Annotated in this window: 51 protein-coding genes (2 of these 51 running past the window's edge); all 51 read left to right on the top strand. The window is 49.4% G+C overall.

Annotated features, from left to right (window positions below; translation table 11 throughout):
* A protein-coding gene (gene rpsB, locus NST20_RS06135) for a 30S ribosomal protein S2 (RefSeq protein WP_013859118.1) crosses the window boundary here: on the top strand, nt 1–604 show its 3' portion. 152 nt of this gene lie to the left of the window's left edge; the window shows 604 of its 756 coding nt (coding positions 153–756); its start codon lies beyond the left edge, outside the window; its stop codon occupies nt 602–604.
* 132 nt (nt 605–736) lie between these two features.
* Nucleotides 737–1621 carry a translation elongation factor Ts gene (gene tsf, locus NST20_RS06140; protein WP_029141562.1) on the top strand — a complete coding sequence of 295 codons (885 nt, stop codon included), beginning with the start codon at nt 737–739 and terminating at the stop codon, nt 1619–1621.
* A 136-nt stretch (nt 1622–1757) separates the two neighbouring features.
* Entirely contained in the window at nt 1758–2483 is a 726-nt protein-coding gene (gene pyrH / locus NST20_RS06145; protein ID WP_013859120.1) for a UMP kinase, read from the top strand.
* Nucleotides 2483–3040, top strand: coding sequence for a ribosome recycling factor (gene frr / locus NST20_RS06150; protein WP_026104870.1), 558 nt, complete (start codon nt 2483–2485; stop codon nt 3038–3040). Before pyrH ends, frr begins: the two co-directional genes overlap by 1 nt.
* 366 nt (nt 3041–3406) lie before the next feature.
* Nucleotides 3407–4201 carry an isoprenyl transferase gene (locus NST20_RS06155; protein WP_017554493.1) on the top strand — a complete coding sequence of 265 codons (795 nt, stop codon included), beginning with the start codon at nt 3407–3409 and terminating at the stop codon, nt 4199–4201.
* Complete coding sequence (locus tag NST20_RS06160; protein WP_013859123.1) at nt 4198–5001, top strand: phosphatidate cytidylyltransferase; 804 nt, start codon at nt 4198–4200, stop codon at nt 4999–5001. Before NST20_RS06155 ends, NST20_RS06160 begins: the two co-directional genes overlap by 4 nt.
* An 18-nt stretch (nt 5002–5019) precedes the next feature.
* Nucleotides 5020–6165 carry a 1-deoxy-D-xylulose-5-phosphate reductoisomerase gene (locus NST20_RS06165; RefSeq protein WP_041818971.1) on the top strand — a complete coding sequence of 382 codons (1146 nt, stop codon included), beginning with the start codon at nt 5020–5022 and terminating at the stop codon, nt 6163–6165.
* A gap of 64 nt (nt 6166–6229) precedes the next feature.
* On the top strand, nt 6230–7489 hold the full coding sequence (gene rseP, locus NST20_RS06170; protein WP_019721104.1) for an RIP metalloprotease RseP: 1260 nt from the start codon (nt 6230–6232) through the stop codon (nt 7487–7489).
* Nucleotides 7490–7834: 345 nt separating this feature from the next.
* Nucleotides 7835–9544, top strand: a complete 1710-nt coding sequence (locus NST20_RS06175) for a proline--tRNA ligase (RefSeq protein ID WP_019721105.1) — start codon at nt 7835–7837, stop codon at nt 9542–9544.
* 192 nt (nt 9545–9736) lie between these two features.
* Complete coding sequence (locus NST20_RS06180; RefSeq protein ID WP_342400266.1) at nt 9737–14065, top strand: PolC-type DNA polymerase III; 4329 nt, start codon at nt 9737–9739, stop codon at nt 14063–14065.
* A gap of 146 nt (nt 14066–14211) precedes the next feature.
* Nucleotides 14212–14679 (top strand): ribosome maturation factor RimP, encoded by a 468-nt coding sequence (rimP, locus tag NST20_RS06185; protein ID WP_013859128.1) that lies wholly within the window; start codon nt 14212–14214, stop codon nt 14677–14679.
* 42 nt (nt 14680–14721) lie between these two features.
* Entirely contained in the window at nt 14722–15921 is a 1200-nt protein-coding gene (gene nusA, locus NST20_RS06190) for a transcription termination factor NusA (RefSeq protein WP_013859129.1), read from the top strand.
* A 12-nt stretch (nt 15922–15933) separates the two neighbouring features.
* A complete protein-coding gene (locus NST20_RS06195; RefSeq protein WP_019721108.1) occupies nt 15934–16227 on the top strand; it encodes a YlxR family protein in 294 nt (97 codons plus the stop codon).
* Nucleotides 16224–16532 carry a YlxQ family RNA-binding protein gene (locus NST20_RS06200; RefSeq protein WP_342400267.1) on the top strand — a complete coding sequence of 103 codons (309 nt, stop codon included), beginning with the start codon at nt 16224–16226 and terminating at the stop codon, nt 16530–16532. The genes NST20_RS06195 and NST20_RS06200 overlap by 4 nt, the downstream gene beginning before the upstream one ends.
* Nucleotides 16533–16546: 14 nt before the next feature.
* A complete protein-coding gene (gene infB, locus NST20_RS06205) occupies nt 16547–19045 on the top strand; it encodes a translation initiation factor IF-2 (RefSeq protein WP_342400268.1) in 2499 nt (832 codons plus the stop codon).
* Nucleotides 19042–19320: a DUF503 family protein gene (locus NST20_RS06210; RefSeq protein ID WP_013859134.1), complete on the top strand. Its 279-nt coding sequence runs from the start codon at nt 19042–19044 to the stop codon at nt 19318–19320. Before infB ends, NST20_RS06210 begins: the two co-directional genes overlap by 4 nt.
* Nucleotides 19321–19334: 14 nt before the next feature.
* Nucleotides 19335–19682 (top strand): 30S ribosome-binding factor RbfA, encoded by a 348-nt coding sequence (gene rbfA, locus NST20_RS06215; RefSeq protein ID WP_013859135.1) that lies wholly within the window; start codon nt 19335–19337, stop codon nt 19680–19682.
* 92 nt (nt 19683–19774) lie between these two features.
* On the top strand, nt 19775–20677 hold the full coding sequence (gene truB / locus NST20_RS06220) for a tRNA pseudouridine(55) synthase TruB (protein WP_013859136.1): 903 nt from the start codon (nt 19775–19777) through the stop codon (nt 20675–20677).
* A 67-nt stretch (nt 20678–20744) separates the two neighbouring features.
* Nucleotides 20745–21707, top strand: a complete 963-nt coding sequence (gene ribF / locus NST20_RS06225; RefSeq protein ID WP_342400269.1) for a bifunctional riboflavin kinase/FAD synthetase — start codon at nt 20745–20747, stop codon at nt 21705–21707.
* A 112-nt stretch (nt 21708–21819) separates the two neighbouring features.
* A complete protein-coding gene (gene rpsO, locus NST20_RS06230) occupies nt 21820–22089 on the top strand; it encodes a 30S ribosomal protein S15 (RefSeq protein WP_013859138.1) in 270 nt (89 codons plus the stop codon).
* Nucleotides 22090–22320: 231 nt separating this feature from the next.
* A complete protein-coding gene (gene pnp, locus NST20_RS06235; RefSeq protein WP_017554503.1) occupies nt 22321–24435 on the top strand; it encodes a polyribonucleotide nucleotidyltransferase in 2115 nt (704 codons plus the stop codon).
* Nucleotides 24435–25541 (top strand): polysaccharide deacetylase family protein, encoded by a 1107-nt coding sequence (locus NST20_RS06240; protein WP_342400411.1) that lies wholly within the window; start codon nt 24435–24437, stop codon nt 25539–25541. The genes pnp and NST20_RS06240 overlap by 1 nt, the downstream gene beginning before the upstream one ends.
* 25 nt (nt 25542–25566) lie before the next feature.
* Nucleotides 25567–26805 carry a pitrilysin family protein gene (locus NST20_RS06245; RefSeq protein WP_061566944.1) on the top strand — a complete coding sequence of 413 codons (1239 nt, stop codon included), beginning with the start codon at nt 25567–25569 and terminating at the stop codon, nt 26803–26805.
* 66 nt (nt 26806–26871) lie between these two features.
* On the top strand, nt 26872–27117 hold the full coding sequence (locus tag NST20_RS06250) for a YlmC/YmxH family sporulation protein (protein WP_017554506.1): 246 nt from the start codon (nt 26872–26874) through the stop codon (nt 27115–27117).
* A 120-nt stretch (nt 27118–27237) separates the two neighbouring features.
* A complete protein-coding gene (gene dpaA, locus NST20_RS06255) occupies nt 27238–28146 on the top strand; it encodes a dipicolinic acid synthetase subunit A (RefSeq protein WP_258433328.1) in 909 nt (302 codons plus the stop codon).
* Nucleotides 28137–28742: a dipicolinate synthase subunit B gene (locus NST20_RS06260; protein WP_342400270.1), complete on the top strand. Its 606-nt coding sequence runs from the start codon at nt 28137–28139 to the stop codon at nt 28740–28742. Before dpaA ends, NST20_RS06260 begins: the two co-directional genes overlap by 10 nt.
* A gap of 104 nt (nt 28743–28846) precedes the next feature.
* Complete coding sequence (locus NST20_RS06265; protein ID WP_013859145.1) at nt 28847–29893, top strand: aspartate-semialdehyde dehydrogenase; 1047 nt, start codon at nt 28847–28849, stop codon at nt 29891–29893.
* 283 nt (nt 29894–30176) lie between these two features.
* Nucleotides 30177–31421 carry an aspartate kinase gene (dapG, locus tag NST20_RS06270; RefSeq protein WP_340703547.1) on the top strand — a complete coding sequence of 415 codons (1245 nt, stop codon included), beginning with the start codon at nt 30177–30179 and terminating at the stop codon, nt 31419–31421.
* A gap of 72 nt (nt 31422–31493) precedes the next feature.
* Complete coding sequence (gene dapA / locus NST20_RS06275) at nt 31494–32366, top strand: 4-hydroxy-tetrahydrodipicolinate synthase (RefSeq protein ID WP_019721112.1); 873 nt, start codon at nt 31494–31496, stop codon at nt 32364–32366.
* A 489-nt stretch (nt 32367–32855) separates the two neighbouring features.
* On the top strand, nt 32856–34526 hold the full coding sequence (locus NST20_RS06280; protein ID WP_013859148.1) for a ribonuclease J: 1671 nt from the start codon (nt 32856–32858) through the stop codon (nt 34524–34526).
* Between the two features lie 214 nt (nt 34527–34740).
* Entirely contained in the window at nt 34741–35478 is a 738-nt protein-coding gene (locus tag NST20_RS06285; protein WP_013859149.1) for a ClpP family protease, read from the top strand.
* Nucleotides 35475–35690, top strand: coding sequence for a YlzJ-like family protein (locus NST20_RS06290; RefSeq protein WP_013859150.1), 216 nt, complete (start codon nt 35475–35477; stop codon nt 35688–35690). Before NST20_RS06285 ends, NST20_RS06290 begins: the two co-directional genes overlap by 4 nt.
* A gap of 121 nt (nt 35691–35811) precedes the next feature.
* The gene (locus NST20_RS06295; RefSeq protein ID WP_029141548.1) at nt 35812–38163 is read left to right on the top strand and encodes a DNA translocase FtsK; all 2352 of its coding nucleotides are present in this window, start codon (nt 35812–35814) and stop codon (nt 38161–38163) included.
* A 196-nt stretch (nt 38164–38359) separates the two neighbouring features.
* Nucleotides 38360–39424 carry a BMP family ABC transporter substrate-binding protein gene (locus tag NST20_RS06300; RefSeq protein ID WP_342400271.1) on the top strand — a complete coding sequence of 355 codons (1065 nt, stop codon included), beginning with the start codon at nt 38360–38362 and terminating at the stop codon, nt 39422–39424.
* Between the two features lie 167 nt (nt 39425–39591).
* Complete coding sequence (locus tag NST20_RS06305) at nt 39592–41127, top strand: ABC transporter ATP-binding protein (protein WP_029141546.1); 1536 nt, start codon at nt 39592–39594, stop codon at nt 41125–41127.
* Nucleotides 41120–42163 carry an ABC transporter permease gene (locus tag NST20_RS06310; protein WP_342400272.1) on the top strand — a complete coding sequence of 348 codons (1044 nt, stop codon included), beginning with the start codon at nt 41120–41122 and terminating at the stop codon, nt 42161–42163. Before NST20_RS06305 ends, NST20_RS06310 begins: the two co-directional genes overlap by 8 nt.
* 1 nt (nt 42164) lies before the next feature.
* Entirely contained in the window at nt 42165–43124 is a 960-nt protein-coding gene (locus tag NST20_RS06315) for an ABC transporter permease (protein WP_029141544.1), read from the top strand.
* A gap of 184 nt (nt 43125–43308) precedes the next feature.
* Entirely contained in the window at nt 43309–44583 is a 1275-nt protein-coding gene (locus tag NST20_RS06320) for a pitrilysin family protein (RefSeq protein WP_013859156.1), read from the top strand.
* Nucleotides 44584–45870, top strand: coding sequence for a pitrilysin family protein (locus tag NST20_RS06325; RefSeq protein WP_342400273.1), 1287 nt, complete (start codon nt 44584–44586; stop codon nt 45868–45870).
* Nucleotides 45871–45907: 37 nt separating this feature from the next.
* Nucleotides 45908–46630 (top strand): SDR family oxidoreductase, encoded by a 723-nt coding sequence (locus tag NST20_RS06330; protein ID WP_328013938.1) that lies wholly within the window; start codon nt 45908–45910, stop codon nt 46628–46630.
* 196 nt (nt 46631–46826) lie between these two features.
* The gene (locus tag NST20_RS06335; RefSeq protein WP_013859159.1) at nt 46827–47087 is read left to right on the top strand and encodes a DUF3243 domain-containing protein; all 261 of its coding nucleotides are present in this window, start codon (nt 46827–46829) and stop codon (nt 47085–47087) included.
* A gap of 191 nt (nt 47088–47278) precedes the next feature.
* Nucleotides 47279–48070, top strand: a complete 792-nt coding sequence (locus NST20_RS06340; protein ID WP_017554614.1) for a DUF3388 domain-containing protein — start codon at nt 47279–47281, stop codon at nt 48068–48070.
* A 16-nt stretch (nt 48071–48086) separates the two neighbouring features.
* Complete coding sequence (locus tag NST20_RS06345; protein WP_195850471.1) at nt 48087–48992, top strand: RodZ family helix-turn-helix domain-containing protein; 906 nt, start codon at nt 48087–48089, stop codon at nt 48990–48992.
* Nucleotides 48993–49047: 55 nt separating this feature from the next.
* Complete coding sequence (pgsA, locus tag NST20_RS06350) at nt 49048–49626, top strand: CDP-diacylglycerol--glycerol-3-phosphate 3-phosphatidyltransferase (RefSeq protein WP_019721121.1); 579 nt, start codon at nt 49048–49050, stop codon at nt 49624–49626.
* A gap of 171 nt (nt 49627–49797) precedes the next feature.
* Nucleotides 49798–51030: a competence/damage-inducible protein A gene (locus NST20_RS06355; RefSeq protein ID WP_342400274.1), complete on the top strand. Its 1233-nt coding sequence runs from the start codon at nt 49798–49800 to the stop codon at nt 51028–51030.
* A gap of 268 nt (nt 51031–51298) precedes the next feature.
* Nucleotides 51299–52366, top strand: a complete 1068-nt coding sequence (recA, locus tag NST20_RS06360) for a recombinase RecA (RefSeq protein ID WP_019721123.1) — start codon at nt 51299–51301, stop codon at nt 52364–52366.
* Nucleotides 52367–52840: 474 nt separating this feature from the next.
* Nucleotides 52841–54403 (top strand): ribonuclease Y, encoded by a 1563-nt coding sequence (gene rny, locus NST20_RS06365; RefSeq protein WP_118499371.1) that lies wholly within the window; start codon nt 52841–52843, stop codon nt 54401–54403.
* An 86-nt stretch (nt 54404–54489) separates the two neighbouring features.
* On the top strand, nt 54490–55290 hold the full coding sequence (locus tag NST20_RS06370; RefSeq protein WP_013859168.1) for a TIGR00282 family metallophosphoesterase: 801 nt from the start codon (nt 54490–54492) through the stop codon (nt 55288–55290).
* Between the two features lie 370 nt (nt 55291–55660).
* On the top strand, nt 55661–55921 hold the full coding sequence (spoVS, locus tag NST20_RS06375; RefSeq protein WP_013859169.1) for a stage V sporulation protein SpoVS: 261 nt from the start codon (nt 55661–55663) through the stop codon (nt 55919–55921).
* A gap of 188 nt (nt 55922–56109) precedes the next feature.
* Nucleotides 56110–57021 (top strand): peptidase U32 family protein, encoded by a 912-nt coding sequence (locus tag NST20_RS06380; RefSeq protein WP_342400275.1) that lies wholly within the window; start codon nt 56110–56112, stop codon nt 57019–57021.
* 10 nt (nt 57022–57031) lie between these two features.
* Nucleotides 57032–57671, top strand: the 5' portion of a protein-coding gene (locus tag NST20_RS06385; protein ID WP_342400276.1) for a U32 family peptidase. The gene runs 632 nt beyond the window's last position; the window shows 640 of its 1272 coding nt (coding positions 1–640); its start codon is at nt 57032–57034; its stop codon lies off the right edge, out of view.

Raw genomic sequence — 57671 nt, forward strand, 5'->3', positions numbered from 1 at the left:
AGAAGCTTACAACTTTGTAAAAGAGCTTGCAGGAAACGGCGGAAATATTCTGTTCGTCGGCACGAAAAAACAGGCCCAGGAATCCGTTAAAGATGAAGCAGAACGTTCCGGCATGTTTTACGTGAACCACCGCTGGCTTGGCGGAACTTTAACCAACTTTGAAACGATCCAAAAACGGATTGACCGTTTGAAACAAATCGAAAAAATGGAAGAAGACGGCACGTTCGATGTCCTTCCGAAAAAAGAAGTCGTCCAGTTGAAAAAAGAACACGACCGTTTGGTGAAATTCCTTGGCGGCATTAAAGATATGCGGAACCTGCCGGATGCTTTGTTTGTGATCGACCCGCGCAAAGAACGCATCGCGGTGGCGGAAGCAAGAAAATTAAACATTCCGATTATCGGGATTGTGGATACAAACTGCGATCCGGATGAAATTGACTATGTCATTCCGGCAAACGATGATGCGATCCGTGCAGTCAAACTTTTGACCAGCAAAATGGCGGATGCCATTGTGGAAGCAAAACAGGGTGAAGAAGGTGCCGCTGAAGTTCCGGCTGAATCCGGCGAAGCAGCGGGCACGGAAGAAACGACTGTCGAAGCCTGATCCGTTTTCCGGCCGGGGTTTGACAGCACCGCACCTTACCAAAAATATCCCAATGAAAAAAAGGTGATAAGAAGGTTTGTGCTTATCACCTTTTTTTAGGGAGACGTACATAAACTTGAAGGAGGAAATCCGATGGCAATTACAGCTCAAATGGTGAAAGAACTGCGTGAAAAAACCGGCGCAGGTATGATGGACTGCAAAAAAGCGCTGACAGAAACGAACGGCGATATGGAAAAAGCAGTGGACTATCTTCGTGAAAAAGGGATTGCAAAAGCGGCGAAAAAGGCAGACCGCGTTGCTGCAGAAGGAACCACTTACGTATTAAGCGAAGGCAACCACGCCGTTATTCTCGAAGTCAATGCTGAAACAGACTTTGTTGCAAAAAATGCAGAATTCCAAAACCTTGTAAAAGAAATCGCTGAACATTTGCTCAAAAGCAAACCGGCCGATCTGGATACCGCTTTACAATCAACAATGGCAAACGGATCGACTGTCAATGATTTTATTACACAGGCGATTTCCAAAATCGGTGAAAAAATTTCGCTCCGCCGTTTTGCCCTGAAAACGAAAACAGATAACGGCGCATTCGGCGAATACCTTCACATGGGCGGCCGCATCGGCGTGCTCACCGTTCTTGAAGGCACAACCGATGCTTCTGTTGCAAAAGACGTAGCCCTTCACGTGGCAGCGATGAATCCGAAATACATCTCCCGCGACCAGGTTTCGGAAGCAGAAGTGTCCCATGAACGCGAAGTATTAAAACAACAGGCGCTGAACGAAGGCAAACCGGAAAAGATTGTGGAAAAAATGGTGGAAGGGCGCTTGAAGAAATACTTCGAGGAAATTTGTGTGGCAGACCAGGCGTTTGTCAAAAACCCGGATCAAACGGTTGGGCAGTTTGTCGCTTCCCATAACGCAAAAGTGGCAGATTTTGTCCGTTATGAAGTCGGCGAAGGCATTGAAAAACGCCAGGAAAACTTTGCTGAAGAAGTCATGAATCAAGTGAAGAAAAACTAGTTTTAAAAAGGGGAACACAGTGTGTTCCTCTTTTTAAAAGAAGGCAGGAGCAGGATTTTAACCTTGCAAAAAAATGCCCCGTTTACTGGCAAAGATGGACCGGGGCAATTTTACATAACCATATTGGAGGTTCAAAATGGACACCCCTAAATATAAACGTGTCGTATTGAAACTAAGTGGCGAGGCATTGGCCGGAGAGCAGGGCTTTGGGATCCATCCGACGGTCATCCAGTCCGTCGCACGGCAAGTAAAAGAAATTGTCGAGCTTGGCGTTGAAGTGGCGATTGTCGTCGGCGGCGGCAATATTTGGCGTGGCAAGATCGGCAGCCAGATGGGAATGGACAGGGCAACAGCCGATTATATGGGCATGCTCGCCACTGTCATGAATGCAATGGCCCTTCAGGACAGCCTGGAACAGAGCGGCGTGGAAACACGCGTGCAGACTTCCATTGATATGCGCCAGGTGGCAGAGCCTTATATCAGAAGGCGGGCCATCCGCCATCTGGAAAAAGGGCGTGTCGTTATTTTTGCCGCCGGCACCGGCAATCCGTTTTTCTCCACCGATACGACCGCCGCGCTGCGTGCAGCAGAAATTGAAGCCGATGTCATTTTGATGGCAAAAAATAATGTGGATGGTGTTTATTCTGCTGATCCGAAACTGGACAAAGACGCTGTTAAATATGAAGAGCTTTCATATCTGGATGTCATCAAAGACGGCCTCGCTGTCATGGACTCCACTGCGTCCTCTTTATGTATGGACAATGACATCCCGCTTATAGTATTCTCAATTATGGAGGAAGGAAACATCAAACGCGCCGTCTTGGGCGAAACCATTGGGACAATCGTTAGGGGGAAAATATGATGGCAAATCAGGTCATTGACACTGCAAAAGATAAAATGGCAAAAGCAATCCAGGCTTTTCAGCGCGAACTCGGCTCCATCCGGGCGGGGCGTGCAAACGCGGCCCTGCTCGATAAAATCACGATAGATTACTACGGCGCCAGAACACCTGTAAACCAGCTTGCGTCCATTTCCGTGCCGGAAGCGCGCCTTATGGTGATCCAGCCGTATGATAAAACGGTGCTGGGTGAAATTGAAAAGGCCATTTTAAAATCGGATCTCGGCCTTACGCCGAATAATGACGGATCCGTGATCCGCCTTTCCATCCCGCCTTTAACGGAAGAACGGAGAAAAGAACTGGTGAAGCTCATCAAAAAAGAAGCGGAAGAAGCAAAAGTTGCGATCCGCAATGTGCGCCGCGATGCCAATGATGAGCTGAAAAAGCAGGAAAAAAACGGCGAGATTACTGAAGACGAGCACCGCGGCTTTGCGGAAGACGTCCAGAAAATCACCGACCAGCACATCCAAAAAATCGATAAAATGACAAAAACAAAAGAGCAGGAAATCATGGAAGTCTGACTGCCGGACAAAAAACTTCCGTTGGCAAGCGGCCAATGGAAGTTTTTTTATGTTAACAGGAATGCGCGTTTTCACGGGAGCATGGAAAGTTCCGGCTCCAAAAGACCTTTGCCATACTGCCGGGAAAACGGGCTTCACACGCGCTTTAAAAGGGGATACAAAGCCGGTTTTCCATACGCCACAAAACCAAATGGCCGGACCATTTAAAAACAGAACTACACAAACGCATCCATTTTCTCTATAATAGAGGTTGGCAAATGGAATATAAAGGCCATACCACTTTTGCCGGAAACGACTGAACACCGTATGGCCGCGGTACCGTGCATGGAGATGCAGGCGGATACCATTTGGAGGGCAAATGTGCATATGAATTTAAAAAGATGGAAATCTTTCGATAAAGAAGGCCGCGGCACGATCGCCCGCGGCGAAAAAGTGAAAGCTGCCGCCATCCCGGAACACGTCGCCATCATCATGGACGGCAACGGAAGATGGGCGAAAAAACGCCATTTGCCGCGGGTGGCCGGCCATCACGAAGGCATGAAAACCGTCCGGAAAATTACCCGTACCGCCAACCGGCTCGGGATCAAAGTATTGACGCTTTATGCTTTTTCAACAGAAAACTGGAAAAGGCCAAAATTAGAAGTGGAATACTTAATGAAGCTGCCGGAAGAATTTTTATCCACTTATCTTCCCGAGCTGAAAGCGGAAAATGTGAAAGTGCAGATGATGGGGTGCAAAGAAAAAATTCCGCCCCATACCCAAAGGGCCATCAATAAAGCGATCAGTGAAACGGCGCAAAACGACGGGCTGATTCTCAATTTTGCGTTGAATTACGGGAGCAGGGATGAAATTATGCGCGCCGTGAAAAATATTTTAATGGATGTAAAAAATGGTATAATGAATGAAAACGAGCTGACAGAGGAAGTGTTCCACCAGTACTTAATGACGCACGGCCTGCAGGACCCCGACCTTTTAATCCGGACGAGCGGGGAAATCCGGCTCAGCAATTTTATGTTATGGCAGCTGGCATATACGGAGTTTGTATTTACAGATGTGTTATGGCCGGATTTTGATGAGGAACATTTTTTAAGTGCAATTGAAGAGTATCAAAAACGTTCCCGAAGATACGGCGGTTTAAAAAGTGAGGAGCAGTCTGAATGAAACAAAGAATCATCACAGCCATCGTGGCAGCAGCTTTTTTTATTCCTTTTGTGATATACGGGAAATGGCCGTTTGTCCTGCTCGTGTATGCCATGGCGACCGTCGCGCTGTACGAGCTGTTGCGGATGGGAAAACAGCCATTGTTTTCCTTTGACGGCATCCTTTCCGTCCTGCTGCTCTGGCTGATTTTATTTCCATCAAAGTATATGCATGTCATCGCACAAACAGGCTTTTCCAAGCTTGAATTGGTGTATATGATCGTGCTGCTTTTTCTCGCCTATATGGTGGTGACGAAAAACCGGTTTACATTTGAACAGGCGGGTTTCCACATTTTGTCCGCCATCTATGTTGGCATCGGTTTTTATTATTTTATTGAAACGAGAAATGCGCCGGATGTGGGCATTACCTATATTCTTTACGCCCTGTTTCTCATTTGGGCTACGGATTCCGGCGCTTATTTCATCGGGCGGGCTTTTGGAAAGCATAAGCTGTGGCCGGAGATCAGCCCGAATAAAACGGTTGAAGGCGCGCTTGGCGGCGTGCTGTGTGCTGCCGTTGTTGCTGTGCTGTTTTTTTTCTTCTCCAATATCGGCCTCGGGCTCTGGCGGCTCATGATGTCCACGGTCGTCCTCTCCGTTTTCGGCCAGATCGGGGATTTGGTGGAATCCGCCTATAAACGGCATTACGGGGTAAAAGATGCAGGAAAGATCCTGCCCGGTCACGGCGGCATCTTGGACCGCTTCGACAGTTTATTGTTTGTCCTCCCGCTTATCCATTTTTTAAAAATGATGGCGGGATAGAAAAAGAGGTGGAAAACATTGAAGCGAATCAGCCTGTTAGGGGCGACGGGCTCCATCGGCACGCAAACGCTGGATGTGATCCGGAACCATCCGGAAGCATTCCGGCTCGCTGCTTTTTCAGCAGGGAGAAATCTTAACTTAACGAGGAAAATCATTTCGGAGTTTCATCCGGCGCTTGTCTCTGTCGCTGACAAAGAGGACTGTGCCCGGCTGAAAACTGAATTCGGGGACAGCCCGGTTGTACTCTGCGGGGAAAAAGGGATGGTCGAAACGGCAGTATATGCCGAATCGGATATTTTGGTCAATGCGGTGCTTGGCAGTGTCGGGCTGTTGCCGACTTTGGAGGCGATCCGGGCGGGGAAAACCGTGGCAATCGCCAATAAAGAAACGCTCGTCACAGCCGGCCATCTCGTTATGGATGCAGCAAAGCGCGCCGGCACTGCCATTCTTCCAATTGACAGTGAACATTCCGCCATTTTTCAATGTTTGCAAGGGGAAAACCGGAATGAAATCGAACGGCTCATCATTACCGCATCCGGCGGCAGCTTCCGTGATTATACAAGGGAGCAGCTTGAAACTGTCACTGTAAAAGATGCGCTGAACCATCCGAACTGGTCGATGGGTGCCAAGATCACGGTTGATTCGGCAACGATGATGAATAAAGGGCTCGAGGTCATTGAAGCACATTGGCTGTTCGGCCTTCCCTTTGAAAAAATTGATACGATCCTGCACCGCGAAAGCATCATCCACTCTCTCGTGGAATTCCGTGACGGTAGTGTGAAGGCGCAGCTTGGAATGCCCGATATGCGCATCCCGATCCAATATGCGCTCGGGTTTCCAAAAAGGCTGCCGCTTCCGGATGCAAAGCGGCTCCATTTGGCGGAAATCGGCCGGCTTCATTTTGAAAAAATGGATGAAGAACGATTTTACTGCCTGAAACTTGCCTATGAAGCCGGAAAAGCCGGCGGATCGATGCCGGCCGTGCTGAATGCGGCCAATGAAGCGGCGGTCCATGCCTTTTTGCAGGAAAAAATCGCGTTTTTGCAAATTGATCAGTTGATTGAAAAGGCGCTTGCAAGGCATAATGTAATTATACACCCTGATTTGGAAACGATCCGGGCCGTTGACCGTGAGACGCGGGACTATGTGGCCTCGCTCATGTAAGCGGGGGGCTTCCCCGGAGTTCCTGAAAAAGGCGGAGACTATTTTAAAGTAAGGTGGTATTCATTTGACGACAGTTATAGCCTTTATTTTGATTTTTGGTTCGCTAGTCATTTTCCATGAAGCCGGGCATTTCTTTGTTGCAAAAAAAGCCGGGATTTTATGCCGCGAATTTGCGATCGGATTCGGCCCGAAGATTCTTTCGTTTAAGAAAAACGAAACGCAGTATACCATCCGCCTGCTTCCGATCGGCGGATACGTGCGGATGGCGGGGGAAGACCCGGATATGCCGGAGTTGAAGCCAGGCCAGCGGGTTGGGCTGCTTTTCGATGAAAACGAAGCCGTTGAAAAAATCGTGGTGAACGGAAAAGACCGGTATACTGGATTGCGCATGATTGAAACGGAATCTGCAGATCTGGAACGTGCGCTTGTAATCAAAGGCTATGAAGAAGGCGATGATGAACACCTCCGGACGTTTAAAGTGAAAAGGGATGCCGTGCTTGTCGAAGACCGGATGGAAATGCAAATCGCGCCATGGGACCGCCAGTTTGCCTCCAAATCGCTCGGGAAGCGGGCGCTCACGATTTTTGCCGGGCCACTCATGAATTTCGTCCTGGCAGCCCTTGTCTTTACCCTTATGGCGGTGGTGCAGGGGGTGCCGATGACCGATCCAGTGCTCGGAACCGTTGTAAAGGACAGTGCTGCGGCAAAGGCCGGGCTCCATAAAGGGGATACGGTGATCAGCATTGACGGTGCGGAAATCTCGACGTGGAATGACATTGTCGACGTCATCCAAAAACACCCTGATGAAAAAATCACGTTTACAGTGGAACGGAACGGCAAAACAATGGACATTCCGGTGACGCCAAAAAGCATTTCAGAGGACGGGAAAACATTCGGGAGAATCGGCGTGAACAGCCCGGTTGACCATTCCCCGCTGAAAGTTGCCACGTACGGCATTACACAGACATACGTCTGGACGGTGGAAATTTTTAAACTGCTTGGCCACCTGATCAGCGGCGGCTTTTCCATTGATATGCTGTCAGGCCCTGTCGGCATTTATAAATCAACAGAGACCGTCGCCAAGTCGGGCATCATCTATTTGTTTAAATGGGCAGGATTGTTGAGCATCAACATCGGGATTATGAACCTGCTCCCGCTGCCGGCTTTGGATGGAGGCAGGCTGCTGTTTTTCGGAATCGAAGCATTGCGGGGCAAACCGATTGACCGGCAAAAAGAAGGCATCGTCCATTTTATCGGTTTTGCGCTCCTGATGCTGTTGATGATCATTGTCACCTGGAATGATATCCAAAGATTTTTCTTGTAAAGCTTCCGGTTTGCAGGGGGTTCCGGCGGGCCCTGTTGCAAAAGGGCCTGCTTCCTCCGTAAATTTGTTTGCTTTACGGATGTGGTTATAAAATGGACTTGAATTGCTGGTCCACCATCAGCCCGGTTTGGCCCGCCCGTTTTCACAAGCAGCGCCAAATCTTCGTTCAATTTGTAGCGGCTGGATTACTTTTAAAATCTGCATTTTTACGCACCCTGGCCTGGCTTTTCATTTACAATCTCTCATCATCCAACCCCGGGCCTGGTTTGCTGAATCGGGGAATAGAAACAAATAAACGTTACAAACTCAACTGATCTATAATAAAAGAATACGGGAGTGCGATGTATGAAACAGAGCAAATTGTTTATTCCGACATTGCGGGACGTACCGGCCGAAGCCGAGGTGAAAAGCCATCAGCTGCTGCTCCGTGCCGGGTACATACGGCAAATTGCAAGCGGCGTTTATACGTATTTGCCGCTCGCGAAAAAAGTCTTACATAAAATTGAAGCGATTATCCGTGAAGAATTGGAAGCCATCGGTTCCATGGAATTGCTGATGCCGTCCCTCCAGCCGGCGGAATTGTGGCAAGAATCGGGGCGCTGGTATTCTTACGGCCCGGATCTGATGCGCCTTAGGGACCGGCATGAACGAGACTTTGCGCTCGGGCCGACGCATGAAGAAGTGATCACAAGTTTAATCCGGAACGAAGTAAAATCGTATAAACGCCTGCCGCTTTCTTTATACCAAATCCAAACGAAATTCCGGGATGAAAAGCGCCCGCGTTTCGGCTTGCTGCGCGGGCGGGAATTCATCATGAAAGACGCGTATTCTTTCCACGCCAATCAAGAGAGCCTCGATGAGACGTATAAGGATATGTACCGGGCCTATACCAATATTTTCTCGCGGTGCAAACTGGATTTCCGTGCCGTATTGGCGGACTCGGGCGCGATCGGCGGGAAAGATACGCAGGAGTTCATGGTGCTGTCTGAAATCGGGGAAGACACCATTGCGTATTCCGATTCATCCGATTATGCGGCGAATATTGAAATGGCGGAAGTGAAGACCGTTTACACAAAGCCGGATGAAGCGGAAAAACCGCTCGAAAAAATTCCGACCCCTGGGCAAAGAACGATCGCGCAAATTGCGGACTTCCTGCAGGCAGATCCTGAAAAATGCCTGAAAACCCTCGTGCTGAAAGCGGACGACGAATATGTAATCGTGCTGGTCAGGGGCGATCATGACGTAAATGAAGTCAAGGTCAAACACCTTCTCGGTTCTGAAACGATTGAAATGGCAGATCCGGAAGCCATCAAGTCGATCATGGGGGCGGATCCCGGTTCGCTCGGCCCTGTCGGCGCGCCGGAGAAGATCCGGATTTTGGCCGATAACGCCGTCCGTTATGTGGTAAACGGCATTTGCGGCGCCAATGAGAATGACTTCCACTATGTGAATGCGAATCCGGGGAGGGATTACCGCGTCGATTTATACGGGGATCTCCGCAATATTCAGGAAGGCGACCCGTCCCCGGACGGAAAGGGAACGATCCGGTTTGCGCGCGGCATAGAAGTCGGGCATATTTTCAAACTCGGCACAAAATACAGCGAGGCAATGCACGCCGCCTTTTTAGACGAAAACGGCAGGGAACAGGTCATGCTGATGGGCTGTTACGGGATCGGCGTCTCCCGCACTTTAACGGCAGTGTGCGAACAGCATAACGATGATAAAGGGCTCGTTTGGCCTGTCAATCTGGCGCCGTTTGACGTGCATCTCGTGCCGGTAAATATGAAGGATGCCCAACAAGCCGCCCTTGCAGAAACGCTCCATGCGGAACTTGAAAAACGGTTTACCGTCTTGATGGATGACAGAAACGAGCGCCCGGGTGTGAAATTTGCAGATTCCGACCTGATTGGCCTGCCTGTCCGGGTAACCGTCGGGAAAAAAGCGGCTGAGGCAATCGTCGAAGTGAAAATCAGAAAAACCGGGGAAGTGCTCGAAGTGAAAAAAGAGGATTTGGCTGAAACACTTTCCAATATTTTAGCAGAACTTGCTTCATGACAGGGGCATCGGCTGACCGGCCGGTGCTTCTCTTCTTTTCCTGCAAAAAAGAGGCAGAAAATGTTTTATTTGGAAAATCCCGGCACTCGAACCTTTCAACACTACCGGGAAAAATCCCGGAAAGATTGCATTCAGGACGCTTGTTTTTTAAGATAAAGATAGATTGAATGAAAAAGGATGGGAGAGGACAAGATGATTGAAAATCCCGCCGGAAAGAAAGAAAGGTTCCAGATTTTGCTCCGGCAGCTGGAACTGCTGGATGACAGGTTTTACGAGCATTTTAAATATGGGGAAATTGAAAAACTTGTTGTGGAACGCCAGTCAAGGCGATGGCATTTTTATTTTTTGCTCGAAAAAATTCTTCCTTTTGAGGTATATCTGACATTTACAACCCGTTTGCGCCAGGCTTTTCAGCATATTGCCGACGTCCGTTTTTCAATCCGGGCGAAAGACCCTTCTTTTGGGCCGGCACTGATTGCCGATTACTGGAAAACTTGCCTTGGAGAACTGGAAGGCATGTCGCCGATGCTTTTGTCCCTGCTTGCGGATCAGGTTCCGTCACTTTCCGGCAATAAGCTGGTGGTAACCGGCCGCAATGAACCGGAAGCAGCAGCATTAAAACAAAAATACGGGGAATGGATTATCCGTTTTTACGAACGGGCCGGTTTTCCGAAATTGATGTTTGACACGGAAATTTCGACGGCGCCTGAAGCAAGCGAAGCATACGCCAAATTTATGGAAGAAAAGAAAAAAGAAGATGAAGAACGGGCAAAACAGGCCGTTCTCGAAATGCAGAAGCACGTGAATGAGCAACAGGGCGGGGAAGAAACGCACGATGCAGGACCGCTTATGATCGGGCTGAGAATTCCGCCCGATGATGATATCCGCCGCCTTTCCGAGATTGTCGATGAAGAACGGCGGATTACGGTGGAAGGCTATGTGTTTGATGTCGAAACGAAAGAACTGCGCAGCGGGCGGACGCTTTTGACGTTAAAAATCACCGATTATACAAGCTCCATTCTCGTGAAGATGTTTTCGCGGGATAAGGAAGATGCCGCACAATTTGCCCGCGTGAAAAAAGGGATGTGGCTCCGTGCGCGCGGCAGCATCCAGAATGATACGTTTGTCCGTGATCTGGTCATGATCGCTAACGATCTTTCTGAAGTGGCCCCGCGCGTCCGGAAAGACCATGCGCCGGAAAATGAGAAGCGGGTCGAACTCCATCTCCATACGCCGATGAGCCAGATGGATGCGGTCACTTCTGCGTCTGCCCTTGTCGCCCAGGCGAAAAAATGGGGCCATCCGGCGATTGCGATTACAGACCACTCCGTTGCGCAAAGTTTTCCGGAAGCATACAGCGCCGGCAAAAAGAATGGCATAAAAGTTATCTTCGGTGTTGAAGCCAATCTTGTCGACGACGGGGTGCCGATTGCCTATAATGATGCGCACGTCCATCTTGATGAAGCGACTTATGTCGTCTTTGACGTCGAAACAACGGGATTATCTGCTGTTTATGATACGATCATCGAAATCGCCGCGGTTAAAATCCGGGACGGCGAAGTGGTCGATACGTTTGAACGGTTTGCCAATCCCGGGCGCCCGCTGTCCAATACGATTATTGAGCTGACCCATATTACCGACGATATGTTGAAAGATGCGCCGGACATTTCCGAAGTGTTGAAAGAATACAATGAATGGATTGGCGACGCGGTGCTTGTTGCCCACAATGCTTCGTTCGACACCGGGTTTTTAAATGTCGGCCTGAAAAAAGCCGGGCTGCCGAAATCCAATAATCCCGTCATTGATACGCTTGAACTCGGGCGGTTTTTATATCCGGATTTCAAAAACTACCGGCTGAACACGCTCGCGAAAAAGTTCAATGTGGAACTGACCCAGCACCACCGCGCGATCTATGACACGGAAGCAACAGGACATATCTTTTTAAAAATGCTGAATGACGCCCGCAACCGGGGGATCACATACCATGACGAACTGAACCAGTATATGGGCGAAGGCGGCGCGTACAAGCGGGCACGCCCGTCGCACTGTACGTTGCTTGTCCGGACGCAGGAAGGCCTGAAAAATTTATTTAAACTGATTTCCCTGTCCCATATCGATTACTTTTACCGTGTGCCGCGCATTCCGCGTTCGCAGCTGCAAAAGTACCGGGAAGGCATTCTCGTCGGGTCCGGCTGTGACAAAGGCGAAGTATTTGAAGGCATGATGCAGAAAGATCCGGCGGAAGTAGAGGAGATGGCCCGCTTTTATGATTACCTTGAAGTTCATCCGAAAGAAGTGTACGCCCCGCTGATCGACCAGGAACTGATAAGGGACGAAAAGGCGCTTGAAGAAATCATTACGAAAATCGTCCGGCTCGGGGAAAAATTGAATCTGCCGGTTGTCGCAACAGGCAATGTCCATTATTTAAACCCCGAAGACAAAATTTACCGGAAAATCCTGATCAGCTCCCAGGGCGGCGCCAATCCGCTGAATCGGCACCGGCTGCCTGACGTGCATTTCCGCACAACGGATGAAATGCTTGCATGCTTCTCGTTTTTAGGCGACGAAAAGGCAAAAGAAATTGTGGTTGAAAACACAAATAAAATTGCCGGCTTAATCGAGGACGTCAAGCCGGTAAAAGACGAGCTGTACACGCCGAAAATTGAAGGGGCGGAAGAAGAAATCCGCGAGCAAAGCTATAAGCGCGCGAAGATGATTTACGGGGACCCGCTTCCCGAAATTGTCGAAGCACGGCTTGAAAAAGAGCTGAAAAGCATTATCGGCCACGGATTTGCGGTCATTTATCTGATTGCCCATAAACTTGTCAAGAAATCATTGAATGACGGTTACCTTGTCGGTTCGCGGGGGTCTGTCGGTTCTTCGCTTGTCGCAACGATGACGGAAATCACCGAAGTCAACCCGCTCCCGCCGCATTATGTGTGCCCGAACTGCAAGCATTCCGAGTTTTTCAATGACGGTTCGGTCGGTTCCGGTTTTGACCTGCCGGATAAAAACTGCCCGGAATGCGGGGCAAAATACAAAAAGGACGGCCATGATATTCCGTTTGAAACGTTCCTTGGATTTAAAGGGGACAAGGTGCCGGATATTGACCTGAACTTCTCCGGCGATTACCAGCCGCGCGCCCACGCCTATACAAAAGTGCTGTTCGGCGAAGAGTATGTATACCGCGCCGGCACGATTGGCACAGTTGCGGAAAAAACGGCTTACGGCTATGTAAAAGGGTATGCCCAGGACCACAATTTGACATTCCGGAGCGCGGAAATTGACCGGCTTGTCCAGGGCTGCACCGGGGTAAAACGGACGACCGGCCAGCATCCAGGCGGCATTATTGTCGTGCCGGATTATATGGATATATACGATTTTACGCCGATCCAGTATCCGGCGGACGATCACAATTCGGAATGGCGGACAACGCATTTTGATTTCCACTCGATCCACGATAATATTTTGAAGCTTGATATACTCGGGCACGATGATCCGACCGTCATCCGCATGCTCCAGGACTTAAGCGGGATTGACCCGAAAACGATCCCGACCGATGACCCGGAAGTGATGAAAATTTTCAGCGGGCCGGAACCGCTCGGGGTTACGGAAGAGCAAATTATGTGCAAAACCGGTACGCTTGGCATCCCGGAATTTGGCACAAAGTTTGTGCGCCAGATGCTGGAAGATACAAAACCGACGACTTTTGCGGAACTGGTTCAGATTTCAGGGCTTTCGCACGGGACGGACGTATGGCTCGGCAACGCCCAGGAACTGATCCAAAACGGCACCTGCACCCTGCCTGAAGTGATCGGCTGCCGCGACGATATTATGGTTTATTTAATCTATCAGGGCTTAGAGCCGTCCCTTGCTTTTAAAATTATGGAATCGGTACGGAAGGGGAAAGGGCTCACGCCTGAAATGGAAGAGGAAATGATCAAGCAAAACGTGCCGAAATGGTATATTGAATCGTGCAAAAAGATTAAATACATGTTCCCGAAAGCCCACGCCACCGCCTATGTGCTGATGGCGGTAAGGATCGCTTACTTCAAGGTGTACCATCCGCTGATCTACTATGCGACGTATTTTACGGTGCGCGCGGAGGATTTCGATCTGGATGTAATGATCCACGGCTCGAATTCCATCAAGGCAAAAATCAGTGAAATTAATGCAAAAGGGATGGACGCATCGGCGAAAGAGAAAAGTTTGCTGACCGTGCTGGAACTGGCGCTTGAAATGACGGCGCGCGGTTTCCGCTTCCAGCCGATTGATTTGTACCGGTCGGAAGCAGACAAGTTTGTCATTGACGGCGATTCGCTCATCCCGCCGTTTAATGCGATTCCGGGGCTTGGCACAAACGCTGCGGTCAATATCGTCAAAGCGCGCGAAGAAGGCGAATTCCTTTCAAAAGAAGACTTGCAGCGCCGCGGAAAAGTCTCCAAAACGATTATGGAATACCTTGACGGGCACGGCTGCCTCGAGTCGCTGCCGGAGCAGAACCAGCTGTCGCTTTTCTAAATACGGGTTAAAGCCCGCTGTTTGCTTTTTTTTGCCTGTTATGGTATAGTTTTTTATGGAAATACTACGGATAAACGCTCGTGCGAAAGAGTGGGGCCATCACCCCGCTCTTTCGTGTTTTAAATCGGATTTTTGAGGAGGTCAGCATGAGTAAAGTCGTTGAAGTGGTGGAACAACTGGCATCCCCGGTTGTGGAAGGGCTCGGCCTTGAACTTGTTGATATCGAATACGTCAAAGAAGGAAAAAACTGGTTTCTTCGCGTGTATATTGACAAGGAAAACGGGGTCGATATCGAAGAATGCGGGCTCGTCAGCGAACGGCTCGGGGAAAAGCTCGATGAAGCGGACCCGATTCCCCATAATTATTTCCTTGAGGTTTCCTCTCCGGGTGCGGAACGCCCGTTAAAAAAAGCGCGTGATTTTGAACGTGCTGTCGGCCGGACCGTCCTCGTGAAAACGTATGAACCGCTTGACGGGGAGAAAACGTTCCAGGGAAAATTGATTGCTTTTCACAACGGGTACTTAACATTAGAATGTAAAGTGAAAACGAAGAAAATCGAGAAGGAAATTCCGTATGACAAAGTTGCCAACGCACGGCTTGCCGTTGAATTTTAAAAATGCATCATTTTTCAAAAAATGAAGGGGGATCCAATTTCCATGAGCTCAGAACTGGTAGATGCGCTTACGATACTCGAAAAAGAAAAAGGAATTTCGCGGGATGTGCTCGTTGAAGCCATCGAAGCCGCGCTTGTATCGGCATACCGCCGCAATTTTAACCAGGCACAGAATGTAAGGACGGATTTAAATCTGGCGAACGGGACGATCCGTGTATTCGCACGCAAAGACGTGGTTGAGGAAGTATTTGACCCGCGCCTTGAAATCTCGCTTGAAGATGCCCAGAAAATCAATCCGTCTTATGAAATCGGCGATGTTGTCGAATTGGAAGTCACGCCGAAAGATTTTGGCCGGATCGCCGCACAGACAGCGAAACAGGTTGTCACGCAGCGCGTCCGGGAAGCGGAACGGGGAATCATTTACAATGAATTCATCGACCGTGAAGACGAGGTCATGACCGGGATTGTGCAGCGGAAAGATCCGCGTTTTACGTATGTCAGCCTCGGAAAAACAGAAGCGCTGCTACCGCCGGGGGAACAATCCCCGAATGAAACGTATAACCCGCATGACCGGATTAAGGTCTACATTACAAAAGTGGAACGGACAACAAAGGGGCCGCAAATTTTTGTCTCGCGCACCCATCCCGGCCTTTTAAAACGGCTGTTTGAACTTGAAGTGCCGGAAATATACGATGGCATCGTGGAAATCCGTTCGATCGCCCGCGAAGCAGGGGACCGTTCGAAAATTTCGGTTTACACTGACCGCCCGGAAGTTGATCCTGTCGGCGCATGCGTCGGGCCTAAAGGGCAACGCGTCCAGGCGATTGTAAATGAACTACACGGGGAAAAGATTGATATTGTAAAATGGTCGGATGATCCGTCTAAATTTGTAGCAAACGCGTTAAGCCCTGCAAAAGTGCTTGATGTGCTTGTTGATGAAAATAATAAGGCTACAACGGTCATCGTTCCGGATTACCAGTTGTCGCTTGCAATCGGGAAACGCGGCCAAAACGCCCGGCTTGCCGCGAAACTCACAGGCTGGAAAATTGATATTAAGAGCGAAACGGATGCAAGGGGTTTAGGCATTTATCCTCGTTCTGAAACTGCCGGTGATATCGACGGAGAAGGACCGGAGCTTTTTGAAGATGGCGATCCAGGCCGTACTCCCGAAGCACTGGCCGTACCGGATGCGAAAGAAGCGGATCTGCCTGAAAACGGCGGGAAAGATGAAGAGATCGAATAAGGAGTGGGGCTGATGGCGACACGTAAGAAAATTCCAATGAGAAAATGCGTGGCAACGGGAGAAATGAAACCAAAAAAAGAAATGGTCCGTATCGTCCGTTCCAAGGAAGGCGATGTTTCGATTGACCCGACCGGGAAAAAGTCAGGAAGAGGCGCCTATCTTTCAAAAGACGAGGAAGCGGTGCTTTTGGCAAAGAAAAAAGATATTCTCTCATCCCATCTTGGTGCCGCTATAGACGATGCTTTTTACGATGAAATCATGGCGTTTATTCAAAAGGAAAAAAAGGAGAATAAACAAAAATCATGAACGGGAAGCAGGCAATGTCCCTTTTAGGCCTTGCGTTCAAGGCAGGAAAGATTGTTTCGGGAGAGGAGCCTGTCCTGAAAGAAATCCGGGCAGGCCAGGCAAAACTTGTATTGCTTTCAAAAGATGCCTCATCCAATACGTCAAAAAAGATGTTAGACAAATGCCGTTTCTATCATGTGCCTGTCCGGTGGATAGAGACGAGGGAAATGCTAGGAAAAGCCATTGGGAAAGAGGCGAGAGTCGTAGTTGCAGTAAGTGACCGCGGATTTGCGGAAAAACTTGCTGAACTGCTCGATGAATCATAGGTGGGGGTGACGACATGAGCAAAATACGTGTTTACGAATATGCGAAAGCTCATCATACATCAAGTAAGGAAATTATTACGAAACTAAAACAAATGAATATAGAGGTATCCAATCATATGTCAATGATCGATGGGGAAACAGTAAGGAAGCTGGATTCGGTTTACAGCGGCAACAAACAGCAAGATGGCAAGAAAAACGGGCAAAACGGTCCGTCCGGAAAAGAAAGAAGTACCAGGACCGAAAATGGGGACCAGCAAGGAAACAAACCTGAAAACCGCACCCGGCACGAAAACCAGAAGCAAAATCGCGGAACCGGCGAGAACCGGGCAAACAGAAACGGCCAAAACAGCAAAAACCAAGGGAACAGCGGAAACAGCAGAAATAATAGCAATAACCGTGCTGGCGGCAGCAACCGCAGCGATGGGAGGAGCGGAACGGGCGGCAATAACCGCAAGGGCGGCAACAACCGGAATAACGGGAACGGCCAAACCGCAAGCAACAACCGGAGTAACGGGAACGGCCAGGTTGCAAGTAATAACCGGAATAACGGAAACAGCCAGGCCGCGGGCAACAATCGGAATAGCGGGAACAGCGGAAACAGCCGGAGCAACGGGAATAACCGAAACGGCGGCAACGGAAACCGCGGCAATAACGGAAACCGCGGCAACAATGGACGGCCGTTCAACAAACAAAAGAAAAATAACCGGAAAAATAAAAACTTCAAACCGCAGCCGCAACCGGTCCAAAAGGTAAAAGAACTGCCTGAAAAAATTACGTTCACAGAATCGCTGACCGTTGCGGAACTTGCGAAGAAGCTCTACAGGGAACCTTCCGAAATCATTAAAAAACTGTTCCTGCTCGGCGTTGTGGCAACGATCAACCAGCAGCTTGACAAAGATGCCATTGAACTGATTGCTTCGGAATACGGTGTTGAAGTGGAAGAAGAAGTGATCGTTGACCAGACGGATCTGGAAACGTATTTTACGGAAGACCGTGAAGAAGACCTCGAAGTCCGCCCGCCGGTTGTCACCATTATGGGCCATGTTGACCATGGGAAAACGACAACGCTCGATTTCATCCGCCATACAAAAGTCACCGCCGGAGAAGCAGGCGGGATTACCCAGCATATCGGTGCATACCAGGTGAAAGTAGGCGGCAAAAAGATTACATTTTTAGACACCCCGGGGCATGAAGCATTTACAACGATGCGTGCGCGGGGGGCGCAGGTGACGGACATTACCGTGCTTGTTGTCGCGGCGGATGACGGCGTGAAGCCGCAAACAGTGGAAGCCATTAACCACGCAAAAGCAGCCGGCGTGCCGATCATTGTTGCGGTCAATAAAATTGATAAACCGACAGCGAACCCCGAACGGGTCATGCAGGAACTGACGGAATACAATCTGGTTCCGGAAGACTGGGGCGGGGATACGATTTTTGTCCCGATTTCCGCGCTAACCGGCGAAGGGATTGACAATCTGCTTGAAATGATTTTGCTTGTCAGCGAAGTGGAAGAACTGAAAGCAAACCCGAACCGCCGCGCACTCGGCTCGGTCATTGAAGCGCGCCTCGATAAGGGCAGGGGCCCGGTTGCCACTTTGCTCGTGCAAAACGGCACCTTGCGCATCGGCGACCCGATTGTCGTCGGCCACACTTACGGGCGCGTCCGTGCGATGGTCAATGATCTTGGCCGCCGCGTAAAAGAAGCAGGGCCGTCCACGCCTGTTGAAATTACCGGTTTAAATGATGTGCCGGAAGCCGGCGACCGTTTTGTTGTCTTTGAAGATGAGAAAACAGCCCGCCAGGTCGGGGAAGCACGGAAACAACAGGCTGTCCAGGCGCACCGCAACGAAACCGCGCGTGTCAGCCTCGACACGCTGTTTGAGCAAATGAAGCACGGGGAAATGAAAGAATTAAATGTGATTGTCAAAGCGGATGTGCAAGGTTCCGTGGAAGCATTGACCGACGCTTTGCAAAAGATTGATGTGGAGGGCGTCAACATTAACGTCATCCATACAGGCGTCGGCGCCATTAATGAATCCGATGTGACGCTTGCTTCCGCTTCCAATGCGATTATTATCGGCTTTAACGTCCGCCCGGATAACAACGCCAAACGCGCAGCCGAAACGGAAAAAGTGGATATCCGCCTGCACCGCATCATCTATAAAGCGATCGAAGAAATTGAATCTGCGATGAAAGGCATGCTTGATCCGGAATACAAAGAAAAAATCATCGGCCAGGTTGAAGTGCGGCAGACATTTAAAGTATCACGGATCGGCACGATTGCGGGCGGCTATGTCACAGACGGAAAAATCACCCGTGACAGCGGTGTGCGCGTCATCCGTGACGGCGTGGTCATTTATGAAGGTGTAATTGATACGCTGAAACGCTATAAAGATGACGTGAAAGAAGTCAACCAGGGATATGAATGCGGGATTACGATTAAAAACTTTAATGACATCAAAGAAGGAGATGTCATTGAGTCCTTTATCATGGAGGAAATTGAAAGAGCATGATTGGGAGCGCCCGTTGCGAATTCCGCATTTACGATGCCCGTTCATTGAAAGAAAAAAGGGCAGTGCTGCAAAGAATATTGACGCGGCTGAAGCAAAAATATAATGTTGCAGCCGGTGAAATGGATTTCCAGGATATCTGGCAGCGGACCCTCGTTGAAGTCGTGACCGTTGCTTCGAGCCGGGCGGCGGCTGAAAGAGAATTGCAGCGGGCAATTCAGTTTCTGGATTCCTTTCCTGAATGGGAACGGCTTGAAACAAATATTGAATGGCTATAAATGAGGTGTGAGTGATGAATCTTCGTGCAAACAGGGTTGGCGAGCAAATGAAAAAAGAGCTGAGCGACATTATCGGACGAAAACTGAAAGATCCGCGTGTCGGCTTTGTCACTGTAACCGATGTGGAAGTAACAGGCGATCTTCAGCAGGCAAAAGTGTATCTGACCGTCCTTGGCGATGAGGAACAAAAGAAAGACACTCTTGACGGCCTGGAAAAAGCGAAAGGCTTTATCCGCTCGGAAGTTGGCAAAAGAATCCGGCTCCGCAAAACACCTGAACTGATTTTTGAAATCGATGAATCCATCGAATACGGCAACCGCATTGAGACGCTGATAAAAAAAATCCATGACACGGATGAATGAATGTTTCAGGAAACTGATCGGGGCCGGGACACGGTCCGGTCAGTTTCCTTTTTTAGGGTGATTTTATTGGATTTGCGAAAGGAAGTGGCGCCATGGATGGTATTTTACCGCTCTGGAAACCGGCGGGGATGACCTCCCATGACTGTGTTTTTAAAATCCGGAAGCTTTTCGGCACAAAAAAAGCAGGCCATACCGGCACGCTTGATCCAGATGTGGAAGGGGTGCTCCCGGTTTGCATCGGGCGTGCGACAAAGATTGCCGAATATCTTCAGGATGCCGGCAAAACTTACGAAGGCGAAGCAACGATCGGGGTTTCAACGACGACAGAGGATGCTTCCGGCGACATCATTGAAAAAAAAGAAATTGGCCGGCCGATCAGCCGGGAAGAAATTTTAGCCGCACTCGCTTCGCTTACCGGGCATATTACCCAAATCCCGCCGATGTTTTCCGCCGTCAAAGTGAACGGGAGAAGGCTGTATGAATATGCGCGGGCGGGCATCGAAGTGGAACGCCCTAAAAGGGATGTGGAAATCTACAGCCTTGAACTATTGGACGGGCGGGAATGTTTTGAAGGGCCGGTTGTATCGTTCCGTTTCCGCGCTTCATGCAGCAAAGGGACGTATATCCGCACGCTTGCTGTTATGATCGGGGAAAAGCTCGGCTATCCCGCACATATGTCCAATCTTACAAGAACGGAAGCCGGCGGTTTTTCAAAGGAACAATGCGCCACATTTCAGGAGATCGAAAAAGCCGTGGAAACAGGCATCAAGGAAAGCCTGCTCTTCCCGCTGGAGGCCGGGATCCGCCATTTGCCGAAATGGGAAATTAGTGATACATTAGCAGAGAAAGTAAAGAACGGTGCCGTGTTGAAAAAACCGGAGACTTGGCCGGAAACGGGAGACAGGCTTGCTGTCTTTTTCCGCGGAAAAATGCTCGCGGTATACGTGGCGTATCCCGGCCGGCCCGGCTTTATCAAACCGGCGAAAGTGTTGTAAAAAGCCTTCCGGGTATAAAACGGGAAGGCGGCTGCTTCAATTTGTAAAAGGGAAAAGGTGAGAAATTTTGAAAACTATAACGGTCCATCATCCCCATTCCTTTAAGCCCGGCGATTTTCCGCCGCTTGCCATCGCATTGGGTTATTTTGACGGCATCCATCTCGGGCATCAGAAAGTGATCAAAACAGCCCGCGGGATCGCTGAAAAAAACGGATGGAAGAGTGCCGTCATGACATTTGAACCCCATCCTTCCGTTGTACTGGGAAAGAAAAAGGATGGCATTGAACTGATTACACCGCTTGAAGACAAGATCAAGCTAATCGAAAAACTGGGCGTCGATTACCTGTTTGTCGTCCGTTTTACCTCCCGTTTTGCATCTCTTTTGCCGCAGCAATTTGTCGACCAGTATCTGGCCGCACTCGGCGTGAAACATGTTGTTGCCGGTTTCGATTATACATACGGCAAATTTGGGAAAGGCAATATGGAGAATCTCCCTGAATATGCAAACGGCAGGTTCGGGATTACGGTGATCGAAAAACTGACCCTTGAAAATACCGGGGAAAAAGTCAGCTCCACCCTGATCCGGTCAAAAATCAGGGAAGGAAAAGTCGGGGAAGTGAAGCCGCTGCTCGGGCGCGATTACGAGATCAAAGGCATCGTCGTCCATGGCGAAAAACGGGGCCGGCAGCTCGGATTCCCGACGGCAAATCTACAGCTCACCGCGCCGTATATGCTGCCGCCGAACGGGGTATACATTGTGCAAATGAAAGTCGCAGATACATGGCATAACGGCTTATGCAGCGTCGGCTACAATCCTACGTTTAAAAATCCGGAAGAATATGAAAAAACGACAGAAGTATATCTGCTTGATTTTTCCGACACCATTTACGGGGAAGAAGCAGTTGTCAAATGGCTTGCGCGCATCCGCGAAGAGAAAAAGTTCGCCCGCGTTGAGGACTTGATTGAAGAAATGAAACGGGATGAAACGGCGGCAAGGCGTTACTTTGAAAAACAGGGAACTGCCACTTGAGTTTTATGCGAAAAAGTAGTATTCTATTACAGTACCGGAACCTGTGCTTGGCAGCGCGACTCACCGACGCCTGCTCGGCAACAGGGGATAGGAAACAGAGGAGGTGAACAGGATGGCGATTTCAAAAGAACGTAAAAATGAAATCATCAACCAATTTAAAATCCACGAGAACGATACCGGTTCTCCGGAAGTGCAAATTGCTGTATTGACAGAAGAAATCAACAAATTGAACGATCATTTGCGTGTCCATAAAAAAGACCACCATTCACGCCGCGGCTTGATGAAAATGGTAGGGAGACGGCGTAATTTGTTGACCTATCTGCGCAATAAAGATGTGCATCGTTACCGTGAATTGATTAACCGGCTGGGCTTGCGCCGATAAAAAAATGCAGAATGCAAAAAGCGGGAGTATTCCCGCTTTTTTGCAATGTGTTTTTCCTCCCTCAAATTTTGGGACAGATGTATTTCAAATTGCCGCCGGGTTTCCCGTACTGCCCCGGCGCGGCTTGTACATACATAGCAAACGGTTGGTTCGTTTTTGAATCATTACCCGCGCTTATCTTTTCATGAATGTGAAACAATATATGCAAAAAGAAAGGAGATTTTGATCTGTATGGTAGAGGATAAACATACCTATACGATAGATTGGGCCGGCCGCCCGCTCACCGTGGAAATCGGCCAGCTCGCAAAACAGGCAAACGGTGCTGCGCTCGTCCGTTACGGCGAAACGGCTGTCCTCAGTACAGCAACCGCTTCTAAAGAACCGAAAAATGTGGACTTTTTTCCACTGACCGTAAATTATGAGGAACGGCTTTACGCTGTCGGGAAAATTCCGGGCGGTTTTATCAAAAGAGAAGGGCGCCCGAGCGAAAAAGCCATTTTGTCAAGCCGGCTGATTGACAGGCCGATCCGCCCGCTCTTTGCCGACGGCTTCCGCAATGAAGTGCAGGTCGTCAGCATGGTCATGAGCGTCGACCAGGACTGCACGCCGGAAATGGCAGCAATGCTCGGGTCTTCGCTTGCGCTTTCCGTCTCCGATATTCCGTTTGAAGGCCCGATTGCCGGCGTCATCGTCGGAAGGGTGGACGGCAAGTTCCTCATTAACCCGACTGTGGAACAGATGGAAAAAAGCGATATCCATTTAACCGTCGCAGGCACAAAAGACGCCATTAATATGGTCGAAGCGGGCGCGAAAGAAGTGCCGGAAGAAGTGATGCTTGAAGCGATTATGTTCGGGCATGAGGAAATCAAGCGCCTGATTGCTTTCCAGGAAAAAATTGTGGCTGAGATCGGGAAAGAGAAAATGGCTGTCGAATTGTTCGAACTCGACGAAGAACTGGTGGAAAAAGTCAGCGGCATGTGCCGGGATGAGATGATCGAAGCCATCCAGGTCCATGAAAAGAAAGCGCGCGAAGAAGCGATCAGAAAAGTGGGCGATGAGGTGCTCACCCGGTTTGAAGCGGAAGAAGCCGATGAAGAAACGGTCAAGCAGGTTAAACAAATTTTGCACGATATTGAAAAAGAAGAAGTCCGCAAGCTGATTACAGTCGATAAAATCCGCCCGGACGGCCGCAAAATCGATGAAATCCGGCCGCTTTCCTCCGAAGTCGGGGTTTTGCCACGCACGCACGGTTCCGGGTTGTTTACCCGCGGGCAAACACAGGCTTTAAGCATTTGTACGTTAGGCGCTTTAGGCGATGTGCAAATTTTGGACGGGCTCGGCATTGAAGAGTCGAAACGGTTTATGCACCATTACAATTTCCCTTCGTTCAGCGTCGGGGAAACCGGGCCGATGAGAGGGCCGGGCCGCCGCGAAATCGGGCACGGGGCACTGGGCGAGCGTGCGCTGGAACCGGTCATTCCGGATGAAAAAGAATTTCCGTACACGATCCGACTTGTATCCGAGGTGCTCGAATCGAACGGATCCACTTCACAGGCAAGCATTTGCGCTTCCACCCTTGCGATGATGGATGCCGGCATTCCGATTAAAGCGCCGGTTGCCGGGATTGCGATGGGACTTGTGAAATCCGGTGAACATTATACGATTTTAACCGATATCCAGGGCATGGAAGACCATCTCGGCGATATGGACTTTAAAGTGGCCGGCACATCCAAAGGCGTCACCGCGCTGCAAATGGATATTAAAATTGCAGGGCTGTCGAGGGAGATACTGGAAGAGGCGCTGCAGCAGGCGAGAAAGGGCAGAATGCAGATTCTCGACCATATGATGTCGACGATTTCGAAAACACGCGACCATTTGTCCGTTTATGCGCCGAAGATTTTAACCATGACAATCCATCCGGATAAAATCCGCGACGTCATCGGGCCAAGCGGCAAACAAATCAATAAAATCATTGACGAAACCGGCGTGAAAATTGACATTGAACAGGACGGCACCATCTTTATTTCTTCGACGGACGAAGACGCAAACAACAAAGCGAAGCAATTGATTGAAGATATCGTCCGGGAAGTCGAAGTCGGCAAGGTTTACCTCGGCAAAGTCAAACGGATCGAAAAATTCGGCGCTTTTGTGGAAATCTTTAACGGCAAAGACGGCCTCGTCCACATTTCCGAGCTCGCCGAAGAACGCGTCCGGAAAGTCGAAGATGTTGTCAAGATCGGCGATGAAATTCTGGTCAAGGTGACGGATATTGACAGCCACGGGCGCATCAACCTTTCCCGCAAAGCCGTTTTAAAGGAGCAGCAAAAAAAAGAAAATAAATCGTGATGAAAGTCAGGGAGTCCTGGCTTTTTTTATTTGTCCCGCGCGCCCGTTCTATGCCCCTTCCCCATTTCATACTTTTTTTAAAGAAGGGGGAAAATAACGTGAATAAAGCAAAACGCTTGATTGCGCTTGGCTTGATTGCTATTCTAGCATTGTTGCTTGCGGGAAATCCGCTTTCCGCTCGGTATTTAAGGGAGCGGGCCGCTTTTAGCACACAAGAGAACGAGCTTCAGGAAAAAATTGAACAGGCTGCAAAACGATTTTACCGCCCGCCGGAAAATGCCCGGATTGACAGGGTTTGGAAGGCGGTCCCCGGCTACAATGGGGTGGAAGTGGATCAAAAAGCTTCTTACTTGAAAATGAAACAGGACGGCCGTTATGACGAACGCAAACTGGTGTTTAAACAAATTCCCCCTGCCGTCCACCTTGGAGATCTGGATCCGGCCCCTGTCTATACGGGAAATCCGGATAAACCAATGGTTGCTTTTTTAATCAATGTCGCATGGGGAAATGAATATTTGCCGGATATGCTAAAAACTTTAAAAAAACATCATCTTCATGCTACCTTTTTCTTAGAGGGGCGATGGGCAAAAGAAAACCCTGAGCTTGCCCGCATGATTATAAGCGGCGGGCATGAAACCGGGAACCATTCCTATACCCACCCCGATTTTAGCACTTTGCCGGAATCAAAGATCAAAAGCCAGCTGGTGAAGACAAACCGGGTGCTTGAAGCGATTACGGAAGAAAAAGTGAAGTGGTTTGCCCCGCCGAGCGGCAGTTACCGGGATGAAGCGGTAAGCATCGCAAAATCAATGGGAATGGAAACGATCATGTGGACGGTCGATACGGTCGACTGGCAGAACCCCTCCCCAGGGGCGATTGTAGAGCGCGTAATCGCAAAAGCACAGGGCGGTTCGCTTATTTTAATGCATCCGACCGCTTCCACAGCAAAAGCATTGGAACCGTTGATTGTCAGGCTGGAAAAGAAAAATTTACAAATCGGGACCGTTTCAAAATTGCTCGATGAGGAAAGAATCATTAAAAATGAGGACGGAACGTTTTTAGACAGCGAAAAGGATCCCGCTGATACAAAAGACGGCACAGAGTGAAATGAGACTTTCGAGGAGGCACAACATGATACAAAAATATACTTGCAATAACGGCTTAAGGATTGTACTGGAAGAAATTCCAACTGTCCGTTCGGTTGCGATCGGCATTTGGATCGGCACCGGTTCGAGAAATGAAAATGAAAAAAACAACGGCATTTCCCATTTTCTTGAGCATATGTTTTTCAAAGGGACAGAAAAAAGGAGCGCAAAAGACATTGCCGAGGCCTTTGATGCCATTGGCGGCCAGGTGAATGCTTTTACGTCGAAAGAATATACATGCTTTTATGCGAAAGTGCTCGACACGCACGCGCCGCTCGCGCTTGACATTCTGTCGGACATGTTTTTCCACTCCACTTTTTCAGAAGAAGAAATGGAACGGGAAAAAAGCGTTGTCAATGAAGAAATCAAAATGTATGAAGATACGCCGGACGATATTGTCCACGATTTGCTTGGCAAGGCCATTTATGAAAACCATCCGCTCGGCTATCCGATTTTAGGGACGGAAGAAACGCTTGCATCGTTTACGAGCGACGATCTCCATCAGTATGTATATGATATGTATACCCCTGACCGCGTTGTCGTCTCCGTTGCCGGCAATGTGCCGCCGTCTTTCGTAAGGGAGATTGAAGCCTTGTTCGGCTCCTATGAAGGCGGGAAGGCAGAGACGGGCGGCGAAACGGCCGTTTTTCATAAGAATGACCTTGCACGCAAAAAAGAAACAGAACAGGCCCATCTCTGCCTCGGATTTGAGGGGAAGAAAATCGGCAGTGACAATATTTATGAGCTGATTGTCCTGAATAATATATTAGGCGGCAGCATGTCCTCCCGCCTTTTCCAAAATGTGCGGGAACAGCGGGGGCTTGCATATTCGGTGTATTCCTACCATACCGCCTATAAGGACAGCGGCATTTTAACGATTTACGGCGGAACGGGCGCCTCCCAATTGGACGAGCTGTTTGAGACGGTACAGGAGACGCTGCAGACGCTGAAAGCAAAAGGGGTAACAGAAAAAGAAGTGCGAAACTGCAAAGAACAGTTAAAAGGGAGCCTCATGCTCAGCCTGGAGAGCACAAACAGCCGCATGAGCCGGAACGGAAAGAACGAACTGCTGTTAAAGAAGCACCGTTCGCTTGATGAAATGCTCGAGGAAATCGACCGCGTCACCGTGGAAAAAGTCAATGCCTGTGCGCGGGAGATTTTCTCCAAACCGTATTCGGCCTCTTTAATCAGCCCGGACGGAAAATTGCCGGAGCGGTTGTCTTAAAAACGGCATATCTTTTCCATCCCCCGCATAAAATGGAATCAGTCCATGAGAGAAAGAAGGGGGAATATGCGGCTCAGCGAACTCAGCGGAAAAGAAATGGTCGATTTTAAAAAAGCGGAACGGCTCGGGGTATTGGGCTCCACGGACCTTGAAATTGATGAAGCGAGCGGAAAAGTGGAGGCCCTAATCATCCCGGTCGGAAGGCGGTTTAAAAAACAGGCGAACGAGATCCGTGTCCCGTGGAACCGGATCAGAACGATTGGTGCCGATATGATGATTTTGGAAGTGCCTGAAAACCAGTACAGCTATTAAAAAGGCAAAGAAGCATGCCGGGTATTCCGGCATTTTTCTTTGCTTTTTTTTCACAAAAAACATGCCGCCACCATAAGATATGGGGAATCCCCCATGCACATGGAAAAGAAGGTGAGGCATTTGTTGACCGGCGTCCAAATTGCCATCATAGGCGGAGATGCACGCCAGCTGGAAGTGATCCGGAAACTTGCGGATCTCGATGCGAAAATTTCATTGATCGGATTTGAACAGCTCGATTTTGTGTATTCCGGCGTCACGAAAGAAAAATTTAAAGATATCCGGTTTTCGGAAATGGATTGCGTCATTTTGCCGATTACCGGGACAGCGGACGACGGGAAAATCGATTTGATTTTTTCGAACGAAGAAGTTGTGCTGACCGGTGATATGCTGGCTGAAACGCCGCCTTATTTTACGATCTATACCGGCATCAGCAATCCGTATTTGGAACAAATTGCTAAAAAAGCGGGCCGCCGCCTTGTGAAACTATTCGAGCGGGACGATGTGGCAATCTATAATTCGATTCCGACCGTCGAAGGAACGATCATGATGGCCATTCAGAACACGGAATTTACGATTCACGGCTCAAATGTTGCCGTCCTCGGCCTTGGCAGGGTGGGAATGAGCGTTGCCCGGGCTTTCCGCCATCTCGGCGCGAAGGTGAAAGTCGGCGCGAGAAAAAGCGAACATCTTGCGAGGATAACGGAGATGGGGCTTGTGCCTTTTCATTTAAACGATCTTGAACAGGAAGTAAAAGACATTGACATCTGCATTAATACGGTTCCGCACCTGATTGTGAACGCATCCGTTATCCAAAAGATGCCTTCGCATACGCTCATTCTGGATATTGCTTCCAAACCGGGCGGAACGGATTTCCGGTATGCCGAAAAGCGCGGCATTAAAGCGATGCTGGCGCCGAGCCTGCCTGGCATTGTCGCGCCGAAAACAGCCGGGCGGATACTCGGGAATGTGCTCGGCCGGCTGATTGAAGAAGACGTTTTAAAAAGAAAGGGGTCATCGCCATGGATGTAAAGGGAAAAAGAATCGGCTTCGGCTTAACCGGCTCCCATTGCACTTATGCGGCCGTTTTTCCTGAAATCGAAAAGCTCGTGGCATTGGGGGCGGAAGTTATCCCGGTGGTCACGCACACGGTGAAAACGACGGATACAAGATTCGGCAAAGGCTCAGAATGGGTGGAAAAAATTGAAAAATGCACCGGGCAAAAAGCGATTGATTCGATTGTCGAGGCCGAGCCGCTCGGGCCAACCCTCCCGCTTGACTGCATGGTGATTGCGCCCCTGACCGGATTTACGATGAGCAAACTGGCGAACGCGCTCACGGATTCCCCGGTGCTGATGGCCGCCAAAGCGACGCTCCGCAATTTGAAACCGGTTGTGCTCGGCATTTCGACCAATGATGCGCTCGGATTAAACGGCATGAATTTGATGCGGCTGATGGCAACAAAAAACATTTATTTTATTCCGTACGGGCAGGACGACCCGGACAACAAACCAAATTCAATGGTGGCGAGAATGACTGCCCTTGCCGATACGGTTTCGCTTGCACTCGAGGGGAAACAAATCCAGCCTGTCATTGTCGAACGTTTCCGCGACGGAAAATCGCCTTGAAAACGATTTAAAATTAAAAAAATACACACGGTGCCGGAAGACTTGTGATACAATAATAGCTATAAAAATGAATTTGGTTTTGGAATTGGAAGGGGAATACGCCAATGGCAAACACATCAGGTTATCACGTAGCCGTTGTCGGGGCAACCGGCGCTGTCGGCCAGCAAATGATTAAAACTTTGGTAAACCGCAAATTTCCGTATAACAAATTGACGCTGCTGTCATCTTCGCGTTCCGCCGGCAAAAAAATAACGGTAAACGGGGAAGAAATCACGGTCCGGGAAGCGGTGCCGGAAAGCTTTGAAGGCGTGGATATCGCCCTTTTCAGCGCAGGCGGGGGCGTGTCGAAAAAGTTTGCGCCGGAAGCGGTGAAACGCGGGGCAATTGTAATCGATAATACGAGCGCCTTCCGCATGGACCCGGAAGTGCCGCTTGTGGTCCCGGAAGTAAACGAAGAAGACATTCAAAAACATAACGGCATTATCGCCAATCCGAACTGTTCGACGATCCAGATGGTTGTTGCGTTGGAACCCGTCCGCAAAAATTTCGGCCTGAAGCGGGTGCTCGTTTCCACATACCAGGCTGTCTCCGGTTCGGGCGCGGCTGCCATCCGGGAGCTGAACGACGAGACGAAGGCGCTCATTGAAGGGCGGGCTTACGAGCCGCAGGTACTGCCGGTAAAGGGCGACAAGAAGCATTACCAGATTGCGTTTAATGCCATCCCGCAAATCGATGTGTTTACGGACAACGGCTTTACATTTGAAGAAATGAAAATGATCAATGAAACGAAAAAAATCATGCATATGCCGGAATTAAAAGTTTCCGCCACATGCGTCCGGATTCCTGTTGCAACCGGCCACTCGGAATCTGTTTATTTTGAAACCGAAAAGGGCGGCACAAGTGCCGGGCAGATCCGGGAAGTGCTCGCGTCTGCGCCCGGTGTTGTGCTGGAAGATCGCCCCGAAGAACAGATTTACCCGATGGCTGTCAATGCGGTCGGCAAGTATGACACTTTTGTCGGGCGGATCCGCAAAGACCCGGATGAAGACAACGGATTCCATATGTGGGTTGTTTCCGATAATTTGCTGAAAGGCGCTGCCTCAAATTCCATCCAGATTGCGGAAAGCCTGATTAGGATGGGGCTCATCTGATTGGGGGGCAATTTAGGCTGACCTTTTTGCAATATTGGTGATAAGATATAGGGAAAGCGAAGTTTATGCCGGAATCCGGTAAACGGAGAAGGTTCCATTTCCCGATATATTTTATGGACACGTATGCCAAAAAATATGCCGCGGCTTTTTCCGGCCGGGAAGGGAACGGTTTAAAAACGGCCGGCCCTTTAAACATGGCTTTGGCAAAAAACCGGCCGGCAAAGCCCGCTCGTTAACGGAATCACTGTTCTTATTTATCAGTTTATAACAGAGGTGTTCTTCATTGAAAATCGTTGTCCAAAAATTCGGCGGCACATCCGTACGGGATCATGATGCAAGAATGCATGCCAAACATCATGTAGAAAAAGCACTGGAAGAAGGCTATAAGGTGGTTGCCGTCGTTTCGGCGATGGGTCGCAAAGGGGAACCGTATGCAACCGATACGCTCCTGTCGCTCGTTGGTGGGTCCGAAACCTGTTTAAGCAGACGCGAGCAGGATTTGCTGTTGTCAACCGGCGAAATTATCTCCAGCCTTGTGTTTGCCAATATGTTAAACGCGCACGGCATCAGCGCTTGCGCCCTGACCGGCGCGCAAGCCGGTTTCCGCACGAACGCGGAGCATACCAATGCGAAAATTACGGACATGAAGTGCGACCGCGTCCTGCGTGAACTGAAACTGCACGATGTTGTCGTGGTTGCAGGATTTCAGGGGGCCGCAAAAAACGGGGACGTAACCACGCTCGGGCGCGGGGGCAGCGACACATCCGCTGCAGCGCTCGGTGCTGCGCTTCAAGCGGAGTGGATTGATATTTTTACCGATGTGGAAGGCATCATGACAGCTGACCCGCGGATTGCCGAAAATGCGCGGAAGCTTCAGGTGGTCACGTATAACGAGGTCTGCAATATGGCTTACCAGGGTGCAAAAGTGATCCACCCGCGCGCCGTTGAAATCGCGATGCAGTCAAAAGTGCCAATCCGCATCCGGTCCACTTATTCCGACGATATCGGTACGCTTGTCACATCTTTAAGCCACCGCCAGAAACTCGGGACCGATATAAAAGAACGCACCGTTACCGGGATTGCGCATGTACCGAATGTTTCGCAGATCAAAGTATATGCAAAAGACGGGCAGTATGATTTGCAGACGGTTGTGTTTAAAGCGATGGCAGCTGAAAATATCAGTGTCGATTTTATCAATATTTCCCCGACAAGCGTTGTCTACACGGTTTCCGGAGAAGTGGCAAACCGGGCTGAAGCAGTGCTGAAAAAACTGGGGCATGAACCGGCAATTGAACGGAACTGCGCCAAAGTATCAATTGTCGGCGCCGGGATTGCGGGCGTGCCGGGCATTACGTATAAAATCGTGTCGGCGCTTTCCGAAAAAGGGATCCGGATTTTACAGTCTGCTGACAGCCACACGACCATCTGGGTGCTGGTGAAGCAGGAAGATCTCGTTACAGCGGTCAATGCCCTTCATGATGCCTTTAGTTTAGAAAGCGAAACGGAAACGTATGATATTCATGCGTAAAAAATGAAAGATTTTCTGCCGGGTGTTTTTATTTTTCATCTTGCAAAACCCGGCAGGATGAGGAGTGTAAGTATGAGTCGTTTCGGAAAAGTTTCAACGGCAATGGTGACGCCTTTTGACCATAAAGGGAATCTAGATTTGCAAAAGGTGGCAAAGCTGGTTGATTATTTAATTGAAAACGGGACAGAATCTTTGGTCGTTGCGGGAACAACGGGGGAATCCCCGACACTCTCGCCTGAAGAAAAAACCGCGCTGTTCAAGCAGGTTGTGAAAACGTCAAACGGGCGGGTGCCGGTCATTGCTGGAACAGGGAGCAATAACACGTATGCTTCGATCGAATTGACGAAGCGTGCGGAATCATGCGGCGTTGATGCCGTCATGGCTGTCGGCCCGTATTACAACAAACCGAACCAGGCCGGCATGTATGCCCATTTCAAAGCGATTGCGGAATCCACCAGCCTCCCGGTTGTCATTTATAATATCCCGGGCCGGTCGGCTGTCAATATTGAACCGGAAACGATCATCGAACTTTCCAAAATCCCGAATATTGTTGCGGTAAAAGAAGCAAGCGGGAATTTGGATGCGATGGCGCAAATCATTGCCCGTACGCCGGATGATTTTGAATTATACTGCGGGGATGACGGCCTGACGATTCCCGTGCTTTCAATCGGCGGGGCGGGTGTGATTTCGGTTGCTTCCCATGTTGCCGGCCCGGCCATACAGGAAATGGTGCAAGCCTTTTTTGCCGGGGATGTAACAAAAGCGGCAAGGCTGCACCAAAAGCTGCTTCCATTAATGCGCGGTTTGTTTATGGCGCCTAATCCGGCACCGGTCAAAACCGCTTTGCAATTAAAAGGGATGGATGCCGGTGGCGTCCGCCTCCCACTCGTTCCGTTAACAAAAGAAGAACGGGAAACCATTCACCACCTGCTTGGCGATCTTTAAGCAAAAAAAACGGCCCTTCCGGAAAAACGGACAGGGTCGTTTTTTGCTTAAGCGGGTTTTGAAGAAAGCCCCCATGCCGGCTCCAGGGAAAAAAGCAGGCCCTCTCCCGCCAATCTGCTGGCAAACAGCAGATTGGCGGAAATAGGCAGCATTTGTCGATGGAAATATCACGCTCTCTTCATTGACCGGATATACCCTTTTCGGTTAAGCTATACATAAGAGAAAGGAACGGACAGCAATTTATTTTTACAGGCTCGGAAAGTCTTTTTCGATAGAACCGGGACGGTGCAAGTGGACGTGCGGGCGCCTGGTGCCAGGCATGGCGTTTTAAAAGGGATGCGGCGGAAGAGCCGGCCGCTTATTTTTTATGCCGGGAACTTGGATATGCGTAAGGCCGTATCGGATGGAATCCGGCAACCCCTTGCGATCTATCAAAAAGAAACGTGATTCCTGCTCTAGAATTTCAAACAACACAGGAGGAAAAGAATTTTGCGTAAGGAAAAAAACGAAACCATTAAGGTCATTCCTTTAGGAGGAATTGGTGAAATCGGAAAGAATATGTACGTGGTGGAAACCGGAGAAGACCTGTTTGTGCTTGATGCCGGGCTGATGCTACCGGAAGACGAAATGCTCGGGATCGATATTGTCATCCCGGATTTTACTTATTTAATGGAAAACAGGCAGCGGATAAAGGGAATTTTCTTGACACACGGGCATGAGGACGCGATCGGCGCCCTGCCATATATCCTGATGAAACTCAACGTGCCGGTGTTTGCCACAAAGTTTACCATCGCGCTGGCGAAAGAAAAGTTGAAGGAACTAAAAGTGAAAAAGCATATCCGCTTTAAAGAAATTGATGCCGATACGGTTCTCCATTTTGATGCTGCAGATATTTACTTTTTCAAAACAACACACAGCATTCCCGACTCGGTCGGCATTTGCATTTCCACATCGGAAGGCAATATTGTGTATACCGGCGATTTTAAATTTGACCAGGAAATGGGCGGGCATTATCGTTCGGAAATCGGAAAAATGTCGAAAATCGGCGAAGAAGGCGTGCTCCTGTTACTATCCGACAGCACGGAAGCGGAACATCCGGGATATACGACCCATGAGTCTGTTGTGGCGGAAGAAATTACGGATGCTTTCTACGATGCAAAGGGCCGGATTATTATCGCGAGCTTTGCCTCGAACTTAATCAGAGTGCAGCAAGTGCTCGATGCGGCTTCTACTACCGGCCGCAAAGTTGCGTTTGTCGGAAATTATCTTGAAAAAGTATATAAAATTGCATTAAAATTGGGATACTTGCAGACCCGGACAGATGACCTCATTATCCCGCTGCAGCAAATTTCAAAATACCGGGACGAAGAACTGGCGATTTTGACAACAGGGAGTCAGGGGGAACCGTTTCTCGTCCTTCAAAAAATGGCGAAAAAGAACCATAAGCAGGTCAATATTCAAAAAGGGGATACGGTCATCCTTGCCACAACGCCGTCTCCGGGGCTGGAACTGTTCATGGCGAAAACGATTGACATGCTTTACCGTGCAGGAGCCGATGTTTACGCGGGCAACCGGAAAATCCACGTGACCGGCCACGGCTGCCAGGAAGATTTAAAGCTGATGCTTGATTTAATGAGGCCAAAATACTTTGTCCCGATCCAGGGGGAATACAGGAGCCTGTATGCCCATGCAAAACTGGCGTACAAAACGGGGATGCCGAAAGAATCGGTCATCATCTCAAGCAACGGGGAAGTATTGGAATACAAGCACGGCAAATTCCAGGCGAGCGGCCGGGTTGCTTCCGGCAATATTCTCATTGACGGAATCGGCGTTGGCGATGTCGGCAATATTGTGTTGCGGGACCGCAAACTTTTAAGCCAGGACGGGATATTGGTTGTCGTCGTCACGCTTGATAAAAAGCATAAAAAACTGGCTGCCGGTCCTGAAATTATCTCGCGCGGGTTTGTCTATGTCCGCGAATCCGAAAAGCTGATCAGCCATTCATCCAACATCGTAAAAGAAGTGGTGGAACAGAACACGTCACAAGATGCTTTTGACTGGACGAGTATTAAACAGGGGATCCGCGACCATCTCAGCTCCTTTTTATATGAGCAGACGAAAAGGCGCCCGATGATCCTGCCAATTATTATGGAAGTTTGATGCCCATGCCGGACAGAGGGCGGGGCGGGGGTTCCCGCGTGCCCGCCCTCTTTGTGGCACAAGGCCCGCCTGGTGCACCATTAAAAATGCAAGGCAAAGCCCCGCTTCCGGTTCCGGAAACCGCGGGGCTTCCGTATGAAAACCCCTTCCGTGCAAATAATAAGGCGTAAAGGCGTTAAGCCCTTACATTACAGGCAAAAGGGGTTTTAGAAAAATGAGCGACCAGCAACCGAATAAAGAAGAACCGAAAGAAGGAAATGCGGCATCCGCGCTTGTAGAGAAAATCCAGCAGCTCGGCCAGACAAATGTGCCGCAGCTCGCGCAGGACTCCAATATCCACTGCCTGGCCATCGTCGGCCAGATTGAAGGGCATCTGCAGCTGCCGCCCCAAAATAAAACGACAAAGTATGAGCATATGATCCCCCAGCTTGTCGCGATTGAACAAAATCCGAAAATTGAAGGGGTGCTCGTCATTCTGAACACGGTCGGAGGGGATGTGGAAGCCGGGCTTGCCATTTCCGAAATGCTTGCATCCCTTTCCAAACCCACTGTTTCGATTGTGCTCGGCGGGGGGCATTCTATCGGCGTGCCGATCGCTGTATCCTGTTCGTATTCCTTTATTGCTGAAACCGCGACGATGACGATTCACCCGATCCGGCTCACAGGCCTTGTCATTGGCGTCCCGCAAACATTTGAATATCTGGATAAAATGCAGGAACGGGTGATCAAGTTTGTGACACGGCATTCGCATGTAGAAGAAGAGGTTTTTAAAGACTTAATGTTTGCGAAAGGGAATTTGACAAGGGATATCGGCACCAATATTGTTGGCCAAGAAGCCGTTGAGTACGGTCTGATTGATGAAGTGGGCGGGATTGGCAAAGCGCTTGGCAAATTAAACAGCCTCATTGAAAAATACCGGGATGAAAAAGGGAAAGAGGGGCTGATCCAATGATTCTCTACACGATGATGCCGCAGGAGCTGATTTTTCCTGAAGATGCAAACGCCTGGAATAAAATTGAAATGTTAAACGTAAAAGGCGTGCCGGTACTGGCGGAGCAGCTTGATGAAGGATACCGGATTACCCGTATTCTCAGCTCCAATCCTTTTGACTATCTGAACCCGGAGCTTGCACCCGGAAATGTGATCCGCCATTTCGGGCCGTAAACCACCCGGGCCGCAAATATGCTATAATATGTTAAAACAAGCAGCCACACAGGCTGCTTTCTTGCATCCCGTTCCGGCAGGCAAAGCTGAAAAATACGTTTTCACTATCGAAGGTGGTTATATGGCGAAAAAAAAGCGGCGCAGAAGAAAAAAAGCTGCTGAACAAATTAAGATAGATTTAAAGTTTGAGTTGCTCGGTATTATCCTGCTTACGCTCAGCATTTTTACCCTTTACCATATCGGCAAAACGGGCACAACCCTGATTCTGTTCTTCCGGTTTTTCTTCGGCCGGCTGTACTGGGTTGCGGTTGCCTCTCTGGTCGTGCTCAGCGTGTTTCTCATGATCAAACGGGCATGGCCTGCATTTTTCACTGTCCGCATGACCGGATTTTATCTTTTATTTGCGAGCGCCCTCCTTTACTGCCATGAGCGGCTTATCGGGTCATTGGCAAAAGCGCATGAACTGTCCGGCAACAGTGCGGTCGTCAATACGATCAGGATCTGGCATCAGGAGGAGCAGATCTGGTGGAAGCTTGTGCTCGGGGGGGATGTGCACGGCAATATTTTCAACACGCAGATCGGCGGCGGCATGGCAGGTGCGGTTTTATATGCGGCTTCCCATTTTTTATTTGACTCGGCGGGTACGAAAATCATTTGCGTTTTACTCGCGCTCATCGCCCTGATGCTTTTAACGGGCAAGCCCGTAAGCCCGTATGTGGATAAGGCACTGGAAGGGCTCTGGCTGTTTTTAAAAAAGCAATGGAACCAGATGAAAACAGAGTTTGGGGCATGGCGGGAAGCCAAAAAAGAAAAACAGGAAAAGAAACGGCAGAAAGCGCCGTTGCAGCCGCAATCCGCCTCCGCAGATGGGGAAGGCCATGACGGGGATGCCGGGCCGGCAAGCGGGGAAACGCCTCCCCCGATTATTTCCAGCTTTACGGAGCAATATGCCGGCGCGGCTCCGCAAGCGGAAGAGGCGCAGCCGGAAACGCCGGATACAGAAGCGGAAGAGGACCATACGCCTCCGATCCAGTTTACGGAATATGAAAATGAAGATTATCAATTGCCGCCCCTGACGCTGTTAAAAAGGCCGCGGGCAGCGGACCAGAGCAGCGAATATAAAGCGATCCATGCCAATGCGGCAAAACTCGAACGGACTTTCCAAAGCTTCGGGGTCAAGGCACGTGTGACACAGGTGCATTTAGGGCCTGCCGTTACAAAATACGAAGTGCACCCCGATGTCGGCGTGAAAGTCAGCAAGATTGTCAGTTTAAGTGACGACATTGCCCTTGCGCTGGCGGCGAAAGATATCCGGATGGAAGCGCCGATCCCGGGGAAATCAGCGATCGGCATCGAAGTCCCGAATAAGGAAATCGCGGTCGTATCGCTCAGGGAAGTGCTCGAAGGAAAGGAAAATAACCCGCAGGCAAAACTGCAGATCGGGCTTGGCCGGGATATTACAGGGCAGGCAGTGCTCGCGGAGCTGAATAAGATGCCCCACCTGCTTGTGGCCGGTGCAACGGGGAGCGGGAAAAGCGTGTGCATTAACGGCATCATTACGAGCATCTTAATGCGCGCCAAACCGCATGAAGTGAAAATGATGATGATTGACCCGAAAATGGTCGAATTGAATGTTTATAACGGTGTCCCGCATTTGCTTGCGCCGGTTGTGACCAATCCGAAAAAAGCTTCCCAGGCGCTGAAAAAAGTCGTGAATGAGATGGAACGGAGGTATGAGCTTTTTTCCCATACCGGCACGCGCAATATCGAAGGATACAACGACCATATTAAAAAAAGCAATATCGAAACAGGGGACAAGCAGCCGCTTTTGCCTTATATCGTTGTCATTATTGATGAGCTTGCCGATTTAATGATGGTGGCAAGCGGCGATGTGGAAGATTCCATTACGCGGCTGTCGCAAATGGCGCGGGCGGCAGGCATTCATCTGATCATTGCCACGCAGCGGCCGTCCGTTGATGTCATTACCGGTGTCATTAAAGCCAACATCCCGTCAAGAATCGCTTTTGCCGTATCTTCGGCGACTGACTCGAGAACGATTTTGGATACGGGCGGCGCGGAAAAACTGCTTGGCCGGGGGGACATGCTGTTTTTGCCGGTCGGGGCTTCCAAACCGGTCCGCGTCCAGGGCGCTTATCTTTCCGATGAAGAAGTGGAAGAAGTCGTTGATTTCGTCATTTCCCAGCAAAAAGCCCAGTACCAGGAAGAGATGATTCCGGAAGAGCCCCAGGACCAGCCGGATTTCGACGACGAATTATATGATGAAGCAGTTCTCTTAATCTCGGAAATGCAGACTGCTTCCGTCTCCATGTTGCAGCGCCGTTTCCGGATTGGCTATACAAGGGCGGCGCGGCTAATTGATGCAATGGAAGCAAGAGGGGTTGTCGGGCCGTATGAAGGCAGCAAGCCGCGTGCGGTTTTGATCCCGAAACCGTCGGAAGAACAGAGCTCGTAGTACGCCAAAGAAAAAGCCTGCGCGCACCGCAGCGGCCGCAAAACGCCGCGGTGCGCGCAGTTTTTACTATTTTCGACAAAAATATAAATTTATGTTTCTTTCGCAATTAAAAAATGATATATTTATGACGGTAAGCTGGATTCGGTTTCTTTTGAAAAGCCGTTATCCAAAAATAACTTTCCCGGGGGGAACAAAAGTGAAAAAGCGTAAATTTGGTTTGGCTCTTGCCGCTGTCCTGGCAGCAGGGACGCTTCTCGGCGCATGCGGCACAAAGAGCGACAATTCCGGCAGCAAAGGTAAGGACAAGTTTACCGTTGCACTCGTAACCGATACGGGCGGAATTGACGATCGTTCTTTTAACCAGTCGGCATGGGAAGGCTTGCAGCAGTTCGGGAAGGACAATCACTTGTCAAAAGGCAAAGGCGGCTTTGACTATCTGCAATCCAAATCGGATGCAGATTACACAACGAATCTGAACACGGCCGTCCGGAAACAGTTTGACCTCGTTTACGGTGTCGGCTACAAGCTGAAGCCGGCCATTGAAAAAATTGCGGATCAGCGTAAAAATACCAATTTCGCAATCATTGACGATGTCATTACCGGAAAGAAAAATGTGGCGAGCATTACGTTTAAAGAACAAGAAGGTTCCTTCCTTGTCGGGGTCGTGGCAGGTATGGCGACAAAAACCAATAAAATCGGATTTATCGGCGGGACAGACAGCGATTTGATCAATAAATTCGCAGCCGGGTTCCGTGCGGGCGTCAAAGCTGCTAATCCGAAAGCAAATGTGCAAATCCAGTATGTCGGCTCGTTTGATGATGCAAGCAAAGGGCAGTCGATGGCTTCAGCAATGTATAAATCCGGCATCGACGTGATTTACCATGCAGCCGGCGGCAGCGGGAAAGGCGTCTTTACAGAAGCGAAAAATATTAAACAGAATGATCCAAACAAAAACGTCTGGGTCATCGGTGTGGACCGCGACCAGGCAGATGAAGGAAAGGTAACGGTTAAAGGAAAGGAATACAATGTAACACTGACTTCAATGGTCAAACGGGTTGATAAGGCAGTCATCGATTTATCGACCAAAGCGAAAGACGGCAAATTCCCGGGCGGGAAAAACATTGTTTACGGCTTGAAAGAAGATGCCATCGGGATTGCGCCGACACAGGACAATTTAACGCCTGAAATGAAATCGGCCGTGAAAGACTGGAAACAAAAGATCATAAACGGGAAAGTAAACATTCCGTCAAAATTAAAATAATCGATCCATCTCACGGGACTGGTTTTTGCCGGTCCCGTGTTAAAAATGTTTAAAAAATGAAACAATTTTAGCCATCCACAAAGGCAGGGCGGATTCCCCGAAGCTGCCGTCTGAAGACGCCATGACGATTGCTTTCTTTAGACCCCAATGGTAAGGAGTGATAAAGGGTGGATTACGTAATTGAAATGCTCCATATTCGCAAAGAATTTCCGGGAATTGTTGCGAACGATGACATCACCCTGCAGGTAAAAAAAGGAGAAATCCACGCGCTGCTTGGAGAAAACGGCGCCGGAAAGTCGACGTTAATGAATGTACTTTTCGGGCTGTATCAGCCGGAAAAGGGAGAAATCCGTGTAAACGGCCAGAAAGTGAACATTACAGATCCGAATGTGGCAAATGATCTCGGCATCGGCATGGTTCATCAGCATTTTATGCTCATTGATAAGTTTACGGTGACTGAAAATATTATACTCGGCAAGGAACCGAAAAAATCCGTTACCATCGATGTCAAAAAAGCGGAACAGCAAGTCCGGGAAATTTCCGACCGTTACGGGCTGGATGTGGATCCGCAAGCGAAAATTTCAGATATTTCCGTCGGCATGCAGCAGCGGGTGGAAATTTTAAAAACGCTGTACCGGGGCGCAGAAATCCTTATTTTTGACGAACCGACGGCCGTGCTTACGCCGCAGGAGATCCATGAACTGATCGGCATTATGAAGACGCTAATCCGGGAAGGAAAATCCATCATTTTAATTACCCATAAATTGAAAGAAATTATGGAAGTATGCGACCGGGTCACCGTCATCCGCAAAGGGAAGGGCATCGGGACGCTTAATGTCCAAGATACAAACCCGCAGGAACTCGCCCATTTAATGGTCGGGCGGGATGTTCTTTTCAAGACGGAAAAAACGGAGGGCCACCCGGGGCAAAATGTGCTTGAAATCGAGCAACTGCATGTGAAAGATTCACGCGGGGTGGAAGCGGTCAGAGGGCTGGATTTAACCGTCAGAGCCGGTGAAATTGTCGGCATTGCCGGTGTGGACGGTAATGGGCAGTCAGAGCTGATTGAAGCGATTACAGGGCTCAGAAAAGCGGACAGCGGCACAGTCCGCCTGAACGGCAAAAACATTACGAACTTAAGGCCGCGCAAAGTAACGGAAGCGGGCGTCGCCCATATTCCCGAGGACAGGCATAAATACGGGCTTGTACTCGATTATACGATCGGGGAAAACATGGTGCTGCAAACGTATTACAAAAAGCCGATGTCCCGTAACGGCATCTTAAATTACAAAGAAATTTATAAAAAGGCAAAATCGATCATTGCAGAATTCGATGTGCGCACCCCGAGCGAATTTACAAAAGCGCGGGCGCTCTCAGGGGGAAACCAGCAGAAAGCGATCATCGGGCGTGAAGTGGACCGCGATCCGGATCTTTTGATTGCGGCACAGCCGACCCGCGGGCTTGATGTCGGGGCAATTGAGTTTATCCACAGGCGGCTGATTGAACAGCGGGACCACGGAAAGGCTGTCCTGCTTGTATCGTTTGAACTGGATGAAATTATGAACTTAAGTGACCGGATTGCCGTCATCTACGAAGGAGCCATCATTGATATTGTCGATCCGAAGCAGACGACAGAACAGGAGCTTGGGCTCTTGATGGCCGGTTCCAAAAAAGAAAGGGAAGGTGAACAAACCAATGTCTAACCGAACATTGAACCTTCTGATCCCTGTCGTGTCTGTCATTCTCGGCCTTTTGGCAGGCGCATTGATTATGCTTGTCAGCGGCTATAACCCGGTGAATGGATATATTGCACTCTGGAACGGCGCTTTCGGCCAGGTTTTTTACGTTGGCGAAACGCTGCGGCTTGCAACGCCTTATATTTTTGCGGGGCTTGCGATTGCATTTGCATTCCGGACCGGGTTGTTTAATATCGGGGCTGAAGGCCAGCTGATCGTCGGATGGATTGCGGCTGTCTGGGTCGGCGTTGCTTTTGATCTGCCAAAAGTAATCCACTTGCCGCTCGCAATACTTGCCGCCTGCTGCGCCGGGGCATTTTGGGGATTCATTCCCGGCCTTTTGAAAGCGCGGCTCAGGGTGCATGAAGTCATTGTGACCATTATGATGAATTATATTGCGCTGCACACATCCAACTATTTAATCCGGAATGTGCTTTCAAAGCAGCAGGATACGACACCGCATATTCATCATTCGGCATCCCTTTCGTCTCCTTTTTTTCAGAAGATTACCGACTTTTCCACTTTGCACAATGGCATTTACCTTGCTTTGGTTGCTGTTGTGGTGATGTGGTTTATCATTGAAAAGACCACGCTCGGCTTTGAACTGAAATCGGTCGGGTTTAACCAGAGCGCATCCGAATACGCCGGCATGAGTGTGAATCGCAGCATTATCCTTTCCATGGCCATCTCCGGCGCTTTTGCCGGGCTCGGCGGCGCAATGGAGGGGCTCGGGAATTACGGCTTTGCCTTTTTGCAATCTTCTTTCTCCGGCATCGGGTTTGACGGCATTGCGGTGGCACTGCTCGGCGGGAATACGGCGCCCGGCGTTTTGATCGCAGCTGTTTTATTCGGCGCTTTAAAAGTCGGCTCGCTGAACATGCCGGTCGATGCCAATGTGCCGAATGAGCTGGTCAACATTGTCATTGCTTTGATTATTCTTTTTGTCGCATCCGGCTATATCATCAAATGGTCTCTGGCCCGTTTGAAAAGGGAGGCGAAATAAAATGCATTTTATGACCGCTTTGGAAATCATGATTTCGGCATCTTTACTATCTGCAGCGCCACTTATTTTTACTGCTTTGGGAGGCGTTTTCTCCGAACGTTCCGGCGTGGTGAACATCGGCCTTGAAGGGCTAATGATCATGGGGGCTTTTATATCGATTGTCTTTAACTTAACGTTTTCGCATGCCCTAGGCGCCTGGACGCCGTGGATCGCGGTGCTGGTGGCGATGCTTGTCGGCGGATTATTTGCCCTGATCCATGCGGCTGCATCCATTTCTTTCCGCGCCGACCAGACAGTCAGCGGCGTCGCGATCAACTTTCTTGCGCTCGGCGTCGCCATGTTTCTCATCAAAAACATTTACGGAAAAGGCCAGACCAATACGATCAGCGAATATTTCCAACAGGTGGATGTTCCCGGCCTCAGCCATATTCCCGGGATCGGCAAACTGTTTTTCCAGGGGATCACATACCCTTCATACATCGCCATCCTGATTGCGATTCTCGTCTGGTTTATCCTTTATAAAACGCCGTTCGGCCTGCGCCTCCGCTCGGTCGGGGAACATCCGATGGCGGCCGATACGATGGGCATCAATGTTGTAAAAATGCGTTACTTTGCCGTCTTTTTATCCGGTGTATTCGGCGGGATCGGCGGGGCCGTGTACGCGCAGTCGATCACCCTGAATTTCAGTTCCTCGACGATTTCAGGGCAAGGGTATATGGCGCTCGCTGCGATGATTTTCGGCAAATGGAATCCGCTTGGCGCGATGGGGGCCGCTTTATTTTTCGGATTTGCGCAGAGCCTCAGCATCGTCGGCAACAGCATTCCGTATTTGAAAGAAATTCCGAACGTTTATTTGCTCATTGCGCCGTATGTCCTGACCATTCTGGCACTTGCCGGGTTCATCGGGCGTGCGGAAGCCCCGAAAGCGGACGGTGTCCCTTATATCAAGGGTGAACGCTAATTTATTCCATCCGGCATCAGGCTGCTTTCCCCGTCTGGTGCCGGTTCTTTTTATGTGCCGTAAAACTTGCCGGGACACCTGTCTCCCCTGTATAGTAAAATTAATGCATTTACAGGTTAAACAACCCCGCAGTCAGGCATACTTTTACTATTGGCACGAAGCTCGTTGAAAAAGGAGGATCCATATGGCCATTTCAAAAGAGACGGTTCGCAAAATGAAAGGGTACACACTACATACCATCAAAACGGACAAATACAAAACGAATACGCTTGTATGGAAAATGAAAGCGCCACTTGAAAAAGACACGGTTACGCTGCGGGCCCTGCTCCCGAATGTTCTTCAAAGCAGCACGGGGCGATTGAAGACGACCGCAAAATTAAGGGCGTATCTCGATGATTTGTACGGCGCTCATTTTTATGTCGATACGGCCAAAAAAGGGGAATACCATATTCTGACCTTTACGATTGAAATTGCGAACGAAAAATTTTTGCAGGATGCAGAACCGCTGCTCCAGCGGGGAGTTGAATTTTTGGCGGAAGTTTTGCTGAACCCGCATGCAGACGGCGGGCAGTTTGACAGCCAAACGGTGGAGAAGGAAAAACGGGTGCTGAAACAGCGGATCCAGTCTGTATACGATGATAAAATGCGGTATGCAAGCATGCGGCTGATTGAAGAAATGTGCAAAGAAGAGCCGTACGCACTGCAGGCAAACGGCGTTCTTGATGATGTGGACGCCATCACGCCCGCTTCGCTTTATCAATATTATCAAAAAGCGATCCGGGAAGATGAACTGGACTTGTTTGTGACGGGCGATGTCGATGAAGACCGGCTTGCGGCCATTTGCGAATGCCTGCGTTTTCCGGACCGCGAGCCGAAACGGGCTGCCTCAAGAACGCTCCAAAAGGTCTCCGGCGTCAAAAAAATCAAGGAATCCCAGGATATCCGCCAGGGCAAGCTCAATATCGGCTACCGCACCAATATTACGTTCGGGGACAGCGATTATTTTCCGCTTCAGATGTTTAACGGCATTTTCGGCGGTTTTTCCCACTCCAAGCTTTTCCTGAATGTACGGGAGAAAGAAAGCCTTTGCTATTATGTCGCGAGCCAGATCGAGAGCCATAAAGGGCTGATGATGGTGATGAGCGGCATTGAATCCGCGAATTTTGACAAGGCCGTCTCCATTATTGAAAAACAGCTGGAAGCAATGAAAAACGGGGATTTCAGCGAACAGGAAATCGGGCAAACGAAAGCCGTTATCCGCAACCAGCTGCTTGAGTCAACGGATACATCCCGCGGCCTCGTTGAAATTTTGTACCATAACGTCATTGCCGGCACCGAAACCGGCGTGGAAGATTGGATAAGGGAAATCAAGGCAGTCGAAAAAGGGGAAATTGTGAAAGTGGCCGCAAAAATTGAACCCGATACGATCTACTTCTTGTCCGGAATGGAGGGGAAATAAATGGAAACCCAACAATTCAGTCAGCTTGGCGAAACGCTTTACGGTGAAACACTTGATAACGGATTAAAAGTATATGTGCTCCCGAAGCGCGGGTTTAACAAAACATTTGTTACGTTTACGACAAAATACGGTTCAGTTGACAACACGTTTGTCCCGCTTGGGAAAAGCGATTTTGTGCGGGTCCCGGATGGCATTGCCCATTTTCTTGAACATAAAATGTTTGAAAAAGAAGACGGGGATGTGTTTCAGCAATTCAGCCGGCAGGGCGCATCGGCCAATGCTTTCACGAGTTTTAACCGGACGGCCTACCTGTTTTCAAGCACCGATCAGGTGATGAAAAACCTGGAAACGCTGGTGGATATGGTGCAAACGCCGTATTTTACCGCACAGACGGTTGAAAAAGAAAAGGGGATTATCGGCCAGGAAATCATGATGTACAATGACAACCCGGACTGGCGGCTGTATTACGGCCTGATTGAAAATTTATATGCAAACCACCCGGTAAAAATTGACATTGCCGGCACGGTTGACTCGATCGCAAAAATCACCGCAGCGCAATTATACGAGTGTTACCATACATTTTATCATCCGAGCAATATGCTGCTGTTTGCCGTCGGAAATGTATCGCCGGATGAGGTGCTTTCTTTTATGAGAGAAAACCAGGCGAAGAAAAAGTACGAAAAAGCACCGGAGATTAAAAGGCGTTTTCCGGAAGAACCGGCACAGGCGGCCGAAAAAGAGCAAAAATTGCATATGAATGTGCAGATACCAAAATGCCTTGTTGGCGTAAAGGCGCTTCATACGAGCCAGCGCGGCGCTGAAATGCAAAAGAACGAACTGGTGGTCAATCTTCTCCTTGACATGCTGTTCGGCCGCAGTTCAGATGCGTACAATGCGTTGTACAATGACGGCCTGATCGACACCAGTTTTTCTTTTGACTATTCCCAGGAGCAGGGATTCGGATTTGCGATGGTCGGAGGGGATACGAAAGATCCGGATCTTTTGGCAAAGCGGCTGAAAGAGGTGATGGTTGGGGCAAAAGAAGGAAAAGGGTTGGCAGAAGAAGCGCTTGAACGGACGAAAAAGAAAAAGATCGGGGGATTTCTGCGCCAGCTGAATTCACCTGAATTTATCGCCAACCAGTTTACAAGATACGCGTTTAATGATATGAATTTATTTGACGTCGTCCCTGTGCTTGAACAAATCCGGTTCAGCGATGTGCTGGAAACGGCGGAAGCTTTTTTTGATGAAGAACGGTTTACCGTTTGCCAGGTTTTACCGAAATAACCCGGGGCAGCCCCGGGTTTTTAAATGGGGGAGAAAATTGAAAAAGTTTGCGTTGATTACGGGTGCGAGCGGCGGAATCGGAAAGGCCACAGCTGAAATGCTGGCAAAAGAAGGATGGAATCTGTATTTGCATTACCACCAAAATGAAGCGGCGATCAAAGAACTGCTTTCCATCTGCCGGCAATTCGGGGCGGAAGCGATCCCGATCCGCGCCGACCTCACAACAGACGGCACCGTGAAAACGATAGTAGAAAATGTTTTTCATCTCGATGCGATCATCCATGCGGCCGGCATTTCCCATTACGGGCTATTTTCGGATATCGATGACGAAGCCATTGACAAGCTTTACCGGATTCATGTAAAGGCGCCGCTTCTGATTATCAGGCAGCTGTTGCCCAAATTGCGGCAAAATGAGGTTTCGCACATTGTGCTTGTCAGTTCAATCTGGGGGCAGGCAGGCGCGGCGTGCGAGGCCGTATATTCGGCGATGAAAGGCGCACAGATCGCATTTGTAAAAGCGCTCGCCAAAGAAACGGCAAGAAGCGGCGTACGCGTGAATGCAGTCGCACCCGGGGCGGTTGGCACCAACATGCTTGCCAGGTTTGCGCCGGAAGAAATTTCAGATCTCGAAGCGGACATCCCGCTTGGCCGGCTTGCCAAACCGGAAGAAATTGCCGGCGCAGTTTCTTTCCTGCTCTCGGGAAAAAGCATTTACATCACCGGCCAGACGATTGGCGTCAACGGGGGCTGGTATATGTAGCCCCGCCCGGCAAAAGATGCAAAGGAATCCGCATTGTTTTTTCACGCGGGTTAACCAAAAAACGGGCAAATTTGCCAACCGCAACACCGTTCCGCCCGGCCGGTGCCTTGAAAGAAGCACGGGTTCCATTTTCCATGCATAGCCTTCCAAGCCAGGTCACAAACTAAGGTTGAACAACTTGAAAGGAGACTGTGACATGAACGTATTTGAAAACTGGGACCAATGGAAAAACTTTTTGGGGGACCGCCTCAACCAGGCAAAGCAACAGGGGATGCCCCAGGAAACGATTAACAAACTTGCTGAGCAGGTCGGCGATTATTTGGCCGCACAAGTAGATCCGAAAAATGAACAGGAACGCGTTCTTGCCGATTTATGGTCAGTGGCATCGCAGGAAGAGCAGCAAGCCATTGCCAATGTAATGGTAAAACTCGTTCAAAATAACGGTACCCAGTCATAAAGAAATACCGGCGCATCACAATAACAATTGGCGGCTTTTTAAAAGCCGGCTGTTTGGTGATGCCGCCGGTTTTTTTCATGTCCCGACAAAATTCACGATTTTTAGAGCTTTCACTTCCTTATTGCTGAAAAATCATATATCATATAACCTAGATATGTTCGTTGGGATCCGGATTTCGGGAGGGGTTTTGAGTGGATGACAGGAAAGAGTGGTACTTGGAATATGAAATCACGATCAACCGGCCGGGGCTTTTGGGTGATGTTTCCTCCCTCTTGGGCATGTTAGCGATCAATATCAGAAGCATTAACGGCGTTGACCATAAAAAACGGGGCTTGCTGCTGCTTGTCAAAAATGAAGAACAGATCGGCCGGCTCGAATCGATATTGCAAACAGTGGAAACGATAAAAGTAACGAAAATCAGGGAATCCAAGCTCAGGGACAGACTTGCGGTCCGGCACGGAAGGTATATCCAGCGCGATCATGACGACCGGAAAACATTCCGCTTTGTGCGCGATGATCTCGGGATTCTGGTCGATTTTATGGCCGAGCATTTTAAACAGGAAGGCCATAAGCTGATTGGCATTCGCGGGATGCCGCGCGTCGGAAAAACAGAGTCAATTGTGGCGGCAAGCGTGTGTGCCAATAAAAAGTGGATTTTTCTTTCCTCCACGATGATCAAACAGACGGTGAGAAGCAGCCTGATTGAGGATGAATATAATCCAAACAATATTTTTATCCTGGATGGCATCGTATCCGCTGAGAGGGGAAACGAACGGCACTGGCAGATGATCCGTGAAATCATGCGGCTCCCGGCTGTAAAAGTGGTGGAACACCCGGATATTTTCGTGCAGCGTTCGGAATACACGCTCGATGATTTTGATTACATTATTGAGTTGAGAGAAGACCCGTCACAGGAAATTACATACGACTTGCTCCAGCAAAACCGGATGTTTCAAGGCGGATTTGGAGGATTTGATTACTAGATTGGCAGGTGTTACTATGACGGAATTAGGGAATCGTTTAAAAGAAGCGAGGAAAGAAAAGGGCATCAGCCTGGATGATTTGCAGGAGATGACCAAGATCCAAAAAAGATATTTGAAAAACATTGAAGAAGGAAATTATGATTCAATGCCTGGAAAATTTTACGTCCGGGCATTTATTAAGCAGTATGCCGAGGCAGTCGGGCTTGACCCGGAAACTTTATTTGAAGAGTATGAAAGCGACATCCCCCGTACGGAACAGGAAGAATTTCCTGAGCAACTTTCGCGGGTGCAGATGTCCAACAAAAGGGCTGCACCGGATACCGTCAAGATGATGAACGTGCTGCCGAGGATTCTTGTCGTCGCCGCCATCATCGCGATTTTATTTTTGCTTTGGTTTGTTGTATATAAGCTTGCCGGCCACAACACGAAGGAAAAATTAAACAGCGGGGCTTCCGGCAATGTAAGCGTGCAAAAAGAAAGCATAAAATCGGCTGAAAAGGTGTCATCCGGCAGAAATACCGGCAGCTCTTCCGAAAAAAATGCGGCGAAAACGCCAAAAAAACCGGCATCGGAAACGAAGAAAACAGCCCAAAAACTGGAAACCGTGTCTTCAAGCGGGTACACGACCACCTATAAACTGGCCGGCACCAGCCAGTTCAAACTTGAACTGAAAGCAAACGGCGGCCGATCATGGGTACAGGTGAAAAACAGCGACGGTTCAACCAACTTTCAACAATTGCTGAATGATGGGGACAGCCGGACAGCGGATCTGTCAAAACAAAAACAAGTCACGATTACGATCGGAAACACCGTCAATACGGAAGTGTATATCAATGGCAAAGAACTAAAATACCATATTCCGGCATCCAAAGAAGTACGCCAGGATATGATCATCCAGTTTAACGGCCCACAAACGGAATAAGCCTTGTTTAAGGCTTTTTCTTTGGAAAATATATGGACAGTTGGAGGAAAATCCAGTGAATTTGCCGAATAAAATTACTGTATCACGCGTATGTTTAATCCCTGTTTTTTTACTCATCATGGCGGTGCCGTTCGATTGGGGCACCTTTGAATGGCTGGGAGCCGAAATTCCGGTCACCCATTTTGCCGGTGCGGTGATTTTTGCAGTTGCATCCATGACAGACTGGATCGACGGCCATTATGCCCGCAAATACAATCTCGTTACCAACTTCGGGAAATTCCTCGATCCGCTTGCGGACAAACTGCTTGTTTCAACGGCGTTTATTTTGCTCGTCGGGCTCAAGCTGGCGCCGGCATGGATTGTTGTCGTGATCATTGCCCGCGAGTTTGCCGTGACGGGTTTGCGGCTAATTTTGGCAGAGGGCGGGGAAGTTGCAGCAGCCAATATGCTTGGAAAAATCAAAACATGGACGCAAATCATTGCCATCCTTTTATTGCTGTTGCATAACTTCCCGTTTTCGGCACTCTCATTCCGCATGGATCTGGTCGCTTTGTGGGTGGCGCTCATCTTTACCATCTGGTCAGGCGCTGATTATTTCTATTTAAACCGGGGCGTATTTGCCCGCTCGAAATAACCAAGCAGTGAGAGCCTCTCACTGCTTTTTTGCCCGCCGGCGCTGATGCTAACCCGGCACGGGCCGCAGGATTTCCGGGAAAAGGCGGCATTGCGGGGCGGATTTCGGGTCTTCTGGATTGGCGCCGCCATGTGTTCGTTTTTTGCTTTAAAAGAGAGGGAGGAATGGAAAGTGAATGCCGAAATAATTGCAGTCGGTTCGGAACTTTTGCTTGGCCAGATCACCAATACAAACGCCACATTTATTGCTGCGCAATTGGCAGAAATCGGCGTGGATGTGTACTATCAGACCGTTGTCGGCGATAACGCAGAGCGGCTCGAAGCGGCAATTCGTACAGCGGAGGGCCGCGCCGATTTATTGATTTTTACTGGCGGGCTCGGTCCGACAAAGGATGATTTAACAAAAGAAACGATTGCATCGCATATCGGAAAAAAACTGGTCACAGACGAAGATGCCATGCGTTCCATCGAACAGTTTTTTATCCGTACAAAACGAAAAATGACGGAAAACAACAAAAAGCAGGCGCTTGTCATTGAAGGCTCGAAAGTGTTTCCGAATGACCACGGCATGGCGCCGGGCATGCTGGCCAAAAGCCGAAACCACTATTACATGCTGCTCCCCGGCCCGCCGCATGAACTGGAACCGATGTTTATCCATTATGCCAGTCCCGCGATCCAGGATGAACTGGAAACGATCGAAAAAATCGAATCGCGCGTTCTCCGTTTCTTCGGGATCGGCGAATCCCAACTGGAAACAGAAATCCGCCAAATATTGGAAACCCAGAGCAATCCGACTGTTGCTCCGCTTGCGAAAGAAGGGGAAGTGACACTCAGGATTACGGCGAAACACCAGTCGGTGGCAACGGCGAACCAAATGATCGATCAAGTGGAAAAAGAGATTTTGCAAATTGCCGGATCGTATTTTTACGGTTATAACGATACGACGTTAATGGAGGCCCTGTTTGAAAAACTTTCAGAAAAACAGCTGACGCTGGCCTGCGCGGAAAGCCTGACTGCCGGCAAATTTGCAGCGGAAATGGCGTCCATCCAGGGTGTCAGCACGATGCTGAAAGGCGGCGTTGTTGTCTATTCGAACGAAGCGAAGATGAAGCTTGCCAAAGTGAAAAAAGAAACACTTGACAAGTACGGCGCCGTCAGCAGCCAGTGTGCAAAAGAACTGGCGGAAAATATCCGCAGCATCATGGATGCCGACATTGGCATCAGTTTTACAGGTGTGGCCGGCCCGGACTCCCTTGAAGGCCATCCGCCGGGAACCGTGTGGATCGGCATTGCCATAAAAGGGAAAGAAACGGCCGCCTATCTGTTGGAACTTTCCGGATCCCGGAACAACGTCCGCACGAGATCGGTGAAATACGGCTGCTGGCATTTGCTGAAACTGCTTTAGTCCGAAAGCCGCTTCTGCTCATTGCAAATGGCGGAAGCGGCCTTTTTACGAAAAAAATTTGTTTGCCAAAAATTCAATTTTCGGCCCTTTTTGCCGGGGAAATTTCCATTTTTGCAGGGGAAAAACCCCATTTTTTTGCCGGATTTTTGCAAAAAAGAGACGAATAGGCGTTCGACATTTTGCTTGGCAAACACGGAAAAAACGGGTATAGTATAGATATAGATTTATTGCTTTCAAGAGTCCGTGATGAATAAAAGGAGGAAATTTTGTGAATGATCGTCAACAAGCCTTAGACCAGGCTCTGAAACAAATAGAAAAGCAATTTGGCAAGGGTTCCATTATGCGGCTGGGCGAGCAGACCGACCGGGTTGTCTCCACGATCCCGACCGGTTCGCTTGCGCTTGATATTGCCCTTGGTGTCGGCGGCTACCCGCGCGGCCGCGTCATTGAAATATACGGCCCTGAAAGTTCCGGTAAAACAACGGTTGCCCTGCATGCGATTGCGGAAGTCCAGGCACAGGGCGGACAGGCTGCCTTTATTGATGCGGAACACGCACTTGACCCGGTTTATGCCCAAAAGCTCGGTGTCAACATTGATGAACTGCTCCTGTCCCAGCCGGATACGGGCGAACAGGCGCTGGAAATTGCAGAAGCGCTCGTCCGCAGCGGCGCAGTGGACATTATTGTCGTTGACTCTGTTGCTGCGCTTGTGCCGCGAGCGGAAATTGAAGGAGAAATGGGCGATTCCCATGTCGGCCTCCAGGCACGGCTGATGTCCCAGGCGCTGCGGAAATTATCGGGCGCGATCAACAAATCAAACACGATTGCGATTTTCATTAACCAGATCCGGGAAAAAGTCGGCGTGATGTTCGGCAATCCTGAAGTCACACCGGGCGGACGCGCGCTCAAATTTTACTCGTCCGTGCGCCTTGAAGTGCGCCGCGCCGAACAGATCAAACAAGGGAGTGACATTGTCGGCAACAAAACGAAAATCAAGGTTGTCAAAAACAAAGTAGCGCCTCCGTTTAAAACGGCAGAAGTGGATATTATGTACGGCGAAGGGATCTCAAAAGAAGGCGAGATCGTCGATATGGGAAGCGACCTTGACATCATCCAAAAAAGCGGGGCCTGGTATGCTTATAACGGCGAGCGGCTCGGCCAGGGGCGTGAAAATGCGAAACAGTTTTTAAAGGAAAATGCGGATTTGAAAAACGAGATTGCCGCAAAAATCCGGGAACATTACGACCTGGCGGAAGATGCCGGTTCCCATGAAAACGAAAAAGCTGCAGATGAAAAGGAAGCTGTGGAAGGACAGGAAGAATTGAATTTGGAGTAACCTATAAGCGCCTGAAATGCTGACCGCATCCAGGCGCTTTTTGCCGTCCTTTTCCACCGGGCTTTTTTGCGCCGCAAAAGCTGCATGGCTGAAAGGGATCAACACAAATTACGATGGCAATCTTTCCGCTTCACTTGACAATAAAAATTCCCACCTTTAAAATTAATATGTATATTTTATTTTTCTAAAAACGACTTTCTCCTGTACGGAAAGCAAACCCTCCCGGAAGTTTCCGGAAGGGAGCCGGTTTTTAATCCGGCAGCTTTTCCGCGTACGGCTGACAGAACATCCTTGTCTTCAGCCGGACCGGGACGAAACGCATGATGTTTTCATGCCTATACACCGGAGGGGATTGCCCCGGGATCGACGTTTTACTTTTTAAGCCAGGCGCTGTATACTGTAAACCTAAGGATTAATGTAACAGCCGACATTTTTTAACGTGGAAGAAGTTCATAGCAAGAGGAGGTGAGATTGATGGAGTCTCTCATATGGATCATCTCCCTTTTGCTTGTCCTTATCGTCGGTGTAGTTGTTGGCTATTTCATCCGGAGATCAATTTATGAAGCAAAAATTGCAGGGGCGAAAAATGCGGCGGATCAGATCGTCGATGAAGCAAAACGCGAAGCTGACCGCCTGAAAAAAGAAGCCCTGCTTGAAGCGAAGGATGAAAATCATAAACTTCGTACGGATATGGAACGGGAATTGCGTGAACGAAGAAATGAATTGCAAAGACAGGAAAACCGCTTATTGCAAAAGGAAGAGAACCTCGACCGCAAAGATGAATCGCTCGATAAGCGTGAATCGATGCTTAAAAAGAAAGAGGATTCTTTAAACCTGAGACAACAACATATTGAAGAGATGGAAAGCAAATTGGAGGAGATGGTTAACGAGCAGGAGTCTGAGCTGGAAAGAATCTCGGGCCTCAATCGCGAACAGGCGAAAGCCATCATTATTGAAAAACTGGAAAACGAGCTTTCCCATGACATTGCCGTTAAGGTAAAGGAAGCGGAAACAAGGGCAAAAGAAGAAGCCGACAAAAAGGCGAAAAGCATTCTTTCGCTAGCCATTCAGCGGTGTGCAGCCGAGCATGTTGCTGAAACAACGGTATCGGTTGTCAATTTGCCGAATGATGAAATGAAAGGCCGCATCATCGGAAGGGAAGGGCGCAATATCCGGACGCTTGAAACGCTGACCGGGATTGACCTGATCATCGATGATACGCCGGAAGCGGTGATTCTTTCGGGATTCGATCCGGTGCGCCGGGAAACGGCACGCATTGCACTGGAAAAACTGGTTCAAGACGGCCGCATCCATCCGGCCCGCATTGAAGAAATGGTTGAAAAAGCAAGGCGGGAAGTGGATGAACATATACGCGAAGTGGGGGAACAAACCACTTTTGAAGTCGGTGTCCATGGCCTTCATCCGGACTTAATCAAAATTCTTGGCCGGTTAAAATTCCGCACGAGCTACGGGCAAAATGTCCTCAAGCACTCGATAGAAGTCGCATTCCTTTCCGGATTGCTGGCTGCCGAACTCGGGGAAGATGAAATCCTTGCCCGCCGTGCCGGCCTGCTTCATGATATCGGAAAAGCGGTAGACCATGAAGTAGAAGGAAGCCATGTGCAAATTGGCGTCGAACTCGCAACCAAATACAAGGAACATCCGGTGGTCATTAACAGTATTGCTTCCCACCATGGCGATACGGAACCGACCTCTATTATCGCGGTGCTTGTCGCTGCCGCTGATGCTTTATCCGCTGCACGGCCTGGGGCGCGCAGCGAAACGCTTGAACATTACATCAGGCGGCTTGAAAAGCTGGAGGAAATCGCCGAATCGTATGAAGGCGTTGAAAAATCGTTCGCTATCCAGGCGGGGAGAGAAGTACGCATTATGGTGAAACCGGAACAGATCGACGACCTGGAAGCCCACCGCCTGGCACGTGATATCCGCAAAAAAATTGAAAATGAGCTGGATTATCCGGGCCATATTAAAGTAACGGTCATTCGGGAAACGCGGGCTGTTGAATATGCAAAATAAGCGGTGACGTGTTCACCGCTTATTTTCTTTAAACGTTTTGAAAGAAAATGAAGATGGTTTTATAAAGCAAAGAAAGGATTTATTGCATGGAGATTCTATTTATAGGGGATGTTGTCGGGTCATTAGGGCGTGAGATGGTGAACGAATATTTGCCGAAGTTAAAGGCGAAATATAGGCCGCATTTGACCATCGTAAACGGGGAAAATGCAGCCGGCGGGCGCGGGATTACCAAAAACATTTACCGTGGTCTGCTGGATGCAGGTGCGGATATCATCACGCTCGGAAACCATGCATGGGACAACAAAGAGATTTTTGACTTTATTGAGGAAGCAAAATGGATGGTGCGTCCGGCCAATTTTCCGGACGGAACCCCAGGAAAAGGGATGGCGCTGATCAAAGCGGAAGGAACGGAGTTTGCAGTCATCAACCTGCAGGGCAGAACGTTTATGAATGCGCTCGATGACCCGTTCCGGAAAGCAGAAGAGATGGTGGCGCTGGCAAGAAAAAGAACCCATTTTATCTTTGTTGATTTCCATGCCGAAACGACAAGCGAAAAACAGGCAATGGGCTGGTTTCTGGACGGCAAAGTGTCGGCCGTGATCGGGACCCATACGCATGTGCAAACCGCCGATGCAAGAATTTTGCCAAACGGTACTGCCTATCTGACCGATGCCGGCATGACCGGTCCGTACGATGCCATTCTCGGTATGGACAAAGAAGCAGTAATGAAAAAATTTCTGACTTCGCTTCCCGTCCGTTTCGAAGTACCAAAGTCGGGAAGGAAAATATTAAGCGGATGCATCATCAGCCTTGATAAAAAAACAGGCAAAGCTGCAACAATCCAAAATATTTTAATCAATGAAGACCGCCCGTTTATCTCTGAATAAACGGGTTTTTTCTGTTTCCGGATGGATGCCGGGCAGAAGAGCGCCTCTTTTTATGTACCGGCGCTTATGAAGGATGGCATAACTCGCAAAACAAAGGAATATAGTAGCAGTGAAATGATTTTTCCCGCTGTGCGGGGGCAGCTCCCCGGAGTTTTTTGAGCAAGAGACGTTCATGAAAGCCCGCACGACAAGCAGGAGAATCAGCAGCCTGATATGCGGGGCGGCTGCCGGATTTTAAGGCAGCCGCCCCATTTCCAGCGAAGCTGCAAAAGGCCGGTCTGGAAACGGGCAAGAGATACTTCACGTTCGAACATGAATCGTCACTCTGAACGGACATTCGGTTAACGGAAGGAGACAAGGAGGAGAAGGAATGGAAATATTAAAAGTTTCAGCAAAATCTAATCCTAATTCTGTAGCTGGTGCACTTGCCGGTGTTCTTCGTGAAAGAGGGGGGGCGGAAATCCAGGCGATCGGGGCGGGCGCCATTAACCAGGCTGTAAAAGCCGTTGCCATTGCAAGAGGGTTTGTGGCCCCAAGCGGTGTGGATTTAATTTGCATCCCGGCTTTCACGGACATTCAGATTGAAGGAGAAGAAAGAACCGCTATTAAACTTATCGTTGAACCCCGCTGATATAGATTGGAAAGAAACGCTGTTTGCAGAAGCAGGCAGCTTTTTTTGCATGGAAAAAAGGTTTGCGGAAACTGTCATACTTTGCCGGCAAAAAAGACCCGTACCCATGATAAAGTAAAATCGTGGCACGCTTTATCTTTGCGCCTTTTTTACTGCAGCCTGAAAAGTGGCTGAAGGAGGGGTGAAAGTTGATCCATATCATTGCTACTGCCGAATCGTCCGGGCAGGCTGAAGCGCTGATTGCGGCCGGAGTGGATACCCTCTATATCGGGGGGAACCGTTTCGGCTTGCGCATGCCCGGCCATATCACGCTTGAAGAAATAGGCGACATTACAAAGTTTGCACACCGGCAGAACAGGAAAGTGTATACAGCCGTTAACGGATTGATGCATAACGGCCATATAGAGGCGCTTCCCGAATATTTGTCATCACTTGAAAAAGCGGGAGTGGATGCGATTACTGTCGGGGATCCGGGCGTGATACAGCTCTTAAAAGAAATGAAACTGAATCTGCCTTATATTTACGATGCACAGACGCTTGTCACATCGGCAAACCAGATAAAGTTCTGGCTCAAACGCGGGGCAATAGGTGCCGTGGCGGCGCGCGAATGTACTTTTATTGAATTAAAAGAGATACAGGCGCAAATCAAGCAACCCGTCGAGGTACAAGTATACGGCCCGACATGCATCCACCACTCGAAGCGCCGCTTGCTTTCGAATTACACCCAATTTGCGCATCTTAATGCCGGCACAACTGTCCGTGACAGGCTCAGCATCAGCGAGAAGAAAGACCGGGAAAAGCAGTATCCGCTTTTTGAGGATGAAAATGGCACCCATATTTTTTCCGCAGAAGACATTGCGCTCATTCGGTATTTGCCGGATCTGCACAGGGCCGGGCTGGATACGTGGAAACTCGACGGCATTTTGGCCGAAGGGGAAACCTTTACGGACATTGCCGCCCTTTATGTCCGGGCAAAAGAAGCGGTGCTGTCCGGCACATTTGATGCGGCGCGTTTTTCAGCTGAGCTTTTGCAATTGCAGCCGGAAACACGGAAGCTTGGCACGAGGTTTTTCCTGCGGCAGCCGGATGAAGTACAGTAGGAGGGAGAATATGCGAAACATCATCAAAAAACCGGAAGTACTTGCGCCGGCCGGAAATCTTGAAAAACTGGAAATCGCCGTCCGCTATGGCGCGGATGCCGTATATATTGGCGGACAGGCTTACGGCTTGCGTTCGAGAGCCGGCAATTTTACGTATGGCGAGATGAAGGAAGGGGTCCGCTTTGCGCATGCCCGCGGCGCAAAAGTGTATGTAGCTGCAAATATGGTCGGCCATGAAGGCGATGATGAAGGGGCAGGGGATTTTTTCCGCACATTAAAGGAGATCGGGATTGACGCTGTCATCATCTCCGACCCGGGTTTTATCACCATTTGTATGGAAGAGGCGCCCGGTCTTGCCGTCCATTTGTCGACCCAGGCTTCTGCAACAAATTACAAAGCGCTTCAGTTCTGGGAGCAGGAAGGGGTCGAAAGGGTGGTTCTGGCCCGCGAAGTCAGCCTTGAAGAAATCCGCGAAATCCGGAAAAATACCGGTATGGAAATAGAAGCGTTTGTACAGGGGGCGATGTGCATTTCGTATTCCGGGCGTTGCGTACTGTCCAACCATATGGTGAACCGTGACGCAAACCGCGGCGGATGCGCCCAGTCATGCCGTTGGAAATATGACTTGTTTGAAAATGAAGGAGCCGACA

The sequence above is a fragment of the Weizmannia sp. FSL W8-0676 genome, from assembly GCF_038593015.1.
Lineage (GTDB): Bacteria > Bacillota > Bacilli > Bacillales > Bacillaceae_C > Weizmannia > Weizmannia coagulans.

Bases quoted from the DNA above. Each gene is read 5' to 3' on its own strand.
- pyrH (WP_013859120.1), top strand. From the start codon at position 1,758: ATGGACACCCCTAAATATAAACGTGTCGTATTGAAACTAAGTGGCGAG.
- tsf (WP_029141562.1), top strand. From the start codon at position 737: ATGGCAATTACAGCTCAAATGGTGAAAGAACTGCGTGAAAAAACCGGC.
- NST20_RS06250 (WP_017554506.1), top strand. From the start codon at position 26,872: ATGCGGCTCAGCGAACTCAGCGGAAAAGAAATGGTCGATTTTAAAAAA.
- rny (WP_118499371.1), top strand. From the start codon at position 52,841: ATGGAGTCTCTCATATGGATCATCTCCCTTTTGCTTGTCCTTATCGTC.
- NST20_RS06325 (WP_342400273.1), top strand. From the start codon at position 44,584: ATGGAAACCCAACAATTCAGTCAGCTTGGCGAAACGCTTTACGGTGAA.
- pnp (WP_017554503.1), top strand. From the start codon at position 22,321: ATGGTAGAGGATAAACATACCTATACGATAGATTGGGCCGGCCGCCCG.
- NST20_RS06155 (WP_017554493.1), top strand. From the start codon at position 3,407: ATGAATTTAAAAAGATGGAAATCTTTCGATAAAGAAGGCCGCGGCACG.
- rbfA (WP_013859135.1), top strand. From the start codon at position 19,335: ATGAATCTTCGTGCAAACAGGGTTGGCGAGCAAATGAAAAAAGAGCTG.
- dapA (WP_019721112.1), top strand. From the start codon at position 31,494: ATGAGTCGTTTCGGAAAAGTTTCAACGGCAATGGTGACGCCTTTTGAC.
- NST20_RS06260 (WP_342400270.1), top strand. From the start codon at position 28,137: ATGGATGTAAAGGGAAAAAGAATCGGCTTCGGCTTAACCGGCTCCCAT.
- NST20_RS06310 (WP_342400272.1), top strand. From the start codon at position 41,120: ATGTCTAACCGAACATTGAACCTTCTGATCCCTGTCGTGTCTGTCATT.
- NST20_RS06200 (WP_342400267.1), top strand. From the start codon at position 16,224: ATGAACGGGAAGCAGGCAATGTCCCTTTTAGGCCTTGCGTTCAAGGCA.
- truB (WP_013859136.1), top strand. From the start codon at position 19,775: ATGGATGGTATTTTACCGCTCTGGAAACCGGCGGGGATGACCTCCCAT.
- spoVS (WP_013859169.1), top strand. From the start codon at position 55,661: ATGGAAATATTAAAAGTTTCAGCAAAATCTAATCCTAATTCTGTAGCT.
- NST20_RS06240 (WP_342400411.1), top strand. From the start codon at position 24,435: ATGAAAGTCAGGGAGTCCTGGCTTTTTTTATTTGTCCCGCGCGCCCGT.
- NST20_RS06295 (WP_029141548.1), top strand. From the start codon at position 35,812: ATGGCGAAAAAAAAGCGGCGCAGAAGAAAAAAAGCTGCTGAACAAATT.
- NST20_RS06210 (WP_013859134.1), top strand. From the start codon at position 19,042: ATGATTGGGAGCGCCCGTTGCGAATTCCGCATTTACGATGCCCGTTCA.
- infB (WP_342400268.1), top strand. From the start codon at position 16,547: ATGAGCAAAATACGTGTTTACGAATATGCGAAAGCTCATCATACATCA.
- rimP (WP_013859128.1), top strand. From the start codon at position 14,212: ATGAGTAAAGTCGTTGAAGTGGTGGAACAACTGGCATCCCCGGTTGTG.
- NST20_RS06335 (WP_013859159.1), top strand. From the start codon at position 46,827: ATGAACGTATTTGAAAACTGGGACCAATGGAAAAACTTTTTGGGGGAC.
- NST20_RS06315 (WP_029141544.1), top strand. From the start codon at position 42,165: ATGCATTTTATGACCGCTTTGGAAATCATGATTTCGGCATCTTTACTA.
- NST20_RS06345 (WP_195850471.1), top strand. From the start codon at position 48,087: ATGACGGAATTAGGGAATCGTTTAAAAGAAGCGAGGAAAGAAAAGGGC.
- NST20_RS06160 (WP_013859123.1), top strand. From the start codon at position 4,198: ATGAAACAAAGAATCATCACAGCCATCGTGGCAGCAGCTTTTTTTATT.
- nusA (WP_013859129.1), top strand. From the start codon at position 14,722: ATGAGCTCAGAACTGGTAGATGCGCTTACGATACTCGAAAAAGAAAAA.
- frr (WP_026104870.1), top strand. From the start codon at position 2,483: ATGGCAAATCAGGTCATTGACACTGCAAAAGATAAAATGGCAAAAGCA.
- NST20_RS06195 (WP_019721108.1), top strand. From the start codon at position 15,934: ATGGCGACACGTAAGAAAATTCCAATGAGAAAATGCGTGGCAACGGGA.
- NST20_RS06265 (WP_013859145.1), top strand. From the start codon at position 28,847: ATGGCAAACACATCAGGTTATCACGTAGCCGTTGTCGGGGCAACCGGC.
- NST20_RS06290 (WP_013859150.1), top strand. From the start codon at position 35,475: ATGATTCTCTACACGATGATGCCGCAGGAGCTGATTTTTCCTGAAGAT.
- NST20_RS06180 (WP_342400266.1), top strand. From the start codon at position 9,737: ATGATTGAAAATCCCGCCGGAAAGAAAGAAAGGTTCCAGATTTTGCTC.
- NST20_RS06370 (WP_013859168.1), top strand. From the start codon at position 54,490: ATGGAGATTCTATTTATAGGGGATGTTGTCGGGTCATTAGGGCGTGAG.
- NST20_RS06285 (WP_013859149.1), top strand. From the start codon at position 34,741: ATGAGCGACCAGCAACCGAATAAAGAAGAACCGAAAGAAGGAAATGCG.
- NST20_RS06245 (WP_061566944.1), top strand. From the start codon at position 25,567: ATGATACAAAAATATACTTGCAATAACGGCTTAAGGATTGTACTGGAA.
- rpsO (WP_013859138.1), top strand. From the start codon at position 21,820: ATGGCGATTTCAAAAGAACGTAAAAATGAAATCATCAACCAATTTAAA.
- NST20_RS06320 (WP_013859156.1), top strand. From the start codon at position 43,309: ATGGCCATTTCAAAAGAGACGGTTCGCAAAATGAAAGGGTACACACTA.
- NST20_RS06175 (WP_019721105.1), top strand. From the start codon at position 7,835: ATGAAACAGAGCAAATTGTTTATTCCGACATTGCGGGACGTACCGGCC.